This window comes from Streptomyces sp. NPDC055140, assembly GCF_053607285.1.
In genome coordinates, this window is record NZ_JBSGTG010000001.1 from 56529 (window position 1) to 111094 (window position 54566).

General features: G+C 71.2%; 55 protein-coding genes (1 of these 55 only partly in view). 28 read left to right on the top strand and 27 right to left on the bottom strand.

Features of this window, described 5'->3' with window-relative positions:
• Positions 1–143: 143 nt before the first annotated feature.
• Together ACWFR4_RS00275 and ACWFR4_RS00280 are read right to left on the bottom strand one after the other, a co-directional pair.
• On the bottom strand, positions 144–1076 hold the full coding sequence (locus ACWFR4_RS00275) for an SCO1860 family LAETG-anchored protein (protein ID WP_453650015.1): 933 nt from the start codon (positions 1074–1076) through the stop codon (positions 144–146).
• Between the two features lie 354 nt (positions 1077–1430).
• On the bottom strand, positions 1431–2525 hold the full coding sequence (locus tag ACWFR4_RS00280; protein WP_453460179.1) for an amidohydrolase family protein: 1095 nt from the start codon (positions 2523–2525) through the stop codon (positions 1431–1433).
• Positions 2526–2635: 110 nt separating this feature from the next.
• On the opposite strand from ACWFR4_RS00280, the gene ACWFR4_RS00285 reads away from it, so the two are divergent.
• From ACWFR4_RS00285 to thpD, 5 genes are all read left to right on the top strand, one after another.
• Positions 2636–3745 carry a pyridoxal-phosphate-dependent aminotransferase family protein gene (locus ACWFR4_RS00285; RefSeq protein ID WP_453650624.1) on the top strand — a complete coding sequence of 370 codons (1110 nt, stop codon included), beginning with the start codon at positions 2636–2638 and terminating at the stop codon, positions 3743–3745.
• A gap of 394 nt (positions 3746–4139) precedes the next feature.
• Positions 4140–4634 carry a diaminobutyrate acetyltransferase gene (ectA, locus tag ACWFR4_RS00290; protein WP_382997343.1) on the top strand — a complete coding sequence of 165 codons (495 nt, stop codon included), beginning with the start codon at positions 4140–4142 and terminating at the stop codon, positions 4632–4634.
• A 107-nt stretch (positions 4635–4741) separates the two neighbouring features.
• Positions 4742–6013: a diaminobutyrate--2-oxoglutarate transaminase gene (gene ectB / locus ACWFR4_RS00295; protein ID WP_453460181.1), complete on the top strand. Its 1272-nt coding sequence runs from the start codon at positions 4742–4744 to the stop codon at positions 6011–6013.
• A gap of 60 nt (positions 6014–6073) precedes the next feature.
• Entirely contained in the window at positions 6074–6472 is a 399-nt protein-coding gene (locus tag ACWFR4_RS00300) for an ectoine synthase (RefSeq protein WP_100592467.1), read from the top strand.
• Positions 6473–6477: 5 nt separating this feature from the next.
• Positions 6478–7371 (top strand): ectoine hydroxylase, encoded by an 894-nt coding sequence (gene thpD, locus ACWFR4_RS00305; RefSeq protein WP_453460183.1) that lies wholly within the window; start codon positions 6478–6480, stop codon positions 7369–7371.
• 68 nt (positions 7372–7439) lie between these two features.
• On the opposite strand, the gene ACWFR4_RS00310 is transcribed toward thpD, so the two are convergent.
• Positions 7440–8507 carry an alkene reductase gene (locus ACWFR4_RS00310; protein ID WP_453460186.1) on the bottom strand — a complete coding sequence of 356 codons (1068 nt, stop codon included), beginning with the start codon at positions 8505–8507 and terminating at the stop codon, positions 7440–7442.
• 180 nt (positions 8508–8687) lie between these two features.
• Here ACWFR4_RS00310 and ACWFR4_RS00315 point away from each other — a divergent pair, with 180 nt between their 5' ends.
• On the top strand, positions 8688–9188 hold the full coding sequence (locus ACWFR4_RS00315; RefSeq protein ID WP_453460189.1) for a MarR family winged helix-turn-helix transcriptional regulator: 501 nt from the start codon (positions 8688–8690) through the stop codon (positions 9186–9188).
• 51 nt (positions 9189–9239) lie between these two features.
• On the opposite strand, the gene ACWFR4_RS00320 is transcribed toward ACWFR4_RS00315, so the two are convergent.
• The 5 genes from ACWFR4_RS00320 to ACWFR4_RS00340 all read right to left on the bottom strand — a co-directional run bounded on the left by ACWFR4_RS00320 (position 9240) and on the right by ACWFR4_RS00340 (position 13907).
• Positions 9240–10292 carry an aminotransferase class V-fold PLP-dependent enzyme gene (locus tag ACWFR4_RS00320; protein WP_453460192.1) on the bottom strand — a complete coding sequence of 351 codons (1053 nt, stop codon included), beginning with the start codon at positions 10290–10292 and terminating at the stop codon, positions 9240–9242.
• A 115-nt stretch (positions 10293–10407) separates the two neighbouring features.
• The gene (locus ACWFR4_RS00325) at positions 10408–11124 is read right to left on the bottom strand and encodes a DsbA family oxidoreductase (RefSeq protein WP_453460195.1); all 717 of its coding nucleotides are present in this window, start codon (positions 11122–11124) and stop codon (positions 10408–10410) included.
• 70 nt (positions 11125–11194) lie between these two features.
• Positions 11195–11671: an N-acetyltransferase family protein gene (locus tag ACWFR4_RS00330; protein ID WP_453650017.1), complete on the bottom strand. Its 477-nt coding sequence runs from the start codon at positions 11669–11671 to the stop codon at positions 11195–11197.
• 58 nt (positions 11672–11729) lie between these two features.
• Positions 11730–12338, bottom strand: coding sequence for a DUF1349 domain-containing protein (locus ACWFR4_RS00335; protein ID WP_266565699.1), 609 nt, complete (start codon positions 12336–12338; stop codon positions 11730–11732).
• A 36-nt stretch (positions 12339–12374) separates the two neighbouring features.
• A complete protein-coding gene (locus ACWFR4_RS00340) occupies positions 12375–13907 on the bottom strand; it encodes an aldehyde dehydrogenase (NADP(+)) (protein WP_453460199.1) in 1533 nt (510 codons plus the stop codon).
• 134 nt (positions 13908–14041) lie between these two features.
• On the opposite strand from ACWFR4_RS00340, the gene ACWFR4_RS00345 reads away from it, so the two are divergent.
• The 6 genes from ACWFR4_RS00345 to ACWFR4_RS00370 all read left to right on the top strand — a co-directional run bounded on the left by ACWFR4_RS00345 (position 14042) and on the right by ACWFR4_RS00370 (position 19907).
• Positions 14042–14815 carry an IclR family transcriptional regulator gene (locus ACWFR4_RS00345; RefSeq protein WP_116502788.1) on the top strand — a complete coding sequence of 258 codons (774 nt, stop codon included), beginning with the start codon at positions 14042–14044 and terminating at the stop codon, positions 14813–14815.
• Positions 14815–15285 carry a GNAT family N-acetyltransferase gene (locus tag ACWFR4_RS00350; RefSeq protein ID WP_453460202.1) on the top strand — a complete coding sequence of 157 codons (471 nt, stop codon included), beginning with the start codon at positions 14815–14817 and terminating at the stop codon, positions 15283–15285. Before ACWFR4_RS00345 ends, ACWFR4_RS00350 begins: the two co-directional genes overlap by 1 nt.
• Positions 15286–15401: 116 nt before the next feature.
• Positions 15402–16412, top strand: coding sequence for a hypothetical protein (locus ACWFR4_RS00355; protein WP_453650019.1), 1011 nt, complete (start codon positions 15402–15404; stop codon positions 16410–16412).
• On the top strand, positions 16409–17656 hold the full coding sequence (locus ACWFR4_RS00360) for a sensor histidine kinase (RefSeq protein ID WP_453650021.1): 1248 nt from the start codon (positions 16409–16411) through the stop codon (positions 17654–17656). The genes ACWFR4_RS00355 and ACWFR4_RS00360 overlap by 4 nt, the downstream gene beginning before the upstream one ends.
• An 18-nt stretch (positions 17657–17674) precedes the next feature.
• Positions 17675–18325 carry a response regulator transcription factor gene (locus ACWFR4_RS00365; RefSeq protein ID WP_453460210.1) on the top strand — a complete coding sequence of 217 codons (651 nt, stop codon included), beginning with the start codon at positions 17675–17677 and terminating at the stop codon, positions 18323–18325.
• Positions 18326–18443: 118 nt separating this feature from the next.
• On the top strand, positions 18444–19907 hold the full coding sequence (locus ACWFR4_RS00370; RefSeq protein WP_453650023.1) for a penicillin-binding transpeptidase domain-containing protein: 1464 nt from the start codon (positions 18444–18446) through the stop codon (positions 19905–19907).
• A 53-nt stretch (positions 19908–19960) separates the two neighbouring features.
• On the opposite strand, the gene ACWFR4_RS00375 is transcribed toward ACWFR4_RS00370, so the two are convergent.
• From ACWFR4_RS00375 to ACWFR4_RS00385, 3 genes are all read right to left on the bottom strand, one after another.
• Complete coding sequence (locus tag ACWFR4_RS00375; RefSeq protein ID WP_453460214.1) at positions 19961–20653, bottom strand: hypothetical protein; 693 nt, start codon at positions 20651–20653, stop codon at positions 19961–19963.
• 28 nt (positions 20654–20681) lie between these two features.
• Positions 20682–22085, bottom strand: coding sequence for an NCS2 family permease (locus ACWFR4_RS00380; protein WP_453460217.1), 1404 nt, complete (start codon positions 22083–22085; stop codon positions 20682–20684).
• 107 nt (positions 22086–22192) lie between these two features.
• Positions 22193–22990, bottom strand: a complete 798-nt coding sequence (locus ACWFR4_RS00385; RefSeq protein WP_453650025.1) for an HAD family acid phosphatase — start codon at positions 22988–22990, stop codon at positions 22193–22195.
• Positions 22991–23221: 231 nt separating this feature from the next.
• Between ACWFR4_RS00385 and ACWFR4_RS00390 the strand changes: the two genes are divergently transcribed.
• On the top strand, positions 23222–23539 hold the full coding sequence (locus ACWFR4_RS00390) for a hypothetical protein (protein WP_453650027.1): 318 nt from the start codon (positions 23222–23224) through the stop codon (positions 23537–23539).
• A gap of 7 nt (positions 23540–23546) precedes the next feature.
• Here ACWFR4_RS00390 and ACWFR4_RS00395 read toward each other — a convergent pair whose 3' ends face one another.
• Complete coding sequence (locus ACWFR4_RS00395) at positions 23547–24155, bottom strand: TIGR03086 family metal-binding protein (RefSeq protein ID WP_453650029.1); 609 nt, start codon at positions 24153–24155, stop codon at positions 23547–23549.
• A 149-nt stretch (positions 24156–24304) separates the two neighbouring features.
• Between ACWFR4_RS00395 and ACWFR4_RS00400 the strand changes: the two genes are divergently transcribed.
• On the top strand, positions 24305–25483 hold the full coding sequence (locus ACWFR4_RS00400; RefSeq protein ID WP_453650031.1) for an MFS transporter: 1179 nt from the start codon (positions 24305–24307) through the stop codon (positions 25481–25483).
• On the opposite strand, the gene ACWFR4_RS00405 is transcribed toward ACWFR4_RS00400, so the two are convergent.
• From ACWFR4_RS00405 to ACWFR4_RS00415, 3 genes are read right to left on the bottom strand one after another with little or no spacing between them, the layout of a single operon-like run.
• Positions 25458–26852 carry a S28 family serine protease gene (locus ACWFR4_RS00405; RefSeq protein ID WP_453650033.1) on the bottom strand — a complete coding sequence of 465 codons (1395 nt, stop codon included), beginning with the start codon at positions 26850–26852 and terminating at the stop codon, positions 25458–25460. The genes ACWFR4_RS00400 and ACWFR4_RS00405 overlap by 26 nt on opposite strands.
• Before the next feature lie 54 nt (positions 26853–26906).
• Positions 26907–28070, bottom strand: coding sequence for a hypothetical protein (locus ACWFR4_RS00410; protein WP_453460234.1), 1164 nt, complete (start codon positions 28068–28070; stop codon positions 26907–26909).
• On the bottom strand, positions 28067–29017 hold the full coding sequence (locus tag ACWFR4_RS00415) for a 5-dehydro-4-deoxyglucarate dehydratase (protein ID WP_453460237.1): 951 nt from the start codon (positions 29015–29017) through the stop codon (positions 28067–28069). The genes ACWFR4_RS00410 and ACWFR4_RS00415 overlap by 4 nt, the downstream gene beginning before the upstream one ends.
• Before the next feature lie 230 nt (positions 29018–29247).
• Here ACWFR4_RS00415 and ACWFR4_RS00420 point away from each other — a divergent pair, with 230 nt between their 5' ends.
• The gene (locus ACWFR4_RS00420; protein ID WP_453460240.1) at positions 29248–30057 is read left to right on the top strand and encodes an NAD-dependent epimerase/dehydratase family protein; all 810 of its coding nucleotides are present in this window, start codon (positions 29248–29250) and stop codon (positions 30055–30057) included.
• 9 nt (positions 30058–30066) lie between these two features.
• Here the strand turns inward: ACWFR4_RS00420 and lysA are convergent, their stop codons facing one another.
• Both lysA and ACWFR4_RS00430 read right to left on the bottom strand, forming a co-directional pair.
• Positions 30067–31389, bottom strand: a complete 1323-nt coding sequence (gene lysA / locus ACWFR4_RS00425; protein WP_453460242.1) for a diaminopimelate decarboxylase — start codon at positions 31387–31389, stop codon at positions 30067–30069.
• A gap of 14 nt (positions 31390–31403) precedes the next feature.
• Positions 31404–31706, bottom strand: a complete 303-nt coding sequence (locus ACWFR4_RS00430) for an SAV_915 family protein (protein WP_453460245.1) — start codon at positions 31704–31706, stop codon at positions 31404–31406.
• 416 nt (positions 31707–32122) lie between these two features.
• On the opposite strand from ACWFR4_RS00430, the gene ACWFR4_RS00435 reads away from it, so the two are divergent.
• From ACWFR4_RS00435 to ACWFR4_RS00460, 6 genes are all read left to right on the top strand, one after another.
• On the top strand, positions 32123–32884 hold the full coding sequence (locus tag ACWFR4_RS00435; RefSeq protein WP_453460247.1) for a DeoR/GlpR family DNA-binding transcription regulator: 762 nt from the start codon (positions 32123–32125) through the stop codon (positions 32882–32884).
• An 85-nt stretch (positions 32885–32969) separates the two neighbouring features.
• A complete protein-coding gene (locus ACWFR4_RS00440; RefSeq protein WP_453650035.1) occupies positions 32970–34340 on the top strand; it encodes an ABC transporter substrate-binding protein in 1371 nt (456 codons plus the stop codon).
• Positions 34337–35272, top strand: coding sequence for a carbohydrate ABC transporter permease (locus tag ACWFR4_RS00445; RefSeq protein WP_453650037.1), 936 nt, complete (start codon positions 34337–34339; stop codon positions 35270–35272). The genes ACWFR4_RS00440 and ACWFR4_RS00445 overlap by 4 nt, the downstream gene beginning before the upstream one ends.
• The gene (locus ACWFR4_RS00450) at positions 35269–36099 is read left to right on the top strand and encodes a carbohydrate ABC transporter permease (RefSeq protein ID WP_453460251.1); all 831 of its coding nucleotides are present in this window, start codon (positions 35269–35271) and stop codon (positions 36097–36099) included. The genes ACWFR4_RS00445 and ACWFR4_RS00450 overlap by 4 nt, the downstream gene beginning before the upstream one ends.
• Positions 36096–37085: a zinc-dependent alcohol dehydrogenase family protein gene (locus ACWFR4_RS00455; RefSeq protein ID WP_453650039.1), complete on the top strand. Its 990-nt coding sequence runs from the start codon at positions 36096–36098 to the stop codon at positions 37083–37085. Before ACWFR4_RS00450 ends, ACWFR4_RS00455 begins: the two co-directional genes overlap by 4 nt.
• A 73-nt stretch (positions 37086–37158) precedes the next feature.
• Positions 37159–38382 (top strand): TerD family protein, encoded by a 1224-nt coding sequence (locus ACWFR4_RS00460; RefSeq protein ID WP_453650626.1) that lies wholly within the window; start codon positions 37159–37161, stop codon positions 38380–38382.
• Positions 38383–38604: 222 nt separating this feature from the next.
• Here the strand turns inward: ACWFR4_RS00460 and ACWFR4_RS00465 are convergent, their stop codons facing one another.
• The 3 genes from ACWFR4_RS00465 to ACWFR4_RS00475 all read right to left on the bottom strand — a co-directional run bounded on the left by ACWFR4_RS00465 (position 38605) and on the right by ACWFR4_RS00475 (position 40705).
• Positions 38605–38832 (bottom strand): CarD family transcriptional regulator, encoded by a 228-nt coding sequence (locus tag ACWFR4_RS00465; RefSeq protein WP_453460257.1) that lies wholly within the window; start codon positions 38830–38832, stop codon positions 38605–38607.
• Between the two features lie 141 nt (positions 38833–38973).
• Complete coding sequence (locus ACWFR4_RS00470) at positions 38974–39993, bottom strand: 1-aminocyclopropane-1-carboxylate deaminase (RefSeq protein WP_453650041.1); 1020 nt, start codon at positions 39991–39993, stop codon at positions 38974–38976.
• Between the two features lie 61 nt (positions 39994–40054).
• Positions 40055–40705, bottom strand: coding sequence for a GntR family transcriptional regulator (locus tag ACWFR4_RS00475; protein ID WP_453460261.1), 651 nt, complete (start codon positions 40703–40705; stop codon positions 40055–40057).
• A gap of 168 nt (positions 40706–40873) precedes the next feature.
• On the opposite strand from ACWFR4_RS00475, the gene ACWFR4_RS00480 reads away from it, so the two are divergent.
• Positions 40874–41770 carry a serine/threonine-protein kinase gene (locus ACWFR4_RS00480; protein WP_453650043.1) on the top strand — a complete coding sequence of 299 codons (897 nt, stop codon included), beginning with the start codon at positions 40874–40876 and terminating at the stop codon, positions 41768–41770.
• A gap of 65 nt (positions 41771–41835) precedes the next feature.
• Here ACWFR4_RS00480 and ACWFR4_RS00485 read toward each other — a convergent pair whose 3' ends face one another.
• Together ACWFR4_RS00485 and ACWFR4_RS00490 are read right to left on the bottom strand one after the other, a co-directional pair.
• Positions 41836–43299 (bottom strand): alkaline phosphatase PhoX, encoded by a 1464-nt coding sequence (locus ACWFR4_RS00485; RefSeq protein WP_453461931.1) that lies wholly within the window; start codon positions 43297–43299, stop codon positions 41836–41838.
• A gap of 231 nt (positions 43300–43530) precedes the next feature.
• Complete coding sequence (locus ACWFR4_RS00490) at positions 43531–44973, bottom strand: hypothetical protein (protein ID WP_453461934.1); 1443 nt, start codon at positions 44971–44973, stop codon at positions 43531–43533.
• Positions 44974–45189: 216 nt separating this feature from the next.
• Between ACWFR4_RS00490 and ACWFR4_RS00495 the strand changes: the two genes are divergently transcribed.
• A complete protein-coding gene (locus ACWFR4_RS00495; RefSeq protein WP_453461937.1) occupies positions 45190–47013 on the top strand; it encodes an endonuclease/exonuclease/phosphatase family protein in 1824 nt (607 codons plus the stop codon).
• 51 nt (positions 47014–47064) lie between these two features.
• On the opposite strand, the gene ACWFR4_RS00500 is transcribed toward ACWFR4_RS00495, so the two are convergent.
• Complete coding sequence (locus ACWFR4_RS00500; protein ID WP_453461940.1) at positions 47065–47808, bottom strand: SRPBCC family protein; 744 nt, start codon at positions 47806–47808, stop codon at positions 47065–47067.
• A 21-nt stretch (positions 47809–47829) separates the two neighbouring features.
• Complete coding sequence (locus tag ACWFR4_RS00505) at positions 47830–48441, bottom strand: ArsR/SmtB family transcription factor (RefSeq protein WP_266565639.1); 612 nt, start codon at positions 48439–48441, stop codon at positions 47830–47832.
• A 295-nt stretch (positions 48442–48736) separates the two neighbouring features.
• Between ACWFR4_RS00505 and ACWFR4_RS00510 the strand changes: the two genes are divergently transcribed.
• From ACWFR4_RS00510 to ACWFR4_RS00525, 4 genes are all read left to right on the top strand, one after another.
• Positions 48737–49276 (top strand): hypothetical protein, encoded by a 540-nt coding sequence (locus ACWFR4_RS00510; RefSeq protein ID WP_453461943.1) that lies wholly within the window; start codon positions 48737–48739, stop codon positions 49274–49276.
• Positions 49277–49342: 66 nt separating this feature from the next.
• Positions 49343–50188, top strand: a complete 846-nt coding sequence (locus ACWFR4_RS00515) for a DUF4097 family beta strand repeat-containing protein (RefSeq protein WP_453650045.1) — start codon at positions 49343–49345, stop codon at positions 50186–50188.
• A gap of 67 nt (positions 50189–50255) precedes the next feature.
• Complete coding sequence (locus ACWFR4_RS00520; RefSeq protein ID WP_453650047.1) at positions 50256–51266, top strand: ATP-binding cassette domain-containing protein; 1011 nt, start codon at positions 50256–50258, stop codon at positions 51264–51266.
• Positions 51263–52057 (top strand): ABC transporter permease, encoded by a 795-nt coding sequence (locus ACWFR4_RS00525; protein WP_453461951.1) that lies wholly within the window; start codon positions 51263–51265, stop codon positions 52055–52057. The genes ACWFR4_RS00520 and ACWFR4_RS00525 overlap by 4 nt, the downstream gene beginning before the upstream one ends.
• 46 nt (positions 52058–52103) lie before the next feature.
• On the opposite strand, the gene ACWFR4_RS00530 is transcribed toward ACWFR4_RS00525, so the two are convergent.
• Positions 52104–52376 carry a hypothetical protein gene (locus tag ACWFR4_RS00530; RefSeq protein ID WP_453650049.1) on the bottom strand — a complete coding sequence of 91 codons (273 nt, stop codon included), beginning with the start codon at positions 52374–52376 and terminating at the stop codon, positions 52104–52106.
• A gap of 208 nt (positions 52377–52584) precedes the next feature.
• Here ACWFR4_RS00530 and dapA point away from each other — a divergent pair, with 208 nt between their 5' ends.
• The gene (gene dapA, locus ACWFR4_RS00535) at positions 52585–53487 is read left to right on the top strand and encodes a 4-hydroxy-tetrahydrodipicolinate synthase (RefSeq protein ID WP_453650051.1); all 903 of its coding nucleotides are present in this window, start codon (positions 52585–52587) and stop codon (positions 53485–53487) included.
• A 57-nt stretch (positions 53488–53544) separates the two neighbouring features.
• On the opposite strand, the gene ACWFR4_RS00540 is transcribed toward dapA, so the two are convergent.
• Complete coding sequence (locus tag ACWFR4_RS00540; protein WP_453650053.1) at positions 53545–53754, bottom strand: hypothetical protein; 210 nt, start codon at positions 53752–53754, stop codon at positions 53545–53547.
• An 8-nt stretch (positions 53755–53762) separates the two neighbouring features.
• Positions 53763–54566, bottom strand: the 3' portion of a protein-coding gene (locus ACWFR4_RS00545) for a SpoIIE family protein phosphatase (RefSeq protein ID WP_453650055.1). The gene runs 1551 nt beyond the window's last position; only the last 804 of its 2355 coding nucleotides appear in the window; the start codon falls outside the window, past its right edge — the gene reads right to left on this strand; its stop codon occupies positions 53763–53765.

Consider the following 54566-nt stretch of genomic DNA (forward strand, 5'->3'; position numbering starts at 1 on the left):
TTCTTTTTTTTAAACCCCCCGGGGCGGTTCCCCCCCGCCCCCCCCCCGGGCGGGGCGGCGCGCTTCCCGCCCCGGGGGGGGGGGGGGGGCCCCCCCGCCCCCCCCCCCCCCGCTCCCCTCCGGTCCCCCCTCGGGCCCTCGGGTCAGGAGCGCCCGCGCCGGGCGACGGCGACGGCTCCGCCGCCGGCGACCAGCAGCACGATGGCACCGCCCGCGATGTACGGCGTCATCGAGTTCCCCCCGGTCTCCGCGAGGTCCGCCTTGGCGGCGGGCTCGGAGATCGGCTTCGCGGCGCCGCCCTGGGGCTTGACGTCGTCGGCCGCCTTGGCCGGGGGCTTCTGTGCGGGCGCCGCTTCGGGCGTCTCGCAGGTCGCGCCGGCGAGGGTCACAGTGCCCTCCACCTCCGCCACGTTCAGCTTGAGCGGGTTGACGGACACCTTCAGTTCGAGCGCCGAGGCAGCAGCCGTACGGGATGTGGTGTGCGTCTTCGAGAGGTCGAGCCGGACCTCGCCGACACCCGGGACCTTCACCTCGGTGGTGCCGCCCGCCGAGAGGGTCACCTTCTTGCCGAGGACCGTGACGGCGCCCAGGACGTTCGACTCGGCGACGGGCCGCTTGCCCGTCTCGCAGACCGCCTTCGACGTGACCTGGCCGACCTCGATGAGCGAGAGCAGCGGCAGGCCCGGGATGTGGACCTTGGCGTGGGCGAGGTTGCTGTACCCCTCCGCCTTGTGGTCGTCGACGGTGGCCTTCGCGGTGGCCACGTCCGCCCGCAGGACGCTGAACGGCTGCCCGCCGTCGACGCCGTCCAGCTTGACGGTGAGGGCGGTCTTCTCGGCACTGGCGGGGGCCTGCACCTCGTTGAGCGTGGCCGTGAGCGGGACGTTCACGGTCTTGTTGAGCAGGGAGACATTCAGTCCGGTGCGCAGGACGACGGCGCCGGACTTGCCGCCGTGGCCGCCCGTCGCGTGCGCGGTGCCCGCGGTGGCGAGCAGCGCCGGAGCGACGGCCAGGGCCGTGGCGGCGGCCGACGCGGCGAGGCGGCGTCCGGGCGTGCGGAAGGTGGTGCTGGGCATGCTGATGGGACCCCCACGAGAGAAATGGAGCCGTCGGCCCCGCCCCGCCATGGGGGACATCGCTGGGGCTTGCGCCGTCGGCCTCGATGAAGGGATCTTTACGCACCGAGAGTGAACGGTCAGCAACCTGACGTGAGTTCACTCCAAAGTGAGGTTTCCGAGCTGGTCTTCGAATCTTTGAGCTCGGTTGTTCGCCTGTTCCTCTGTTTTCCCTCTGCTGCCCCTCTGTTGTCACCCGGCGACCGCCGCGTGTCGAACGCGCCGGTCGGCCGCGCGGGCGCACACGAATGATGCGTAACGAGCGGGCGGGCCGCCGCGTCACGTTCCGTCAACCCGCCTCCGCCCGCGGCCGGTTCAGCCCACGATGCGGCCGCGCAGCACCACGCGCCGGGGCGAGGCGAGCACCCGTACGTCGGCGCGGGGGTCCGACTCGTAGACCACGAGGTCGGCCGAGGCGCCCTCCTCCAGGCCGGGGCGGCCGAGCCAGGCGCGGGCGCCCCACGCCGTCGCGGAGAGCGCGTCCACGGCCGGGAGTCCGGCCTTGAGCAGTTCGGCGACCTCCCCGGCGACCAGGCCGTGCGCGAGCGAACCGCCCGCGTCGGTGCCGACGTAGACCGGCACCCCCGCGTCGTACGCCGCTCGCACGGTGTCGTAGCGACGCTCGTGCAGGCGGTTCAGATGGGCGGACCAGCGGGGGAACTTGCTCTCGCCGGCCGCGGCGATCTGCGGGAACGTGGCGATGTTGACGAGGGTCGGGACGATCGCGACGCCGCGCTCGGCGAACAGCGGGATGGTGTCCTCGGTGAGGCCCGTCGCGTGCTCGATGCAGTCGATGCCCGCCTCGACGAGGTCGCGCAGCGAGTCCTCGGCGAAGCAGTGGGCCGTGACGCGGGCGCCCAGCCGGTGCGCCTCCGCGATGGCGGCCTCGACCTCCTCGCGGGGCCAGCACGCGGTCAGATCGCCCGCGTCCCGGTCGATCCAGTCGCCGACCAGCTTCACCCAGCCGTCGCCGCGCTTCGCCTCCCGGGCCACGTAGGCGACCAGCTCGGGCGGCTCGATCTCGTGGGCGTAGTTGCGGATGTACCGGCGGGTGCGGGCGATGTGCCGCCCGGCCCGGATGATCCTGGGCAGGTCCTCGCGGTCGTCGATCCAGCGGGTGTCCGAGGGAGAGCCCGCGTCGCGGATCAGGAGCGTGCCGGCCTCGCGGTCGGTGAGGGCCTGCTTCTCGGCGACGTCGGCGGGCACCGGGCCGTGCGTGTCCAGGCCGACATGGCAGTGCGCGTCGACGAGTCCGGGCATGGCCCACCCGTCGACGGTGGTGATGTCGAGGCCGGGCCCGGCCGGCCGGTCGTACGCCACCCGCCCGCCGACGACCCACAGCTCGTCCCGGACGTCGTCGGGCCCGACGAGAACCCGCCCCTTCACGTGCAGCACCGTGCGCTCACTCATGTCGGAAGCCTATGAGGCCGGTGGGTACGCTCGGAACGGCAGCCCGCCGTACGAACTCGTGAACGAAGATCACGGGCGACGTGAGCGCAGAGAGCGAAGAGAGCACGATCGTGACCCACCCTTTTCTTGACCTGGCCCCCCTGAGCGCCGAGCACTTCGCCTCCATCGAGCGGCGCGTGGCCGGGCTGCTCGACACCTCGCAGGACGTCGTGATCATGCAAGGCGAGGCGCTGCTGCCCCTCGAGGGCGCGATCCGCGGCACCGCCCGCCCCGGCACCGTGGCCCTGAACATCGTCACCGGCCCCTACGGCCAGACCTTCGGCGACTGGCTGCGGGACAGCGGGGCGACGGTGTACGACCTGGCAGTCCCCTTCCACACTGCCGTGACGGCCGAGCAGGTGCGCGACGCGCTCGCCGAGCACCCCGAGACCGACTTCGTCTCGCTCGTGCACGCGGAGGCCGCGACGGGCAACACGAACCCGGTCGCCGAGATCGGCGAGGTGGTGCGGGAGCACGGCGCGCTCTTCTACCTGGACGCGGTCGCGTCGATCGCCGCCGAGCCGGTCCTTCCCGACGCCTGGGGCGTGGACCTGTGCGTGATCGGCGCGCAGAAGGCCATGGGCGGCCCGGCGGGCGTCTCCGCGGTGTCCGTCAGCGCGCGGGCGTGGGAGCGGATGGAGTCCAACCCGCAGGCGCCGCGCCACTCCTACCTGTCGCTGCTCGACTGGAAGCACCGCTGGATCGACGGCGGGCGCAAGGCGCTGCTGCACGCGCCCGCACAGCTGGAGATGCTCGCCCTGGAGGCGTGCGTCGAGCGCATCGAGGCGGAGGGCCTCGACGCCCTGATGGCCCGTCACGCCGGTGCGGCCGCGGCCACGCGGGCGGGCGCGCTCGCGCTGGGCGGCGGCATCGAGCCGTACGTGTACGAGGCGCGGGACGCGGCCCCGGTGGCGACGACGCTGCGCGCCCCGGCGGGGATCGACGCCTCGGAGCTGGTCGCGCGAGCGCTTGCGGTGGACCCGGTGCTGCCGCTGGTGGCCGGGGGCGGGCCACTCGCCAAGGAGATGATCCGCGTCAACCACTACGGCCCGCAGGCCACCCGGGGCGTCGTGCAGTCCTCGCTCGCGGCGCTCGGCGGTGCGCTCGCCGAGATGGAGGGGTCCGGCGCGCCGGTGGACCTGGAGGGCGCGCGCAGGGCCGTCGCCGCGGCCTGGGTGTAACCCCTGTAGTCCCGCGACTTCACAAAGTGAGGCGCCGCCCCTTCAATGGGGTGGCGCCTTCTTTTGTTTTCCGAGTCAATTCTCGCGCATTTCTCAGCACAGCTTCCCATATTCTTCTGCCCGCTTTCCGAGGACGTAAACACTAAGATTTCAACAACGGGAAACGGCGTAATTCGGACGCGTCTCGCGCGGGTTTCGCGCTTGTGACGCACTCCACACCGAAGGTGATTTGCGCACTTCATCCCGGTCAAATCGGAAGATAGCGCCGAGATTTCGCGTGCGCGCCCCCACCCGCGCGATAACACAGAAGGAGCGTTTACGTAACCCTTGCTCGCGATGCAATCCCAGAAATTGCTCGGTAAATTGAATTCACATGACCGCGCAATTCCTGGAAATGCCCGAGAGCCTGCGGATCGACCGGCCCGAGGTGGCCGACGGAGCCGCAATCTGGCGCATCGCCCGCGACTCGAAGGTGCTCGACCTCAACTCCTCGTACAGCTATCTGCTGTGGTGCCGGGACTTCGCCGCCACGTCCGTCGTGGCGCGGGACTCCGCCGGCTCCGTCGCCGGATTCATCACCGGGTACATCCGGCCGGAGAACCCGCGCACCCTCGTGGTGTGGCAGGTGGCCGTCGACCATGCGCACCGGGGGCGCGGTCTGGCCGGGGCACTGCTCGACGGCCTCTGGGCGAAGGTCGCCGCCGACCGCGCGACGACCGTGCTCGAGACGACGATCTCGCCCGACAACACCGCCTCGCAACGCCTGTTCGCCTCGTTCGCGCGCCGCAACGGCGCGGAGGTCGCACAGACGGTGCTGTTCGACGCGGGCCTCTTCCCGGACGACGGGCACGAGCCCGAGGTGCTCCACCGCATCGGGCCGATCGTCTGACCCACGACCGGCCCCCCATCACTTCTCTGCAGCGCAAGACCGCAGACCGCACGACTGCTTGACCTCTTCCACGCCATCCCCCACTCCCATCTCCCAGGAGATTCGCTGTGACCATCACCCAGCCGGACCTGAGCGTCTTCGAGACCCTTGAGTCGGAGGTGCGCAGCTACTGCCGCGGTTGGCCCACCATCTTCGACCGGGCGCAGGGCAGCCGTATGTTCGACGAGGACGGCCACGAGTACCTCGACTTCTTCGCGGGCGCGGGATCGCTCAACTACGGGCACAACAACCCGGTCCTCAAACGCGCCCTGATCGACTACCTGGAGCGGGACGGCGTCACGCACGGGCTCGACATGTCGACGACGGCGAAGCGCGCCTTCCTGGAGTCGTTCCAGAACATCATCCTGCGCCCGCGTGACCTGCCGTACAAGGTCATGTTCCCGGGCCCGACGGGCACCAACGCCGTCGAGTCGGCGCTGAAGCTGGCCCGCAAGGTCAAGGGCCGCGAGTCGATCGTGTCGTTCACGAACGCCTTCCACGGCATGTCGCTCGGCTCGCTCGCGGTGACCGGCAACGCCTTCAAACGCGCGGGCGCCGGCATCCCGCTGGTGCACGGCACCCCGATGCCGTTCGACAACTACCTCGACGGGCAGACCCCGGACTTCATCTGGTTCGAGCGCCTCCTGGAGGACTCCGGCTCGGGCCTGAACACGCCCGCCGCCGTGATCGTCGAGACGGTGCAGGGCGAAGGCGGCATCAACGTCGCCCGCACGGAGTGGCTGCGCAAGCTGGCCGATGTCTGCGAGCGCTGGGACATGCTCCTGATCGTCGACGACATCCAGATGGGCTGCGGCCGCACCGGTGCGTTCTTCTCCTTCGAGGAGGCGGGCATCACACCGGACATCGTGACCGTTTCGAAGTCCATCAGCGGGTACGGGCTCCCCATGTCCCTGTGCCTGTTCAAGCCGGAGCTCGACGTCTGGGAGCCGGGCGAGCACAACGGCACGTTCCGCGGCAACAACCCCGCGTTCGTGACGGCCGCCGCCGCCCTCGAGGCGTACTGGACCGACGGCCCCGCCATGGAGAAGCAGACGCTCGCCCGCGGCCAGCAGATCGAGGAGGCCCTCGGCGCTCTTCGCGACGAGTTCCGCGACGACACCGTCGAGTACCGCGGACGCGGCCTGGTGTGGGGCCTGGAATTCCGCGACAAGGACCGGGCGAACAAGGTCGCCAAGCGCGCCTTCGAGCTCGGTCTGCTCATCGAGACCTCCGGCCCCGAGAGCGAGGTCGTCAAGCTGCTTCCGGCGCTGACGATCACGCCCGAGGAGCTGGAAGAGGGACTGCGCACGCTCACCCGGGCCGTGCGCGAGACCGCCTGACTTCCGCTCAAGCGGGCAGGCGCCCCCTCACCACGTAGAAGAGAAAGGCAGCAACTCACCGTGATCGTCCGTTCGTTCAAGGAGATCGAGAACACCGACCGGCATGTGAAGTCGGCGACCGGCACCTGGGAGAGCAAGCGCATCGTCCTTGCCAAGGAGAAGGTCGGCTTCTCACTGCACGAGACGATCCTCTACGCGGGCACGGAGACCGACATGTGGTACGCCAACCACATCGAGGCCGTGCTGTGCGTCGAGGGCGAGGCCGAGCTCACCAACAAGGAGACCGGCGAGAAGCACTGGATCGAGCCGGGCACGATGTACCTCCTGAACGGCCATGAGCGCCACACCCTGCGCCCCAAGACCGACTTCCGCTGCGTGTGCGTGTTCAACCCTCCCGTGACCGGACGGGAGGACCACGACGAGAACGGCGTCTACCCGCTGCTGACCGAGGAGGCCTGACCCTTATGAGCACGGAGACACGTACCGACCTCTACCCGACCCGCGGCGTCTCCGAGGTGGCGACGCCCCGCGTCGACCCCGTCGTCTGGTCCCCGCCGGGCGCACGCGGTCCGATCCGCCAGTCGGACCTCGAGGGCTTCGAGCGGGACGGCTTCCTCGCGATCGAGGAGCTGATCGGTCCGGACGAGATCGGCACGTACCAGGCCGAGTTGAACCGGCTGATCACGGATCCGGCGGTCAAGGCCGACGAGCGTTCCATCGTCGAGCCCACGTCGCAGGACGTGCGGTCCGTCTTCGAGGTCCACAGGATCAGCGAGGTGTTCGCGCAACTGGTGCACGACGAGCGGGTCGTGGGCCGGGCACGGCAGATCCTCGGCTCGGACGTGTACGTCCACCAGTCGCGGATCAACGTGAAGCCGGGCTTCGGGGCGAGTGGCTTCTACTGGCACTCGGACTTCGAGACCTGGCACGCGGAGGACGGCCTGCCGAACATGCGGACCGTGTCCGTCTCGATCGCGCTGACCGAGAACTACGACACCAACGGCGGCTTGATGATCATGCCGGGGTCGCACAGGACGTTCTTGGGCTGCGCGGGCGAGACGCCGCGGGACAACTACAAGAAGTCCCTCCAGATGCAGGACGCGGGCACGCCGTCGGACGAGGCGCTGACCAAGTTCGCCGACCGGCACGGCATCCGCCTGTTCACGGGCAGCGCGGGCTCGGCGACGTGGTTCGACTGCAACGCCATGCACGGCTCCGGGGACAACATCACCCCGTACCCGCGCTCGAACGTCTTCGTCGTGTTCAACAGCGTGGAGAACGCCGCGGTGGAGCCGTTCGCGGCTCCGGTGCGGCGGCCGGAGTTCATCGGGGCGAGGGACTTCAGTCCGGTGAAGTGACCTTCGTACACGCGTAGTCGGGGCGGCTTCCTGTCGGGAGCCGCCTTGACTCGCGAATCCGGAGGGGGTCAGGCGGTCAGCGCCGGGTAGTCCGTGTAACCCTTCGCGTCGCCGCCGAAGAACGTGGCCGGGTCCGGGGTGTTGTAAGGGCCCTGCGTCTTCAGGCGGGCGGGCAGGTCGGGGTTGGCGAGGAACAGCGCGCCGAACGTGATGATGTCGGCGATGCCGTCCTCGATCACGGAGAGGTCGCCGTGCCCGGTGGGCCCGTCACTGAGGACGTTAAGGACGAAGGTGCCCGAGAACTGCTTGCGCAGCGCCAGCGTCAGCTCGCGGATGTCGGAGCTCTCGAGGACGTGCAGGTAGGAGATGCCGAGCGGCTCGATCTCCTTGACCAGCGCGGTATACGTCGGCGCCGGGTCGCTCTCCTCGATGGAGTTGTACGGGTTCCCGGGCGAGATCCGCAGCCCGGTCCGCTCGGCACCGATCTCGGCGACGACGGCCTTGACGACCTCGACGGCGAAACGGATGCGGTTCTCCACGCTGCCGCCCCACTCGTCGTCACGCAGATTGGTGTTGGGCGCGAGGAACTGGTGGATGAGGTAGCCGTTGGCACCGTGCAACTCGACGCCGTCGAAGCCGGCCTCGATCGCGTTGCGGGCGGCGGTGGCGTAGTCGGCGATGGTGGCGCGGATCTCGTCGCCGGCCAGTGCCCGCGGCGTGGTGAAGTCCTTCATGCCCTCATGCGTGAAGCCCTGGCCCGCCGGGGCGACCGGGGACGGGGCGACCGGGGTCTCCCCCTCGGGCAGCAGCACCGGGTGACTGATCCGGCCCGCGTGCATGATCTGGGCGTAGATCGTGCCGCCCTCGGCGTGCACGGCGTCGGTGACCTTGCGCCAGGAGGCGATCTGCTCGTCGCTGTGCAGTCCCGGGGTCCACGCGTAGCCCTGCCCGACGGCGGACGGCTGGATGCCCTCCGTGATGATCAGGCCGGCCGAGGCGCGCTGCGCGTAGTACTCGGTGGTCAGGTCGGTGGCGGTGCCGCCCTCGCCGGCCCGGCTGCGGGTCATCGGGGCCATGGCGATGCGGTTGGCGAGCTGGACGCCGGAGAGGTCGATCGGGTCGAAGGCGGTGGTCATGGCTACTCCATCCAAGGGCGGGCAAGGCAATGCCGACCAATATGTGGTCGGCCAATTAATCGAGCCGCGTGCCACTGTAACCCATTCATTGGCCGACCAAGGTAATCTCTACGTGAAGAGACCGAACCCCCGTGGAGAGACCGGACTCCACGGCGAGGCCGGAACCGATCAGGAGTCGCCATGACGGACGAGCCGCCTTGTAGTGAGCACCTGCCCGAAGCCGCCCGCTGCGGTCCCGTCAGCCATGCGCTCTCCCGCGTGGCGCGGCTGCACCGGATCACCGCGGGCAAGCTGCTGCGCGGGCTGGGCCTCTACCCGGGGCAGGAGTTCCTGATGATGCACCTGTGGGACAAGGGGCCCGTGCGTCAGTCGGAGCTCATCAAGGCGGTCGACCTGGACCCGTCCACGGTGACGAAGATGCTCCAGCGGCTCGAACAGGCCGGCCACGTACGCCGGTCCCCCGACCCGCGCGACCGGCGGGCCGTGCTCGTGGAGACGACGGACGCCAGCTGCGGCCTGCTCGGCGACGTCCAGGGCAAGTGGGGCGACCTGGAGGACCACACGCTGCGCGGCCTCGACAAGGAGGAGCGGACCGAACTCCTGCGGCTGCTCGCCAAGGTCGAGGCGAACCTGTGCGCCGATCCGGCGAGCTGCCCGGAGGCGGACCCGGTCGACGGGTGATCTCGCCCTAGCGGGCGGGCCGGGCCGGTCTGAAGGGCTCAGCCCAACGGTTCAGCCCGAAAGCGCCTCAAGGAGCCGGTCGACGTCGGACTCCGTGTTGTACAGGTGGAAGGCCGCCCGCAGGTTGCCCGCGCGGTCGGAGACCTCGATGCCGGCCCGGCTCAGTTCCGGCTGCCGTACGCCGAGCCCCGGGACGGAGACCACGGGTGAACCCGGCGCCGGCACGGGCGCGTGGCCGAGCGTGGCCAGGCCCGCGCGGAAGCGGTCGGCCAGGGTGAGGTCATGGGCGCGGATCGCGTCGACGCCGAGTTCCTCGACGAGCGCCAGGGAGTGCCGCGCGCCCGCGTACGAGAACAGGCTGGGGCTCTCGTCGAACCTCCGTGCGGAGTGCGCGAGCTCCTCTACGGGCCCGTAGCAGCTGTCCCAAGGGCGCTCGCCCGCGACCCAGCCCGCGAAGACCGCGCTGAGCGAGCCCAGGTCCTCGGGGACGACGAAGAAGGTCACGCCGCGCGGGCACAGCAGCCACTTGAAGGCGACGGCGGACGTGTAGTCCTGCGCGTCCGCGTCGACGGGCAGCCAGCCCGCCGCCTGGGAGCAGTCGATGTAGGTGCGGGCGCCGTGGGCGCGGGCCGCCTCGCGGATCGCGGGCAGGTCGGCGACGCGTCCGTCGGCGGACTGGGCCGCGCTGACGGCGACCAGCGCCGTGCCGGGGCGCACGGCGTCGGCGATCGCCTCCAGGGGCGCGGTGCGGACCTTGAGGTCGCCGCGTACGTGGAAGGGGTTCACGGTGGAGCTGAAGTCGTTCTGCGCGGTGAGGACCTCGGCGCCCGACGGGAGCGAGGCGGCGATGAGTCCGGTGTAGACGGCGACCGAGGCGCCGGCCGCCACCCGGGCCGCCGGGACGCCGGCGATCCGGGCGAAGGCGGCGCGGGCGGCCTCGACGTCCGCGAACATGTCGGCGGGCCGGCCGGCCGCGACGGAGGCGACCGCGTCGCTCATGGCCGCCACCGCGCGGGACGGGAGCAGCCCGGTGCTCGCGGTGTTCAGATAGGTGGTGACGGGTGCGAACTCGGCGCGCACGAGCGCGTGATCGAGAGTCTCCATGAGTCCACTGTGCCGCCTCGCCAACTGTCGGTCCATTGCGAGTTGTTGAGCAGTACCCCTAAGCGTCTCTTATAAGTGCTGCTCCCGCGGTTCACTGCCGCTCCCGCGGTATGTGTCAGTTCTGCGGGACCGCACATCCGTCCGGGCCACACGCCTCGGCGTCGCCGCTGTCGATGACCTGGAGCGGCGGGCGGCTGTCCCACGCCTGCTCCAGGGCCTGGGCGAAGACCTCGGCGGGCTGGGCGCCGGAGACGCCGTACTTGCGGTCGAGGACGAAGAAGGGCACGCCGTTCGCGCCGAGCTCGGCGGCCTCGCGCTCGTCGGCGCGCACGTCGTCGGCGTACCGGGCGGGGTCGGCGAGGACGGCGCGGGCCTCGTCGGCGTCGAGACCGGCCTCGGCGGCGAGGCCGGTCAGGTACTCGTCGGCGTCGGCGAAGACGGACCGCTCCTCGGCGAAGTTCGCCCGGTACAGGAGGCCGATCAGCTCGTCCTGGCGGCCCTGCTCCTTCGCGAAGTGGAGGAGGCGGTGCATGTCGAAGGTGTTGCCGTGGTCGCGGCCCTCGGTGAGGTAGGCGAGGCCCTCGGAGGCGGCGTTCTCGCCGAGGTTGCGCTCGGCGGCCTGCGCCTGGTCCTCGGTCATGCCGTACTTCTGCGCGAGCATCGGGATGACGAGCCCGCTGTCGCCCTTGGCGCGCGTCGGGTCGAGCTCGAAGGAGCGGTGGACCACCTCGACGCCGTCACGGTGCGGGAAGGCGGCCAGCGCCTTCTCGAAGCGGGCCTTGCCGACGTAGCACCAGGGGCAGGCTATGTCGGACCAGATCTCGACGCGCATGGGGGTCACTCCAGATTCGTACGGCGCAGGGGGTGCCCTGCGCCCCCTTTCAACGCGCGCCTTCGGTGCCTCATTCCCCGGGCCGGGCGGTCAGGTGCAGCCGCATCCGCAGGTGGCTGCCGCCCTCGTCGCCGTATCCCTCGTCGGTCCAGCCCTGGCGGGCGTAGAACGCCTGGGCGCGCGTGTTGTCGCCGTGCACGTCCAGATACGCCTGCTCGACGCCGTCCGCGTGCCACTCCTCGACGCAGGCGGCGTGCAGCTCGGCGCCGACGCCGCGGCGCCAGAGGTCGGGGCTGACGTGGAACTGGAACAGCTTGACCGCCTCCTTCGGCTCACCGTCGGGCGTGCGGAAGGAGGCGAGGCCGGCGAGCGCGCCCTCCCGTACGGAGACCAGGACGTGCGAGCGAGGGCGGGTTATCGCCTCCACCCACACCTGCTCCCAGTCGGTGCCGTCGTCCGGCAGACCGTCGGGGTAGTACGTGGCGCGGGCGCGCAGGTGCAGGGCGGCGATGGCCGGGGCGTCCGCGGGGACGGCTGTTCTGATCACGCCGGGAAAGACGTCCTCCCCGGCTCCCGGGTTCCCGCGCCCCCGGCTTTCCGGGGTGTCAGGAACCGTCGCGCAGGCCCTGCGGCCAGCTCGGGCGGAATTCGATGTCCTCGTACGTGACGACGCAGCCGTCGCCGACCGGGGCCTGCGCCATGAAGCCGACCAGGGCGGCGCCCGCGGACTCCTCGTCGCCCAGCGAGAAGATCCGGACGAAGGTCCACTTCTCGCCGTCCGGCGAGGCGTGGAAGGCGAACGCCGAACCGGTGCGGCTGATGCGCAGCCACACCGTGCTGCCGCCCACGACGAACGCGTTCGCGTCGTCGGAGCGGCCGCGCGTGACGACGGTGCAGACGGTCGGCTCGTCGGGCGAGCGCTCCAGGCACAACTTGGCCCACTCGCGCTCGCCGACGTGCAGATAGAGCACGCCCGCGTCGAAGGCGGCGGTGAAGCCGACCGTGACCCGGGCGAGCAGCTGGAAGTCGCCCTTCGGCGCCCCGAGCAGGCGGGGCGCGTCGGACGCCGGGTCCAGGGCCGTGCCGGTGGGCGGCACGAAGCGGTCCTGGCGGGGTCCGGCCCAGCCGGTGAGCGCCCCGTCCTCGTACGACCAGTGCCCGTCGGGGCCGTAGGTGCGCAGCGGGAACGGGAGTTCGGGGAGTTCGATGTCCATCAGGTCAGTTTTCCAGGTGACGAGCGGCGGGCGTGTTCAGAGTTCCTGACGGCCTTCGTAGCGGCGCGGCAGACCCAGCGGGTTGTCGTCGCGCAGCTCCGGCGGCAGGAGCGCCTCGGGGGTGTTCTGGTACGCGACCGGACGCAGCCAGCGCTCGACGGCGGTGCCGCCCACGGACGTCGAGGTGGACGTCGTGGCCGGGTACGGGCCGCCGTGGTGCTGGGCGGGGGCGACGGCGACACCGGTGGGCCAGCCGTTGACCAGGACGCGGCCCGCGAGCGGGGTGAGCTCGGCGAGGATCTCGGCGCCGCGTCCCTGGCCCGCGGCCTCGCCCTCGGACAGGTGGACGGTGGCCGAGAGGTTGCCGGGCAGCCGCGAGAGCACGGAGGTGACCTCGGCGTCGTCCTCGTAGCGGGCGACGACCGTGACCGGCCCGAAGCACTCCTCCAGGAGGAGGTCGTGGTCGCCGCCGTCGGTGGCCAGGCGCTGGGCCGGGACGGTGAGGAAGCCGGGGCTGACGGTGTGCTCGCTGCCCGCGCCCGGGGTCACGGGGGCGTCCACGTCGGGCAGCTCCGCGCGCTCGGCGACGCCCGCGACGAAGTTGTCGCGCATGCGGTGATCGAGGAGCACACCCGCGTCGGTGTCGCTGACGGCGTCGGTGAGGGACTTGACGAGGCGGTCGCCGTCGGCGCCGGTGGGCGCGAAGACGAGGCCGGGCTTCACGCAGAACTGGCCGACGCCGAGCGTCATCGAGCCCGCGAGCCCGGCGCCGATCTGCTCGGCACGCTCGGCCGCGGCCTCGGCCGTGATGACCACGGGGTTGAGGGAGCCGAGTTCGCCGTGGAAGGGGATCGGCACGGGGCGGGCGGCCGCCGCGTCGAAGAGGGCGCGCCCGCCCCGTACGGAGCCGGTGAATCCGGCGGCCGAGACCAGCGGGTGCTTGACGAGCTCGACGCCCGCCTCGAAGCCGTGGACCAGGCCGAGGACGCCCTCCGGGATGCCGTGCTGGGCGGCGGCCCTGCGCAGCACAGAGGCGACCAGTTCGGAGGTGGCGGGGTGGTCGGGGTGGGCCTTGACGACGACGGGGCAGCCCGCGGCGAGCGCGCTCGCGGTGTCGCCGCCGGGCACGGAGAAGGCGAACGGGAAGTTCGACGCCGAGTAGACGGCGACGACGCCCAGCGGCACCTTGTAGCGGCGCAGGTCCGGGATCGGCGGGGTCGCCGAGTCGTCGGGGTGGTCGATGACGATGCCCAGGAAGGCGCCCTCGTCGACGATGTCCGCAAAGGCGCGCAACTGGTAGCTGGTGCGGGCGAGTTCACCGGTGAGGCGGACGGGACCGAGCGCGGTCTCCGCGTCCGCGGCCTCCACCAGGTGCCCCTTGGAGGCGTCGAGGAGCTCGGCGGCGCTGCGCAGGAAGGCGGCGCGCACGGTGCGGTCCGCGAGGGCGCCCGTGGCGGCGCGCGCGGCGCGGACCGCCTGGTCCACCTCTTCGGCTGTGGCTTCCACCGCAACCTGCTCCCGCTGCTTCCCGGTTCGGGGGTCGACACTCCAGACTGGTGCTGCTGCCACCGCGGGTTCCTCCAGATTTGTGCCGCTCACCTGACGACGAACAGCAGCTGTTCGATATGCTGAACGCTGTCCCTGATGATGAATACGCTACGGACTCAGGACACTAATTCTGGTCGAACGAAGGGGTCAAGGGAATGTCGGCAGGTGAGACGGGCGGCGGGGCGCAGGTCAAGTCCGCGGTACGGACCGTGGAATTGCTCGAATACTTCGCGGGCCGGCCCGGAATGCACTCCCTGGCTGCCGTCCAGGAAGCGGTCGGCTACCCCAAGTCCAGCCTCTACATGCTCCTTCGCACGCTCGTCGAGCTCGGCTGGGTGGAGACGGACGCGACGGGCACGCGGTACGGCATCGGCGTACGCGCCCTGCTCGTCGGTACGTCGTACATCGACGGCGACGAGGTGGTGGCCGCGGCCCGCCCCACCCTCGACCGGCTCTCCGACGACACCACGGAGACGATCCACCTGGCGCGCCTCGACGGCACGAACGTCGTCTATCTGGCCACGCGCCAGTCGCAGCACTATCTGCGGCCCTTCACCCGCGTCGGCCGCCGGCTGCCCGCGCACTCCACGTCCCTCGGCAAGGCGCTCCTCGCGACCCACACCGACGAGCAGGTCCGCAAGATGCTCCCCGAGACGCTCCCGGCGCTCACCGAGCACACCATCACCGACCGCGAGAAGCTCATCGAGGAGCTGCACGCGGTGCGCGAGCAGGGCATCGCGGTGGACCGCGAGGAGAACACCCTGGGCCTCCGCTGCTTCGGCGTCGCGATCCCGTACCGCACGCCGGCGCGCGACGCGATCAGCTGCTCGGTGCCGGTGGCGCGCCTGACCCCCGCGCACGAGCAGATGGTGAAGGACGCGCTGTTCGACGCCCGCGACCGGCTGACCCTGGCGACGCGGAGGCTCTGATGGAGGTCGCGCTGCGTGCCGTCGAGGAGGGCGACGTCCGCGTCTTCTTCCGGCACATGAACGACCCGGAGGCGGCCCGCGTCGCCGCGTTCGTCTCCCCCAGGGGGTCCGACTGGGGCCACTTCGAGGCGCACTGGAAGCGGATCTGTTCGTCGTCCGACGTGGTGCGCGCCGTCGTCGCCGACGGCGAACTCGTGGGGAGCGCAGCCGTGTACGGGGAGCCGGGTGATCTCCAGGTCACGTACTGGATCGACCGCGCGCACTGGGGGCGCGGACTCGCCACGGCGGCGCTCCGCGCGCTGCTCGCCGAGGTCCCGGAGCGCCCGCTGCACGCTCGCGCCGCGACCGACAACATCGGCTCGCTGCGCGTCCTGGAGAAGTGCGGTTTCCGCGTCACCGGCCAGGATTCGGACTTCGCCCACGCGCGCGGGAAGGAAATTCCCGAGTACGTGCTGGCACTCGACGCGTAAGCGGTACCCGGCGGGTGTCCCGTGCGCCTGCGGCGGCCGCGCTCTCCCCCGTGCGGCGGAGGCGGATCGGCTGTGGGCACGACGTGCGGGCGCGGACGGCGCGGGAGCGTGGGGGCATGACACAGACAGCCGCTCCCGCCTCCCGTACCGCTCCCCGGCCGGCACTGCGCAGTGGCAGGCTCAGGCGCGTGCTGCGGGCGGTCGCCGTGGTGTCGTGCCTGCCGTACCTCACGCTCAAGATCGCCTGGATCGGCGGGAGTCACATCGGGATCCCCGAGGGCAGCCCGCTGCTCGACCACCGGGCCTCGATGGCCGCCGCCAACAGCGTGACCGTGCTCATGGACGGCGCCGTGATCGTCCTCGCGCTGCTTCTGACCCAGCCGTGGGGGCGGCGTGTCCCGGCCCGGCTCCTCGTGTTCCCGATGTGGGTGGCGACCGGGCTGCTCGCCCCGATCATGACCGGGTACCCGCTCCAGCTGCTGGTCAGGGCCTTTGGCGGCTCCGTGAACCACGGCGGGTCCAAGGACGGCCCCTTCCTCGACGAGTGGGTGTTCGGGGTCGTCTACACCGGCTTCATCCTCCAAGGGCTCGCCCTCGGCACCCTGTTCGCCCTGTACGCGCGCGACCGCTGGGGCCACACGTGGCGCGGCCCGGTCCGGGAGCTGCCGCGTCCCCCGGCCGACGCCGCCCGCCGGACCCTGGCGGTCGCCGCCGCGGTGCTCGCCCTGTTCCCCCTGACCCTGCACCTGCTGTGGGCGTGCGGCGCGACCACGGGCCTCAACTCCGCCCGGATCGCGGACCGTTCAAGCGACTTCTACGTCCTCGAGGCGACGGATGTGGCCTTCCTGGCCGCCGCCGTGCTCGGCGCGGCGGTCCTCGCCTTCCGGCGCGGCGGCGGCCTGCCGGTGAAGCTGCCGCTGGCCCTCGCGTGGCTCGGCTCCGGGGCCTCGGCCTGCTGGGGCGGCTGGCTCGCGCTCGCCTCCCTCGCCGGCGTCGACGACATCACGCGGCGGCCGACACCGGTCATGAACCTCACCTACGCTGCCCAGATGATCGTCGGGATCCTGGTCGTCGCCGTCGGCGTCCGCTTCCTCGCGGGCCGCGCGGAGCGACGTACGGCGTCATGAGGGGTTTCTGGAGCGCCCTGTTCGGGCGGCGGGCGCGCCGGCGGTGGATCCATCTGATCCTCGGCGGCGCACTCGCCATGCCGTACGTCCTGGTGGGTTCGGTCGTCATCGGGCCGCTCACCGGCGTGAGCGACGTCTTCACCTCGCTGACGCTCCAACTCGGCGCGTTCGCCGTGGGGTTGCCGCTCGCCGCGGTCACCGCTCTGTTCCCGCTGACCCGGCCGATCTCGGTGGCGGCGGTGCGCGCACTGTGCGGGGTGCCGGCCGACGCGCTCGCCGACGGGCCGCCCCGGAGCCGCGCCGCGCGGGGGCGGACCGTCGCCTGGTTCACGCTGCACCTCGGGTTCGGCGGGGTACTCAGCGGGATGACGCTCGCGCTGCCCCCGTTCGCGGTGACGCTGATGGCACTTCCCCTGTTCGCCGGGCTACGCGACTCGGCCCTCGCACTGCCCGAAGTCCTGCACCATGCCTGGGCGTTGGCGCTCGCCCCCGTCGCGGGCGCGGCGATGCTCGTGGCGCTCGCGGGCTGCGCCGCGGTGGCCGGCGCCCTCCTGGCGCGGTGGGCGCCCGTGCTCCTCGGGCCGACCCCGGCGGACCGGCTCGCCGTGGCCGAGCGCCGCGCCGCCGACCTCGCCGTGCGCAACCGGCTCGCGCGCGAGCTGCACGACTCGGTGGGCCACGCCCTGAGCGCGGTCACCCTCCAGGCGAGCGCGGCCCGCCGCGTCCTCGACCACGACCCGGAGTTCGCCCGTGAGGCCCTCGCGGCGATCGAGGACACCACGCGGCGCACGGTGGGCGAACTCGACGCCGTACTGGGCGTGTTGCGGGAGGCGGGCGACCCTGCGTCCACGGCGCCCGCGCCGACCCTCGCCGCCGACCTGGACGGGCTGCTGAGCCGCACGCGGGCCGGCGGCCTGCGCGTACAGGCGGATGTCGTGGCCCTCGACCCGGCCGCACTGCCGCCGCCGGTGTCCCGCGAGGCGTACCGGATCGTGCAGGAGGTGCTGAGCAACGCGCTGCGGCACGCGGGCACGTCCCTCACGCTGCGCCTCGCGCGCGACGGCGACGACCTGCTCATCACCGCCGAGAACCCGCTGCCGCCGCACCCGCCGCGCACCCGCCCCGGCGGCGGCCACGGGCTGCGCGGCATCGCGGACCGGGCCCGGCTGCTGGGCGGCACCACTGAGGCAGGCCCCGAGTGCGGGTCCTGGCGCGTGACCGTACGGCTGCCCCTGAGCGCATGACATGAGAGGAACCTCCCCATGACCGCGATCCGTGTCGTCCTCGCCGACGACGAGCGCATGGTGCGCACCGCCCTGCGCGCCATCCTGTCCGCCGAGGACGGCATCGAGGTCGTGGGCGAGGCCGCGACCGGCGCCGAGGCGGTGTCCGTGGTGCGCGAGCTGGCGCCCGACGTGGTCCTCATGGACGTCCGGATGCCGGAGATCGACGGCATTCGCGCCACGGAACAGATCCTCGGGTCGACGGCCGCTCCCCCGCGCATCGTCGTGGTCACCACCTTCGAGAACGACGCGTACGTGTACGAGGCGCTGCGCGCCGGGGCCGCGGGGTTCCTCCTCAAGCGCGCCGAGGCGGACGCGCTCGTGCAGGCGGTGCGCCTCGTCGCACAGACGGACTCCCTGCTGTTCCCCGCGGCCGTGCGCGCCCTCGCCGCGGAGTACGGGCGCGCCGAGCCCGCGGCGGCCGCCTGGGTGACGCGGCTCACGGGCCGCGAGAGCGAGGTGCTGCGGCACCTGGCGGCGGGCCTGACCAACGCGGAGATCGCGCGGCGGATGGGGGTGGGCCCCGCCACGGTGAAGACGCATGTGGCGGCGGTCCTCGCGAAGACCGGGGCCCGGGACCGTACACAGGCCGTTATCGCGGCGTACGAGGGCGGCTTCATGAAGGCGTGAGCCTCATCGCGAGGGGCGTCTTCCGCCGGGGCGTGACGAGGATCTCTTGATGAGGATCCGCTGAGAAACCGGGCCGGAACGGAACGATTCGCTCTCGTCCGCTCGTCTTCTGTGCGGGATGAACAAGACGATCAGACGCGCCTCGGTCTTCTGTCTGCTCCTCGTGCTCGCTCTGCTGGTGAGGGCGACGTGGGTGCAGTTCTACGACGGCCGGGCCCTCGCGGACAACAAGAACAACCGGCGGAACGTGATGGAGCAGTACGCGTATCCCCTGGGCGACATCATCGTGGGCGGCGAGGCGGTCACCGGTTCGAAGAGAACGGGCGACGGCAGCGACCTCGCGTACAAGCGCACGTACAAGGACGGCGATCTCTATGCGGGTGTGACGGGCTTCAGCTCGCAGGTGTACGGCCAGACGCAGCTCGAGGGCATCTACCAGGACATCCTTGACGGGACGGACACCCGGCTCAAGAACCCCGTCGACGCGGTCACCGGCAAGCACACCGAGCCCGGTGACGTGGTCACGACCATCGACCCGGCGGTGCAGAAGGCCGCGTACCGCACGCTCGGCGACAAGAAGGGCGCGGCCGTCGCGATCGATCCGAAGACCGGGAAGGTGCTCGGCCTCGTCTCGACGCCGTCGTTCGACCCGTCGAAGATCAGCGGCTCGGACTCGTCCACGGACGGCAAGGCGTGGACGGCGCTGTCGAAGGACAAGGACCAGCCGACGCTGAACCGCGCGATCAAGCAGGCGCTGCCGCCCGGATCCACGTTCAAGCTGGTCGTCGCGGCGGCCGCGCTGGAGGACGGGCTGTACTCGTCGGTGGACGCGAAGACCGACAGCCCGAATCCGTTCCGCCTGCCGGGCACGACCACCGACCTGAAGAACGAGAGCGCGTCCGCGCCCTGCGAGGACGCCTCGATCCGCACGGCGCTGCGTTACTCCTGCAACAACGTCTTCGGGAAGATCGCCGTCGACCTGGGCCAGGACAAGGTCAGGGCGATGGCCGAGAAGTTCGGCTTCAACGACGCCGAGCAGGACATGCCGGTCCGGGCCTCGCAGAGCGTGTACCCGAAGGACATGGACAAGGCGCAGACCGGCCTGTCGGGCATCGGCCAGTTCGACGTGACGGCGACGCCGCTGCAGATGGCGATGGTCTCGGCGACGATCGCCAACGGCGGCGAGCAGGCATCCCCGCACATGGTCTCGCAGGTCACGGACGCCGACGGCAACGCGATCAAGAGCTTCGCCGACGGCGACAACACGCGCGTGGTCAGCAAGTCCACGGCCTCGCAGCTCCAGTCGGCGATGGAGACGGTCGTGGAGCAGGGCACCGGTACGAACGCGCAGATCGCGGGCGCGACGGTGGGCGGCAAGACGGGCACGGCCCAGCACGGCGAGAACAACAGCAAGACGCCGTACGCCTGGTTCACGTCGTACGCGAAGGACGACTCCACCGGTAAGGAGGTCGCGGTGGCGGTCGTGGTGGAGCAGTCGGACGCGGCCCGCTCGGAGGTGAGCGGCAACGGTCTGGCAGCGCCGATCGCGAAGGCGATGATGTCGGCGGCGCTCAAGGGGTAGGCGGGCTCGGCGAGGGGCCAAAACCGGTGTTCCGGCCCCTCGCCATGAAGGCCCTAGCGGCGCCGGCCGCGTACCGCCCAGTTGGTCACCAGCACTCCCACCAGCAGGCCCACCGCGAGACCGACGCCGAAGCCTGTGCCGGTCCTCGCCGCCAGCACGGCAGCGGCGACGAGGACCAGGACGCCACCCATGAGTACGCAGCCGCGCCGGCGCCCCGGGAACGTGGGGCGCCACGGGACCGGCGGCGGTTCGGGTGGCGCGGGCGCCGGGCCGGCGCCGACCGCCTTCTCACGCTTGAACCACGCGTACACGACCCAGCTGCCGCACGGCTCCCAGCCGTCGGGCGCGAGCCGCTCGTCGAGGCGTTCGCCGCCCCCGGTGATCAGCTCGCGCCGGTACTCCCAGCGCCGCGGCCGCTCCGGGTCACGGTGGCTGACGAAGCGGCCGAGCGGGTCGACCCGCTCGACCTCCCAGCCCTCGTCGCCGAAGCGGTTCAGGAGGTGCTCGTCGACATACGTGTCGGCGAGCCAGCGCCAGGTCTCCAGGTGTTCGTCGGCTGCGGACGTCCCGGACGGGGCGAGGCGCCGGGCGAACGCGTCGACCGGACCGAACGCCTCCTGCGGGTCGGCTCCCCCGGCCTGCGCCAGATACTCCGCGAGATCGGCGACCGTGGCGGCGACATGGTCCGGCGGAAGCCCGTGCGCCTCGCGCAGCAGCTCCGCGAGGCGGTCGAGATAGCCGGTCATCGCACCACGGTAGATCACCGGATCACGCCTACCTGACGCCGAGCAGTTGCTCCAAGGGGTCGATCGCGAAGTACACGAGGAAGAGGGCGGAGGCGCCCCAGAGCAGCCAGTGCACTTCACGCGCCTTGCCGACGACGGTCTTGATGACGACGTACGTGAGGAAGCCGACGCCGATGCCGTTCGTGATCGAGTACGTGAACGGCATCACGGCGATGGTCAGGAACGCCGGCACCGCGATGTCGTAACGGTCCCAGTCGATGTGCTTGACCTGCGTCATCATCAGGAAGCCGACCGCGACGAGGGCGGGGGCCGCGGCCTGGAGCGGCACGATGGTCAGGAGCGGGGACAGGAAGAGGGCGAGCGCGAAGAGGCCGCCCGTGACGAGGTTGGCGAATCCGGTGCGGGCGCCTTCGCCGACACCGGCCGCGGACTCGATGTAGGTGGTCGAGGAGGAGGCGGAGGCCGCGCCGCCCGCGACGGCGGCGGCACCGTCGATGAGCAACACCCGTCCCAGATTGGGAACTTGACCCTTCTCGTCCAGCAGCCCGGCTTCGGCGGTGATACCCACCACCGTGCCCATCGTGTCGAAGAAGTCCGACAGGATGAGGGTGAAGACGAGCAGGATCACGGTGAGCGCGCCGGTTCTGCCGAACGCGCCGAAGAGGCTGAAGTCGCCGAGCAGCCCGAAGTCGGGCGCGGCGAACACGTCGTCCGGGATCTCGGGCGTGGTCAGTCCCCAACTCTTCACATCGGCGACGGAGTTGATGATGACGGACACGACCGTCATCACGACGATGCTGATGAGGATGGCGCCCTTCACCTTGCGCGCCAGCAGGCCGATGGTCAGCAGCACGCCGAGGCAGAAGACGAGGACGGGCCAGCCGGAGAGGGTACCCGTGCCGCCGAGCTGCACCGGCACGGTGGACTGCGCGATGTCCGGGATCCGGGTCACGAACCCGGCGTCGACGAAGCCGATGAAGGCGATGAACAGCCCGATGCCGACACTGATGGCCTGTTTCAGCGGCTGGGGTATCGCGCGCATGACGGCCTCGCGCAGCCCGGTGACGACGAGGACGCAGATCAGCAGGCCCTCCAGGACGATGAGCCCCATCGCGTCCGGCCAGCTCATCAGCGGGGCTATCTGGAAGGCGACGACGGCGTTGAGGCCGAGGCCCGCCGCGAGGGCGAGCGGCAGATTGCCGCCGACGCCCATGATGACGGTCATCACGGCGGCCACGAGGGCGGTGGCGGTGACGAGTTCGGCCCCGTCGAGCTGGTGCCCGAACTTGTCCTTCGCGCTGCCCAGGATGATCGGGTTCAGGACAAGGATGTAGGCCATGGTGAAGAACGTGGCGAATCCGCCGCGCACTTCGCGGGAGTACGTGGATCCACGCGCGGTGATGCGGAAGTAACGGTCCAACGGGGCGAGCATGACGGGCTCCTCGGGTCAGCCGTGCCAAGTGGTGGCTGGATTGTTCCCCCGAGGAGCCCGTTTCAGGTTTTCGCAGTGTTACGGAATGCGGGTGCGGGTGGGTGTGCTCACTCGACGAAGTACGTCGGGTTCGGGAACTTGTAGGTCCGGTCGGCGTGGCCGCCCTCGAGGTCCGAGTACTGGTCGCCGAAATTGGCGACGACGTCGTAGCCGAGGGACTCGATGTGCTTGCGGGTGCCGGACTTGTACTGCACGGTGGTGCAGTTCCAGGCGCTCGCGGTGGCGCAACCGCTCAGGTAGGCGGGCGGGTTGGTCTTGTCCTTGAGGAACATGTGGGCGGCGTCGAGGTTGACGCCGATGCCGACCTTCTTGAGGTTCTCCACGGCGGACGCGCGCTGCGCCTCGCCCAGACCGGAGTTGTAGAAGACCTCGACACCCTTCTTCTGCGCGTACGCGATGAGGTCCGGTGTCCCGATCACGGCGGGCCGGTTCGCCTTGGCGACGTACTCCTTCCACGTGGCGTCGTTGTAGACGTAGTTGGTCTTCTTCTCGTAGTCGAGGCTGAGGAGAAGGGTGTCGTCGATGTCGAAGACGATGGCGGGCTTGTCGCCCTTGTGGTGATGACCGGCGGCGGCCTTGGCGATCTGCTTCTTGGCCCCGGCCTCGATGTCGGCGAGGTCCTGGGCGTACTGGCTGGACGGCGACGCCTGGTAGACGCCGTCCTTGTCGAGGGCGGTCCCGTAATAGGAGTCGATCTCCTTGACGAGCTGCCCGATGTTGTGGGGCTCGGCGGTGGTCCGCGCGGACTCTCCACCGGCGTTCGCGACACCGGTGCCGTAGAGGGCGGCACCGGCGAGGGCACAGGATGCGGCGGCAACAGCCGCGACGCGTAGGGGCTTCTGCATGACACGCTTTCTACGCGCGTCACACACTCCGGCGCGACCACTGTTGCCCGATCGATACCTGCCCCGGCCAACCGCACCCCTGCCCCGCCTCCACCCCCCTTGATCCATTACCCCCGCGTGAAACTCACATGACTCCCCCTTGAACCGGCCCGCCTAAGGTCATGAGTCGGCGGCCTTCAGATCCGCCCTCCCCTCACCTCTCTCCGCCCGACCGAGGATGCCTGAGAAACCGTGTATGCAACCGAGGAATTCACCCTCGCCGCCGGGGTCCACGCACCCTCGCCCGTGCTTCTTGCCGTCTTTGCCCTTGGTGGGCTCGTCGCCCTCTGGTGTGGGGTGAGTTGGGCGTTCGACGTGCGGGGGATCACCACCCGCCGGTCCGAGCGGATTCGGCAGAAGAACGCGGACACCTGGGCGGCGATGGGTCGCCTCGACGCGTCACCCACCGTTTTCGCCACGCCCGGATACCTCCGGTTCCTGGGCGCGCTCATGGCGTTCGCCGGGCTCGTCCTGCTGGCCGTCTCGTACGCCCTCTGGCACCTGAACTGATTTATCGTCAGGCAGTCGGCTTCCAGTTCGGGTCCCGGCCGCTCAGACCCACCGTCCGGTCGAGCAGGGTCGCGGAGTCCGCCACCTGGACCACCGGGCCGAAGATGTCGGGGCGGGGCCCCTCGGCGGACTGGAGCAGGAAGGCGTGGGCCGCTTGCAACGCCGCCTCGTCGGGGGCGTATTCCTGACCCGTGGCCTTCGCCAAGTCCCAGCTGTGCACGACGAGTTCGTCCAGGGCGACGAACGCTGCCACCGCGCCGGGCAGGTCGACCCCGCCGGCGCGGGTCATCCCCTGCCAGGCCTCCGGGTCGCTCCAGACCTCCGCGAGTTCGTCCAGCGCCTTGGCCAGCGCCTCGCGCCAGCCGTCCGTGATGTCGGGCAGGAGGGCCGTGGGGCTCGTGTCCGTCGTCGGCCCCAGGTTCTTGCGTCCGGCGTCGCCGAAGGCGACGGTCAGTCCGAGGATGTGCCCGAGCAGGTTGCGCACCGCGTACTCCGGACACGGGGTGGCAAGGCCCAGCTGGTCCTCGCCCACGCCGTCCGCGAGGCGCGCCACGATCCGCGTCTGCGGGCCGAAGTCCACCATCTGCTGCGCCGTCTGGTCGGTCGCGTCGGTCATGCCGTCTCCTTGTTTCAGGACTCGCGATGTCAGGACTCGCATTGCGTACTCACCTGTAGACCCCGGCACCGCCCGGAATTCATCGCCGTACCTGCCTACGGCATCCTCCCGATCCCGCGCCGGGGGCCTTAGGGCCACGATGACCTGGCATGACGTCCACTTCTACCGCCACACGGGGCGGCTTCCGGCTTCTCCTGGCCGGCATCGTCGTCTCCGGGTTCGGGACCTCCGCCATGTGGCTGGCCGCCGGGATCTGGGTGAAGGATCTGACCGGCTCGGACAGCCTGGCCGCGCTGTGCTCCTTCGCGCTGTGGGCGCCCGCGCTCGCCGGGCCCCTGCTCGGCACGGTCGCCGACCGCACCCGGCGACGGCCGCTCCTCGTCGCCGCGAATCTGGGCCTCGGGCTGCTGCTCCTGTCGCTGCTCGCCGTCGACTCCGCCGGGACTCTGTGGATCCTGTTCGCGGTCCTCGTGGCCTACGGGGCGTGCGGCGTCGTCACCGACGCGGCCGAGGCCGCCCTCGTACCGGCCGTCGTCGGCAGGGAGTCGCTCGGTGACTTCAACGGGCTGCGGATGACGGCCAACGAGGGCATGAAACTGGTCGCACCGCTCGCGGGGGCGGGCCTCTTCGCGGTGTACGGGGGCGCGGGCGTGGTCCTGCTCGACGCCGCGACCTTCGCCGCCGCGGCCGCGCTGTATGCGCGGCTCCGGGCCCGGGAGTCCGCGCCCGCCCGCCGGGCCGCGGGTGTGCGGACCCGCACCGCGGAGGGCGTGCGCGCGCTGTGGCGGCAGGAGCGGCTGCGCCCCCTCGTCCTTGCCGCCGCGGCCACCATGCTCCTGGCGGGCCTCAACGGCGCCGCGCTCTACGCGGTCGTCGACGGCGGCCTCAGCCGCTCCCCCTCCTACGCGGGCGTCCTGTACGCCGTGCAGGGCGCCGGTTCGGTCGCGGCCGGGCTCACCGCGGGAGGGCTGCTGCGGCGGCTCGGCGAACGCCGGTTCGCGGCGGCGGGCATCGGCCTGTTCGCGGCCGGCGCGGGCCTGCGCGCGCTCCCGTACGACGCGGTGGCGCTCGGGTGCAGCGCCGCGATCGGCATGGGCCTGCCGTGCGTCCTGATCGCGGCGCTCACGGCGGTCCAGCGCGAGATCCCGGACGCGCTCGTCGGCCGCGCGGTGGCGACCGCGAACACACTGATGTTCGCGCCGAACGCGGTGGCCCTGGCGATGGGCGCGGGCCTCATCACGGTCGTGGACCACCGCGTCCTGCTGGCGCTGCTCGGCGCGGCCGGACTCGCGCTCGCGTGCGCTACTGCACGCCGGCCCAGCGCTTGACGGTGGCGACGGCCTTGGCCTGTTCGTCCGCGGGCAGCTTGGCGATGGACGCGCCGTGGTTGGAGCCGGGCACGACGTAGCGGTACGAGTCGTGCCTGCTCGGGGTGAACTTCTCGGCGCTCCACGGGTCGTTCTGCCCGTACACGAACATCATCCGCTCGCCCCGCGTCTTGACCCACTTGTCGACGCCGGAGATCGCGGAGCCGTCGTAGGTGCCGCGCATCGCGGCGGGCAGGACCGAGTTGGGCTGGTAGATGTCCGGGTAGTGGCGGACGTCCTTGAGGTGCTTGAACTTGAGATCGGCCCAGCCGAGTTGGGTGGCGGCCTGCCGGTAGTAGGGCCCGGTGCCGTTCGTGCCGAGGGTCTCGTCCTGGTAGACGCTGAAGCCGTGCCCCTTCGACCATGTGTAGAGCTCGTCATCGGTGGCCTTCTTGGCGTCGGGCACGGTCGGGCAGTCGTCGATCGTGCCGCTCTGCCAGAAGTTCCACACCTGGTCGAGCACGGCGAACTCGTAAGCCCTGTCGGTGGTTCCGAGGGTCTCCTCGAACGTGTCACCGGCCGCCGCCGCGTCGGCTTCGAACTTGGGGATGAGGGCGTCGCGGCGCACCAGCATCTCTCGCTGCACGGCGTTCAGGGCGGCACGGCACTCGGGCGTGCCGACCGTCCTGAAGAAGTTCTCGTAGCCGCTGTCGTCCTTGTTGTCGGCGTCGTTCGGGGCGACGAACGCGACGACGGCGTCGAGGTCCTTCGGGTAGAAGCGCTCGTGGAACGTGGCGGTCATGCCGCCCTTGCTGCCGCCCGTGCCGAGCCACTTGCCCTTCTCGATGGTGCGCAGGGCCTGTGTGACGCGGTGCTCGTCGCTGGACTCCTGCCAGACCGTGAGCTTGGACCAGTCGTCGCCCGCCGCGCCCTTGGGGCGGGACTCGGCGAAGTAGCGGTGCTCGATGGACACCTGGTTGGCATCGAGCAGCTTGGTGATCTCGCGGGTGCTGGAGGAGAGCGTGTAGCCGCCGGTGTAGAAGACGGTGGGCTTGGCGGCCGCCTTGTGCCAGAGCGTGAGGCGCTGCGTGAACGTGCCGGCCTTCGGGTTGCTGTGGTCGACCGGCTGCGCGTACGTGAGCGTATAGAAGGGGTAGCCCTCCTTGTCGGTCACCGAGACGACCGACATGCCCGGGATGGCCGCCAACTGGGCTTGTATGTCCTCCCGTTGGGCGACGACACCGGCCACGTCCCCCTGCGCCGCCGCCGCGGGAACCGTCCCTCCGAGCACCGCCGCGCCCGCCATCACCCCCGCGCACAGCAGCGCGGCTGCCCCCTGACTCCGAACCTGTCTGCGACCCTGGCCCCGCCCCTGGTTACGCACGCGCACCTCGTGTCCCCTCCGTAGGAAGCGTCGATTGTGGTGCGCGGATGGTAACCGCTTTCAGGCGAGGTCCGACAGGGCCTCCGCGATCAGTTCCAGGTCGCTGTCCGACGCCAAGCCCGCGTGATAGAGCCGCAGTTCGGTGGCGCCGAGTCCGGCGGCGCGCCGCGCGTCGGCGGCGAGCGTGCCGGGGCTGCCGCCCATCCCGGCGACCACGGTGAGGTTGGCGGCCACCACTCCCCTGCCCTGAGCGGCGAAGGGAGCTATCAGCTCCGTGCCGCCCGTGCACGGCACGACCACGCCGTCCGCGACCGCGAGGATGTGCGCCGGGTCCACGCCCGCGTTCGCCCCGCAGTGGTACGACGCCGGGTCGGCGTGCAGCAGGATGCGGAAACCGTCCGGGGCCTGCGCACGGACCGCGGCGACGGCGTCCTCCTGGAGGCCACGGGCGACGCCGTCGCGCCACGCGCGCGTGCCCGCCGCCGCGCGCGCCCCGAGCAGCTTCTCCACTGCCGCCCAGCCACCGTCCGGGGTGCCGTGCCCGCGCCACAAGGGGTCGAGGGCGCGCCGGACGTCGGCCGCCAGCTCCCCGGCGTCCAGGCCCTGTCGGCCGTATCCGTCGCGGCACGACGGGCAGAAGCAGAGCGACATCAGGTACTGGCCCGCTTCCCCCAGACCGACGCCCGCGGTCTTGTCATGGGCGTGCAGATGCGCGAGCCCGTACCAGCCGAGGGATTCGAGTTCGGTGCCCTTCGCGCCGGGCCGCACGGCCGCCTCCGCCGCCAGGTCGACGAGGTACGCGCGCGTGGCGGGCTGCGCGATGCAGGGGGCCCACGGGTAGCGGTCGCCGTAGGCGTTGACGACGGAGGTGTTCGGGCTTTCCGCACCCAGGCGGGAGTTGTGGGCGAGGACGACCCAGGTGTGGACGTCGAGCCCGGCGCCCGCGAGCGCCTCGGCGGCCTGCCCGAAGGCGTCGCCGGGTGCCCAGTCCCCCGCCTCGTACGGCCGCAGCTCCCGGCCCTGCCAGCGGTCGCCGGGCGGGTAGAGGACCGCCGCGTGTTCGGCCGTGACGACGCGGTGGCTCGGGTGACGGGGGGTCAGGGCGCGGGTGGAGTGGTAGGCGGAGGCCAGGGTGACCTGCTGGACGCCGAGGCCGGCGATGCGGCCGGCGGCTTCGGGGTCGCCGTTGACGTCCCAGGGGTAGACGAAGGCGGATGCCCTCACGCCCGGTCCCCCGTCTCCGCCAGGAGCGCGCGGCCGCGTTCGACGATGCCGGCGAGCCGCTTGACGTGCTCGTCGGTGGGCTCGTGCAGGGGCGGGCGGACCTCGCCCACGTCGAGGCCGGTCAGCCGGACACCGGCCTTGACGAGGGAGACGGCGTAGCCGCGGCCCTCGTTGCGGAGTTCGACGAGTGGCCGGTAGAAGCCGTCGAGGAGGCGGTTGGCGGTGGCGTCGTCGCAGGTGCGCAGGGCCGTGTGGAAGGCGAGGGCGATGTCGGGCGCGAAGCAGAAAACGGCGGACGAGTAGAGGCCGACGCCGATGCCTCGGTAGGCGAGGCCGGTGAGCTCGGCGGTGGGCAGGCCGTTGAAGTAGAGGAAGTCGGTGAGTCCCTCGGCACGTACGGCGCTGATGGTGCGCTGGAGGAGGTCGAGGTCGCCGAGGCCGTCCTTGAGACCGAGGATCTTCGGGTGGCGGGCGAGGGCGACGACGGTCGCGGGCGTGAACACCGCGTTGTCGCGCTGGTAGACGATGATCTCCAGGGAGGTCGCGTCGGCCAGCTCGGAGTAGTGGCGCAGCAGGCCCTCCTGGCCGGCGACCACGAGGTAGGGCGGCATGGCGAGGAGCCCGTCGGCGCCGGCTTCCTCGGCGAGGCGCGCGTAGCGCACGGCGAGGGCCGTGCCGTACCCGGCGCCCGCGACGACCGGCACCCGTCCCGCGGTCTCCTCGACGGCCGCGGCCACGCACGCCTGGAACTCCTCGGGGGTCAGGGCGTGGAACTCGCCCGTTCCGCAGCACGCGAAGACCGCGGCGGCCCCGGCCTCGACGCCCTGGCGCACATGGGTACGGAAGGTGTCGAGGTCGAGGGTGCCGTCGGGTCCGAAGGCGGTGACCGGGAAGAACAGCGGCCCGCTGGGGATGCTGAGTCGAGCGGCGAGAGGGGCTGACGTCACGGGCTCTCCCTTGGCGTGCATGGTTCTGATTTACGTCCATATTTCTGAACGCACTCACGCTAATCCGCCCCCAGGGCATGGGTCAAGCACGCTAACTCGCATCCTGGCAGCGGATTTCGAGCCTCCGCGGGAGACTTGACTCCGCCCGGCGGCAATCTTTAGCGTGTCCACGGATGTGAATGCCGTGCATGAATGCGGCCATCTGGCTGACTATTCGAGGAGACTCCCGCATGCCCGCTCCCCGCACCGTCCTGCTCACCGGAGCCGCCGGCGGCCTCGGCACCCTGATGCGCGGACTGCTTCCGGCCTACGGCTACGAGCTGCGCCTCCTCGACGCCCGGCCGATCGAGGGCGAGCCCGACGCGATCACGGCCGACCTGGCCGACCGGGACGCCCTGCGCGAGGCCGTGCGCGGCGTCGACGCGATCGTCCATCTCGCGGGCATCTCCCTGGAGTCCACCTTCGACAAGATCCTCAAGGCGAACATCGAAGGGCTCTACAACCTCTACGAGGCCGCGCGCGAGGAAGGCGTGCGCCGCATCGTGTTCGCCTCGTCGAACCACGCGATCGGCTACACGCCCCGCCCCACGGACAGCGACCCCCGCGTGCCCGTCGAAACGCTCCGCCGCCCCGACACCTACTACGGCCTGTCGAAGTCGTTCGGCGAGGACCTCGCACAGTTCTACTGGGACAAGTTCGGCCAGGAGACCGTGTCCGTACGCATCGGCTCGTGCTTCATGGAGCCGACGAACGTACGGATGATGTCCGTGTGGCTGAGCCCGGGCGACGGCGCGAGGCTCTTCGACGCCGCGATCAGGGCCGAGGGTGTCGGGCACACCGTCGTCTACGGCTCGTCCGACAACACCCGCGTGTGGTGGGACCTGTCCTCCGCGCGGGCACTCGGTTACGAACCGCAGGACGACTCGGAGCAGTTCGCGGAGAAGCTGCTCGCCGAGTTCGGCGAGCTGGACCCGGAGAACCCCGACCACACGCGGATGGGCGGTCACTTCGTGACGAACCCGCCCATCTGGCCGTACTGAGGCGGCGGTTCAGAGCCCTACGTCGCGGCTCCTGAGGTCCTCGGCCGACTCGCGGCGCACCAGGAGCCTGGCCCGCCCGTCCGCCACGGCGACGACGGGCGGCCGTCCCACCAGGTTGGGGCCGGACGCCATCGACAGGTGGTAGGCGCCCGCCACGGGCACGGCGAGGAGGTCCCCGGGCCGTACGTCGTCCGGCAGCGGCACGTCCGAGGCGAGGACGTCGCCCGCCTCGCAGTGCCGGCCGACGACCGTGACGGGGCGCGTGGCCGCCGTGGAGCGCCTGCCGACGAGGCGGGGCGCGCAGCGCACGCCGTGGAGCGCGGGCCGCGGGTCGTCGCTCATGCCTCCGTCGACGGCGACGAAGACGCGGGCACCGGCGCGCTTCACGGCGAGCACCCGGTACAGGGCCACGCCCGCGCGGGCGACGACGGCGCGGCCCGGCTCGACGGCGAGGCGCGGCACGGGAAGGTCCGACTGGGCGCAGGCGTCGGCGAGTTCGCGGCGCACGCGGCGGGCCAGCTCCGGCACGTCGAGCGGGTGCTCGCCGGGCCGGTGGGCGACCGCGTGGCCGCCGCCGATGTCGAGCTCGGGCAGGGTGATCCCGTGCCGGTCGCGGATGCGGGCCATCAGGCCGACGAGGTGCCGCACGGCGACGACGTACGGCTTCACGGTGTCGATCTGCGAGCCGATGTGGCAGTGCAGTCCGGTCAGTTCGAGCCCCGGCTGCTCGGCGAGGCGTGTCACGGCGTGCATCGCGGAGCCATCGGCGATGGACAGACCGGGCTTCTGGTCGTCCGTCCCGGTGCGGATCGCGACGCCCGGCACGACGCGCGCCATGACGCGCTGCCGGGTGCCCTGAGGGACGTACGCGGCGAGGCGGGCGATCTCGGAGGTCGAGTCGACGACGATGCGCCCCACGCCGTGCCGCAGGGCCGCGCGCAGGTCTTCCGGACTCTTGGCGTCGCCGTGGAAGACGATCCGCTCGGGCGGCAGGCCGGCGATGACGGCGAGTTCCAGCTCGCCCGCCGAGCACACGTCGAGCCCGAGTCCCTCCTCGTGGACCCAGTGGACCATCGCGCGGCACAGGAACGCCTTGGCCGCGTAGAGGACGTCGGCGCCGGGGAAGGCACTGCGGTAGGCGCGGCAGCGTTCACGCACGTCCGTCTCGTCGAGTACGTGGACGGGGGTGCCGAACTGCTCGGCCACGTCGGGGAGTTCGACCCCGGAGACGGTCGGGTCGCCGTGCGGTCCCCGGACGGTGGTGGCGGGCCAGACGGAGAGATCGTCGGGCGACTGCGCCGGGATGGCGGTGGCTATGGTCGTGACGGCCATGTGGACGGGCCCCTTCAGCCGCGGTGACCGGCGGGCGCGGCCGCCGGGCGCGGATCGACGGTGAGCTCGGTGACGCCCACCGGTCCCGTGAGGGCCCGCAGGGCGGGTTCGGCGAGCCTGATCCACGGCTGGCCGGGGCCGAGCACGTCGGCGAGGAGGCGCTCGCTGGTGAAGCCGACGGCGGTGCGGCCGCCGCACGCGGTGCGGAAGAGGCGGGTCGCACAGGTCCCCGGTCCCGGCCGGACGGGGACGAACAGGGGTCCGGCCGGGGTGGGTTCGCAGGGCTCGGCGTCGTCGGCTTCGATGCGGTCGCTCACGGCTGCTCCTGGGTGGTGACAGAAGAGTGCTGACGAAAGAGTGCTCCGGCAGTGACGTTATGCCCGCCCGCCCCCACTCCGGCCCCGCCGATGACGCGCTGTTGACGCCTTCTCGGCACTCCTTGACGCAAAGCGACCGCGGCAGGCGGGCAGCGAACGGGCGGCCGCGGCGCCCCGAACGGGCATCGCCGTGCCCGCTTGCGCGCACCGCCCCAGGTCCGCGGCGGGCAGGCGCCGGCGCGAACGGGCACACACGGGCAGCATCGGACCGGTAACGAACCTGGTCACGACCGCGGGCCCGCTGTACAAATTTCCCAGAGCCACCGCACGAGCCCGAACGGGCGGCGGGACCGGACACCGGGCAGGCCCCCACGGCCCGCAACGCACAGCCAGGACCGCACAGAGAGGTGCACAGCATGAGCGCGGAGGGACGCCAGCGGGAGATCGTGCGCGCCGCACGCCGCAGCGGCTCCGTCGACGTCACCGTGCTCGCGGCCGAACTCGGCGTCGCGAAGGAGACCGTGCGGCGCGACCTGCGGGCCCTGGAGGACCACGGCCTGGTGCGGCGCACGCACGGGGGCGCCTATCCCGTGGAGAGCGCCGGGTTCGAGACGACGCTCGCCTTCCGCACCACCATGCACGTCCCGGAGAAGCGCCGGATCGCCGCCGCGGCGGCCGAGCTGCTCGGGGACGCGGAGACCGTCTTCGTCGACGAAGGCTTCACGCCCCAGCTCATCGCCGAGGCCCTGCCGCGGGACCGGCCGCTCACCGTGGTCACCGCGTCGCTGGCCACGGCGGGCGCACTCGCCGAGGCGGAGAACACGACGGTGCTGCTGCTCGGCGGCAGGGTGCGGTCCGGCACGCTGGCCACGGTCGACCACTGGACGACGAAGATGCTCGCCGGGTTCGTGATCGACCTGGCGTTCATCGGCGCCAACGGCATCTCGCGCGAGCACGGCCTGACCACGCCCGACCCCGCGGTCAGCGAGGTCAAGGCGCAGGCCGTGCGGGCCTCCCGGCGCACGGTGTTCGCGGGTGTGCACACCAAGTTCGGGGCGGTCAGCTTCTGCCGGTTCGCGCCGGTCTCCTCGCTGGAGGCGATCGTGACCAGCACGCAGCTGCCCGCGTCCGAGGCTCACCGCTATGCGTTGCAGGGGCCCCAGGTCATCCGCGTCTGACACTCCTACCTGCGTACGCCGACGGGTACCGCCACCCCGACGTACCCCTTTTCTCCCTATTTGCCTCATACGTTCAGGAGCATTCATGCGAACCCAGAGCCGACGGAGGCCGCGCGCGCTGTGCGCCGCGGCCGCCGCAGGGACGCTGCTCGCCCCGCTGCTCTCCGGCTGCTGGGCCGGTGCCGGCGGGACCGGCTCGGGCGGTGACTCCATCAACGTCCTGATGGTGAACAACCCGCAGATGACCGAGCTGCAGAAGCTGACCGCCGCGCACTTCACCAAGGAGACCGGCATCAAGGTGAACTTCACCGTCCTGCCGGAGAACGACGTCCGCGACAAGATCAGCCAGGACTTCGCCAACCAGGCGGGCCAGTACGACGTCGCGACGCTGAGCAACTACGAGATACCGATCTACGCCCGCAACGGCTGGCTGCACGAGCTCGGTTCGTACGCGCGCAAGGACACCGCGTACGACGAGCGGGACATCCTCGAGCCGATGCGCGAGTCGCTCACCGGGGACGACGGGAAGCTCTACGGCCAGCCGTTCTACGGCGAGTCGTCCTTCCTCATGTACCGCAAGGACGTCTTCGCCAAGAAGGGCCTGCGCATGCCCGCGCACCCCACCTGGCAGCAGGTCGCCGACCTCGCCGCGAAGGCGGACGGCGCCGAGCCCGGGATGAAGGGCATCTGTCTGCGCGGCCTGCCCGGCTGGGGCGAGCTCATGGCGCCGCTGACGACGGTGGTGAACACCTTCGGAGGCACCTGGTTCGACAAGAACTGGAAGGCGCAGCTCACCTCGCCCGGGTTCGAGAAGGCGACCCGCTTCTACGTGGACCTCGTCCGCAAGCACGGCGAGTCCGGAGCGGCCCAGTCCGGCTACGCGGAGTGCCTCAACAACCTCACCCAGGGCAAGACCGCCATGTGGTACGACGCCACGGCCGCCGCCGGTTCGCTCGAATCGGCGAAGTCCCCGGTCAAGGGCAAGATCGGATACGTACCCGCGCCGGTCGAGAGGACGGAGAGCTCGGGGTGGCTCTACACCTGGGCCTGGGGCGTGCAGAACGCCTCGCGCAACCCCGACAAGGCGTGGAAGTTCGTCTCCTGGGCGTCGGGCAAGGGCTACGAGAACCTGGTCGGCGAGCAGATCGGCTGGTCGAACGTGCCGGCCGGCAAGCGCGCCTCGACGTACACCAACCCGGAGTACCGCAAGGAGGCCGCCGCCTTCCAGGACGTGACACGCGCGGCCATCGAAGGGGCCCGCCCCAGCGACCCGGGCGTCCAGCCGCGGCCCGCGCCCGGCATCCAGTTCGTCGGCATCCCCGAGTTCACCGATCTCGGCACCAAGGTCTCGCAGGAGATCAGCGCGGCCATCGCCGGACGCCAGTCGGTCGACACGGCCCTGAGGAAGTCCCAGAAGCTCGCCGACGAGATCGCGAAGGAGTACGAGGGACGATGACCGCGACCACGACCGTTCCCGTCGCCCACGCGCGCGTGGGCACCGCCAAGTCCCCCGGCCGGCTGCGCGCCTGGGCCACCAGGGCCCCGCTCCTGCCCGCCCTCGTGTTCATGATCGTGGTGACCCAGCTGCCCTTCGTGGCGACGCTGGTGATCTCGTTCTTCGACTGGAACGCCCTGTATCCGGACGCCCGCCGCTTCACCTGGTTCGCCAACTACGGCGAGGTGCTCACCGACCCGGACCTGCGCAAGTCCGTCCTGACGACGATCCTGCTGACCGCGACGGTCGTCATCGTGAGCCTGGTCGTCGGGCTCGGCCTCGCGCTGCTCCTCGACCGGAAGTTCCGCGGCCGCGGCCTCGTGCGCACGCTCCTCATCGCGCCGTTCCTGCTGGTCCCCGTCGCCGCCGCGCTGCTGTGGAAGCACGTCCTGTACAACCCCGAGTACGGGCTCCTCAACGGCCTGCTGCACTACGTCGGCGGCCCCCAGCCCGACTGGATCTCCAACACCCCGCTGCTCGCCGTCGAGACGGCCCTGGTGTGGCAGTGGACGCCGTTCATGATGCTGATCCTGCTCGCGGGCCTGCAGTCGCGCTCCCCCGAACTCATCGAGGCGGCCCGGATGGACGGCGCCGGCAACTGGCAGGTCTTCCGGTATCTGACGCTGCCCCACCTGCGCCGCTACCTCGAACTGGGCGCCCTGCTCGGCTCGGTGTACATCGTGCAGAACTTCGACGCCGTCTTCACGATCACCTCGGGCGGCCTCGGCACCGCCAACCTGCCGTACACCGTCTACCAGAGCTTCTACCAGGCCCACGAGAACGGTCTCGCGTCGGCCGCCGGTGTCCTGGTCGTCCTCGGCTCGATCATCATCGCGACGTTCGCGCTGCGCGTGGTGTCGTCGCTGTTCCGCGAGGAGGCGTCCCGCGCATGAATCTCCGTCCACCGCGTGTGAAAGGGCTCGGGCTCGTCGCCTGGCTCGCCGGCATCCTGTTCTTCCTGCCCATCGCCTGGATGGTGCTGACGTCCTTCCACTCGGAGGAGAGCGCCGCCACCAACCCGCCCTCGTTCGCGGCGTCCCTCACCCTCGACGGCTACCGCGACTTCTTCGGCACGGCGGGCGGTGCGAGCCCGTGGCCCGCGCTCGTCAACTCGACGGTGGCGTCGCTCGCCTCGACGCTGTTCGTGCTGGTCCTGGCCCTGCCGGCCGCATACGCGCTGTCGATCCGGCCCGTGAAGAAGTGGACCGACGTCCTGTTCTTCTTCCTGTCGACGAAGATGCTCCCCGTCGTGGCGGGCCTCCTGCCGATCTACCTGTTCGCCAAGAACGCCGGGATGCTCGACAACATCTGGCTCCTGGTCGTCCTCTACACCTCGATGAATCTGCCGATCGCGGTGTGGATGATGCAGTCGTTCCTCGCCGAGGTGCCGATCGCGGTCATCGAGGCCGCGCGGATCGACGGGGCGCGCCTGCCGACCCTCCTCGCGCGCGTGGTGGCCCCCATCGCCATGCCGGGCATCGCCGCGACGGCGCTGATCTGCTTCATCTTCAGCTGGAACGAACTCCTCTTCGCGCGCGTGCTCAGCGGTGTCGTCGCGCAGACCGCGCCCGTCTTCCTGACCGGCTTCATCACGAGCCAGGGCCTGTTCCTGGCGAAGGTGTGCGCCGCGTCCCTCGTGATCTCCCTGCCGGTACTCGCCGCGGGATTCGCCGCCCAGGACAAACTGGTCCAGGGCCTGTCGTTGGGAGCTGTGAAATGAAGGCCGCCGTCATCGAGTCCGTCGGCAAGGCAGTGGTCACGGAGGTCCCCGACCCCACGCCAGGACCGCGCGACGTCGTCGTGGAGGTCGCGGCGTGCGGGCTGTGCGGCACCGATCTGCACATCCTCCAGGGCGAGTTCGCGCCGACCCTGCCGGTGGTGCCCGGTCATGAGTTCGCGGGCGTGGTCGTCGGCCTCGGGCGGGACGTGCGCGAGGTGTCGGTCGGCGACCGCGTCGCCGTCGACCCCTCCCTCTACTGCTACGAGTGCCGCTACTGCCGCTCGGGCCACAACAACCTCTGCGAGCGGTGGGCCGCGATCGGCGTCACCACCGCGGGCGGCGCCGCCCAGTACGCCGTCGCGCCCGTGGCCAACTGCGTACGCCTCCCCGACCACGTCCGCACCGAGGACGCGGCCCTCATCGAGCCCCTGTCGTGCGCCGTACGCGGCTACGACGTGCTGAACTCGCGCCTCGGCTCGCATGTGCTGATCTACGGCTCCGGGACGATGGGCCTGATGATGCTGGAGCTCGCCAAGCGGACCGGCGCCGCGAGCGTCGACGTCGTGGACCTGAACGCGGACCGGCTCGCCACCGCCCGGAAGCTGGGCGTCTCGGGGTCCGGGGCGAACGCGGACGAGCTCGACCGGCCGCAGGGCTGGGACGTCGTCATCGACGCGACGGGCAACGCGGGCGCGATCCAGGACGGTCTTGAGCGGGTCGCGAAGGCGGGGACGTTCCTCCAGTTCGGCGTCGCGGACTACGCCACGCGCGTGTCCGTCGACCCGTACCGGATCTACAACCAGGAGATCACCATCACCGGCTCGATGGCCGTCCTGCACAGCTACGAGCGGGCCGCCGAGCTGTTCGCGGGCGGTGTCCTCGACCCGGACGTGTTCATCAGCGACCGGCTGCCCCTCGACGCGTATCCGCAGGCGCTCGACCAGTTCGCGTCCGGGGTGGGGCGCAAGATCGTCGTGGTGCCGTGAGCCATCTGTGCGAAGTCATCGGCAGGTAAGGGAACGGCAAAGCGACATCGCTCGTTACCCCGGCATGACCGCTATGACCCCCGGCTCGAACATCCCGTTGTCCACCGCCCGCGTGGCGGTGGACGTCGCCGCCCCGGTGCGGCTCGACGTCTCGGGCCTGCTGCTCACCGCCGACGGCAAGGTGCGTTCCGACGACGACTTCATCTTCTACAACCAGCCTTCGGGCCCGGGCGTGACCTACCGCTCGGGCGGCGGCACGGCACCGGACGCGATCGTGGTGGACACGGCCGCCGTGCCGCCGGGCGTCGAGAAGATCGTCGTCACCGCGAGCCCGGACGCGGCCGGCCAGACCTTCCAGGGCATCGAGCCCACGGCCACGATCAGGGGCGCCGACGACGGCTCCGTGCTCGCCACGTTCACTCCGCCGCAGCTCGGCACCGAGACGGCCCTCGTGATCGTCGAGATCTACCTGCGCAACGGCGCGTGGAAGGTGCGCGCGGTGGGCCAGGGCTATGCGAACGGCCTGGCGGGCATCGCCACGGACTTCGGCGTGAGCGTCGAGGAGCCCGCGGCCCCGGCCCCCGCTCCGGTGCAGCCCGCACAGCCCGTGCAGGCCATGCCCGCGCCGACGGCTCCCCCGGTCGACCCACGCATGGCGCCGCCCGCGCCGGCCCCCGCGGTTCCGGCCGCCGCGCCCGCGGCCCCCGCTCCGGGCGCCGGGAAGATCAATCTGGACAAGGGGCGCGTCAGCCTCCAGAAGAACCAGACGGTGTCCCTGGTCAAGGGCGGGCAGCCGCTGCTCTCACAGGTCAAGATGGGTCTCGGCTGGGAGCCGGCGTTCCGCGGCAAGGACATCGACCTGGACGCGTCGGTCATCGCCTTCGGCCCCCAGCGCAACCACGTGGACAGCTGCTACTTCGGCAAGCTCTCGATCGTGAACGGCGCGATCAAGCACTCCGGCGACAACCTCACGGGCGAGGGCGGCGGGGACGACGAGGTCATCGTCGTCGACCTGGGCCGGCTCCCGCAGGACGTGACGGGCCTGGTGTTCACGGTCAACTCGTTCTCGGGCCAGAAGTTCACCGAGGTCGCCAAGGCGTACTGCCGTCTCATCGACGCGGCGACAGGCGAGGAGCTGGTCCGCTTCGACCTGACGAACGCGGAGGCGCAGACGGGCGTGATGATGGCGAAGCTGATCCGCCAGTTCTCCGGCGAGTGGGACATGACGGCCATGGGCGACTTCGTGAAGTCGCGGACGGTACGCGGCATGGTCAAGCCGGCGGCACAGGCGCTCTGAGAACGGCCTGCGGCACAGGATCCCCGAGGACGACAGTCCCTCGCTCATGCGAGCGAGGGGTTGCCGCCGGGATCCGGGGCGTCACGAGGGGTGACGAGCGGACACGACAGAGGCGGTCGGCGGCACGGGTTCCCATGCTGCCGACCGCCTCATGGCGTCAGGCTCCGAAGCCGTGGACACGACCCCCGAATCCAGGGCGCCGGTTCCGAAGCGTCGGATACGTCAGAGCTTGGACAGCTTGGAGAACGGGCTCAGGAATCGGCCCTGCTGCCCGGCGAAGTCGATGAGCACGGCGTCCTCGCCCTCGACCCCGATGATCCTGCCGAGGCCGTACTGATCATGGGAAACGCGGTCGCCCACGGCGAACTGCTCGACCGGCGGAGCGGGCTTTGCCGGAACGTTGAAGGGGCTGCCCGGAAGTTGGCGGCGCGTACTGGGGGGCCTTGTCATTCAACGAGTATGCGCCCCGCGCACCCGCGGACACCACGCCTACGTCCTCACACTTCGGTGACGATGTCCGTGAAGCACCCCTCGCGACCTGCGCTCACCTGCGCCTGAGCCCTCCGGAACGGGTTTTTGCAGCGACGCAGATCACTGGAACAACGCGCTGTAGGCGTTCAGGGCGGGCTGGCCGCCGAGGTGGGCGTACAGGACGGTCGCGTCGGGGCCGATCTCGCCCCGGGCCACCAGATCGATCATCCCGGCCATCGACTTTCCCTCGTACACGGGATCGGTCACCATGCCCTCGGTGCGGGCGGCCAGCCGCATCGCGTCGAGGGTGGCCTCGTCGGGGACCCCGTACGTCCCCGCGTGATAGCGCTCGTCGAGCTCGACGTCGTCCTCCGTCAGCTCCCTCCGTACGCCGATGAGCCGGGCCGTGCCCCGGGCGATCCGCAGGATCTGCTCGCGGGTGCGGTCCGGCTCGGCGGAGGCGTCGATGCCGAGGATGCGGCGGGGGCGGCCGCCGGACTCGACGAGCGCCGCGCATCCCGCGATCATCCCCGCCTGGGTCGACCCGGTGACCGAGCAGACCACGACGGTGTCGAAGAAGACACCCAACTCCTGTTCCTGTTCGGCCAGTTCGGACGTCCACCGGGCGAACCCCAGGCCGCCGAGGCGATGTTCGGAGCATCCGGCGGGGATCGCGTACGGGCGGCCGCCCGCCTCCTCCACCTCGCGGACCGCCTGCTCCCAGCTCTCCTTGACGCCGATGCCGAACCCGGCCCGCACCAGGCGCACCTCCGCGCCCGCGAGCCGGGAGATGAGAATGTTGCCGACCTTGTCGTAGACGGAGTCGGGCCACTCGACCCAACTCTCCTGCACGAGAACGCACTTGAGTCCCGCGCGAGCCGCGACGGCCGCGACCTGGCGGGTGTGGTTGGACTGCACCCCGCCGATCGACACAAGCGTGTCGCAGCCCCGCGCGAGGGCGTCCGCGACCAGGTACTCCAGCTTGCGGGTCTTGTTCCCGCCGTAGGCGATCCCGGAGTTGCAGTCCTCCCGCTTGGCCCAGAGGGCGGCCCCTCCGAGGTGCGCGGTGAGCCGGTCCAGCGGGTGCACGGGCGAGGGGCCGAAGAGCAGGGGGTAGCGCTCGTACGCGTCGATCGTCACGGGACCTCCCGGGGTCGGTTCGGGGTCGCGGGTGCGAGGACCCGCCTTGTGTGCCGGCCGGCTACGCCTCCTCGTCGGCCAGTTCCTCCAGTACGCGCCAGATCTCCGTCGTGATCCGCACCGCGCCCGTCACGTCCCCCGCGGCGCAGGCGTCGATGAGGCGGGCGTGCGGCTCGGCGGAGCCGCACGCGGCGCCCTGGCCGAAGCGGCGCCGCTCCAGGCGGCGGATGAGCGGCGTGTAGCGGGCGACGGTCTCGGCCGCGGCGCGGTTGCCCGAGACGCGGACCGGGACGCCGTGCAGCTCGTCGTCCGCGCGCAGGGCCGCGTCCACGTCACCGGCCGCGACGGCGGCGGCGAACCGCCGGTTGGCCTCGCGCATCGCGTCGGTGTCGGCGCGGGTGAGGCGGGGCACGGCGGTGCGGACGGCGAGCTCGTGCATGGCGCGTACGACGGCGGCCGCGTCCCGGACGTCGGCCGCCACCAGGTGGGTGACCCTGGTGTGGCTCTGCGGCTTGGTCTCCAGGAGCCCCTCGTCCACGAGCCGTGAGAACGCCGCACGCACCGGCGCGCGGGACAGGCCGAGGAGTTCGGCGAGATCCGCGTCACGCACGACCGCGCCGGGCGCGATGTCCCCGCCGACGATGGCGTCACGGATCGCGGTGCACGCCTGGTCTCTGAGGAGGGTGCGCTGCACCCGTCGGATGGCCGCCATGAACTGAAATGTTAGATACCAATGGCGTTCGCGGGAACCCCCCGGTGGCTGCCGGGCGTCGCAGTGATCGTCGGCGGCTCTCGGCGGCCCGGGTCTTCCGGGCGTCCCTGCCCGCCGGCGGCGAGCCGCGGTACCGCTGTTCGAAGCCGTACAGGAGGATGGCGTTCCATGGTGCGTCTCGCGGAATATCGCCTCGTCAGTCAGCTCGGCGACAGCGGCACGGGGACCGCCCACCTGGCGCGCTCCCCCGCGGGCCAGGTCGTGGTGGTCAAGACGGTGCGGGAACCTCTCGCCGCCGAGCCGCTGTTCAGGGCGCGGTACCGGTGGGAGACGGAGGCGGCGCGGGCCGTGCGGGGGCCCTTCACGGCGGCCGTGCTCGACGCCGATCCCGAGGCGGCGGTGCCCTGGCTCGCGGCCGAGTTCTGCGTGGGCCCCTCGCTGTCCGAGGCGGTGGCGGCGCTCGGCCTCCCGGACCCGGGTGCTCTCGCCGCGATCGGCGCCTCGCTCGCCGGGGCGCTCACGGCGATCCACGCGACGGGGCTCGTGCACGGCGATCTCAAGCCGGCGAACGTCGTCGTGACGCCGGCCGGGCCCAAGGTCATCGACTTCGGTGTCGCGAAGGCGGCGGTCCCGGGCGGCGGGACGCCCGGCATCGGCGAACCGGCCCCCGAACCGGTCGGCTCCCCCGGCTTCATGGCGCCCGAGCAGATCACCCACGCCGTCCCGGCCGGCGCGCCCGCGGACGTGTTCGCGCTCGGCGCGCTGCTCGGCCTCTGCGCGACGGGCCGCAATCCGCACGGCGCGGGCAACGCCCCGCACGTCATCCATCGCACACTGCACGAGCCGCCGGACCTGGTCGGCGTCCCGGACCAGGAGTGGGAGGCGTTCCTCGCCGGCTGCCTGGCAAAGTCCCCGTACGCCCGTCCGACGGTCCCCGAGGTCCTGGCGTGGTGCGTCGCGCGGGCGACCCCGTATCCCTGGTGGGAGCAGGAGGAGGTCGCGGCTCTCATCCACGTGCACGAGGAGTCGCTCGCGGAGCGGCTGTCGGCGGAGGAGCAGGACTGACCCGGGAACGACCGCGGCCGGCGCGCACGACAGGTGCGTGCGCGCCGGCCGGAGGGTGAACGCGCTCAGTTCGAGCGCTGGCGCTTCCACGGCCCCGTGATGGCGAGCATGATGCCCGGGGTCTGGATGTTCGCGTAGAGGGTCCGGCCGTCGGGCGAGAACGTGACGCCGGTGAACTCGCTGTACTCCGGCTCCTGTTCGGTGCCGATGTTCAGCTCGTTGCGCGCGATGGGGTACGTGCGTCCGCTGTCGGTCGCGCCGAACAGGTGCTGGATGCCGTTGCCGTCCTCGGCGATGACGAGGCCGCCGTACGGAGAGACGGTGATGTTGTCCGGGCCGTCGAAGGCGCCGTCCTTGGACGGGTCCGCGTTCACGCCGAGCAGGACCTTGAGCGTCAGGGTGCGGCGCTTGGGGTCGTAGAACCAGACCTGTCCGTCGTGCTGGACGGGGCTCTCCGCGCGGGCGAACGAGGAGACGATGTACGTGCCGCCGTCGGCCCACCACATGCCTTCGAGCTTGCGGGCGCGGGTGACCTCACCGTCGGCGAACTGCTTGCGCACGGAGACGGTCTTGGCGTCGCGGTCGGGCACGTCGACCCAGTCGACGCCGTAGACCGTGCCGATCTGGGTGGCGCGCGACAGGTCGTCGACGAAGCGGCCGCCGGAGTCGAAGCACTTGGTGGCCTGGAGGACGCCCGCGTCGTCGGCGAGCGTGCGCAGCTTGCCGCGGCCGTGCTGGAAGCCCTTCGGCGGGGTCCAGCGGTAGAGCAGGCCGTTGGGGCCGGACGCGTCCTCGGTGAGGTAGGCGTGCCCGCGCTTGGGGTCGATGACGACGGCCTCGTGCGCGTACCGGCCGAAGGCCTTGACCGGCTTGGGCGCGCGGTTCGCGCGGCGGTCCGCGGGGTCGACCTCGAAGACGTAGCCGTGGTCCTTGGTCATGCCGTTGGCGCCGGCCTTGTCCTCGGTCTCCTCGCAGGTCAGCCAGGTGTCCCAAGGGGTGCGCCCGCCGGCGCAGTTGGTGGCGGTGCCGGCGATGCCGACCCACTCGGCGACCTGTCCGTCGCGGCGGACCTCGACGACGGTGCAGCCGCCGGCGGCGGCCGGGTCGTAGACGAGTCCCTCGGCGAGCGGGACCGGGTACTTCGCCTTGGTGCGGGCACCGCCGATCTCGTGGTTGTTGACGAGCAGCGTGGCGCCGCGGGGACCGTCGAAGGTGGCGGTGCCGTCGTGGTTGGACGGGGTGGACTCGCCCGACTCCAGGGTCGTCTTCCCGGTGTACGTGATGACGCGGTACGAGAATCCGGCGGGCAGGGCGAGCAGGCCCTTCGGGTCGTCGACGAGCGGGCCGTAGCCGACACCGTGGTGGTGCCCGTCCTGGCCCTCGCGGCCCTCGGTGTGCGCGTCCTCATAGTCCCCTTCGGCGGCCAGCGCACCGGGAGCGGTGGCGAGCGCGCCGACGGTGCCGGCCAGGGCGATGCCCGCGCCCGTGGCGGCGGAGCGTCTCGTGAAGTCCCTGCGGGTGAGCGACATGGTGTCTCCTGTGACCGGGTGGCTGTGGCGGTGGAGCGGGCGCTGATGCGGTTTCGGCCACACGGTCCCTGCCATGCCTGAACGGCGGCTGAACTCCGCACGACGCCGGCAGAGCGAACACGTTCACGGTCGTCGGCGGGCGGGGCGGAGGGTGGGTGAGACGGGCGGTACGCGAAAGGGGGCGGGGCGCCCTCGCGCCCCGCCCCCTCCCTGTCCCGGCGTCGTTGTCCGCTATCCGCCCTGCGCGGAACGCGCCTTGAACGCCGCCTTGCGGGCCTCCTTGGCCACCTTCTTGTCGGGGTGCAGACGTCCCATCGCCTCCAGGACGTCCGCCGTCGCCGGGTGGTCCACCTTCCACGCCGCCGCAAAGAACCCGCGGTGCTGCGCGGCGAGCCCCTCGACCAGGCCCTGGAGTTCGTCGGAGTTGCCCTCAAGGGCGAGCTGCGCGGCGATCGTGTCGACGGTGAGCCAGAAGATCAGGGACTCCGGCGGCGCGGGCACGTCGCCCGCCCCGTGCTCGGCGAGCCAGACCCGCGCGAGACCGCCCAACTCCGCGTCGTCGAGCACCTCCCTGAGCGCCGGCTCCGCCTCGCCGCCCACGAGGGACAGCGCCTGCTGGCAGCGCAGCCGCCGCAGCGGCGCCCCCGTGTCCGTCCCGCGCGCCGCGGCCAGCAACTCCCGTGCCGCCACGAGTGGTTGGCGTCGCGCGAGCCACTGCTCGATCTCGGCCTGCGCCGCGGCCTGCGGGAACGACGACGTGCCGTCGAGCAGCGTGTCGGCGCCCTTGTCCGCGAGGTCGCCGACGACCGGCGCGTCGAGACCGGCGTCGATCATGCGCGCGCGGACGCCGTAGAGCCCGAGCGGGGTGAGCCGCACCATGCCGTACCGCGTGACGTCCGAGTCGTCGAAGGCGTCGGGCTCTGTGCCCCCTTCGCCCTCTTCGATCTCCGCCATCAGTGCCTCGTCGACCGGCTGGAACTCGACGAGTCCCACCGGGACGAGCAGCCGGAACTGCTCGTCCAGCTTCAGCATCGCGTCCGACACCTGCTCCAGGACGTCGTCCGTGGGCTCGCCCATGTCGTCGGGCACGATCATCGACGCGGCGAGGGCTGGCAGCGGGACGGGCTCGTCGGCCGCGCCGGCCTCGGTGACGGTCAGAAGATAGAGGTTGCCGAGGACGCCCTCGAGGAACTCGGCCTCCGCCTCGGGGTCCCAGTCGAGCTGCGAGAAGTCGACCTCGCCGGTCTCCTCCAAGACGTCGACGAGGTCGTCGAGGTCCGGCACGCTCGCGTCGGCGAGCGCGGTGTCCAGGGCGCCGAGCCAGAGGGCGAGGATGTCCTGCGGGCTGCCGGAGGCGACGACGGCGAGGTCCTCGCCCGCGGCGACGGTGCCCTCCTCCTCGTCCACGATCTCCACGAGCCCGGTGTCGACCGCGACCCGCCAGGCCTCACTCGCGTCCGCGGCCCCGTCGGCATCGGCGGCGAGCCCTAGTTCGAGCGCCGCGGCGGGCAGTTGTTCCTCGACGAGTTCGCCGCCCGCGCCGACCCGGATCGTGGGTCCCGCCCAGCGGGCGAGCCGCACCGCGCGGGAGAGCAGCGGGGTGGCGAGGGCGTCGCGCGCGAGCTCCGCTTCGGAGTGCAGCCTCGCCGGCGGCAGGGGGGAGCTGTCTGACATCGCCTTGTTCTCCTCCGGACGTGTTGTGCGACCGCTCAGCCTAGACGGATTTGGCAGCATGCCGCCCGGTTCATGTACCCGTCAGGAACCGTACACCGCTGAAACCTTGACAACTCCCCTTGCCCCACAAGACATTTACGCGCGTAGAAGAGTACGGAGCGGCCCGCTCGCTCCACCCTCGTCCCGGCGCATCACGCACGTCCCCGGAGGGACCCCTTGCCGAGCAAGAACTCGTCGCGCCTCGCCGCGCTGACCGTCGCCGCCGTCTGCTCCACCGTCTCCGCCGTCGTCCTCACCTCGCCCGCGCACGCGGACGCGATACGCATCCATGACATCCAGGGCGCGACCCGGACGTCCCCGCTGGCCGGGAAACAGGTCACGGACGTGGCCGGTGTGGTCACGGGCGTCAGAACCTACGGCTCGTCCAAGGGCTTCTGGATCCAGGACACGGCGCCTGACGACGACCCCGCCACGAGCGAGGGCGTCTTCGTCTTCACCAGCTCGGCCCCGAAGGCCGCCGCCGGCGACGCGGTGACGGTCTCGGGCACGGTCTCGGAGTACGTCCCCGGCGGCGCCTCGTCGGGCAACCAGTCCGTCACGGAGATCACCAAGCCGACGGTCACGGTCGTCTCGTCGGGCAACGGGCTCCCGGCCGCCACGGTCATCGACGCGAAGTCGGTCCCCGCCGCGTACGCCCCGGCCGGCGACCCGGCGGCGAACGGCTCGGTCAACGCGCTGCCGCTGCGCCCGTCGAAGTACGCCCTGGACCTCTACGAGTCCCTGGAGGGCATGAACGTACGCGTCGGCTCCTCGCGTGTCGTCACCGCCTCCGACGCGTACGCCGAGCTGTGGGTGACGGTCAAGCCGCACGAGAACCCCACGCGCCGTGGCGGCACCGTCTACGGCTCGTACGGGTCCCAGAACACGGGCCGCCTCCAGATCCAGTCGCTCGGCACGGTCGCCGACTTCCCGGCGGCGAACGTCGGGGACACCCTGGCGGGACGGACCGAAGGCCCCCTGGACTACACCCAGTTCGGCGGTTACACGCTGGTCGCGCGGGAGCTCGGCACCCTGGACAAGGGGGGCCTGGAGCGGGAGACGACGCGGAAGCAGAAGCGCGGCGAGCTGGCCGTGGCCACGTACAACGTCGAGAACCTGGACCCGGCCGACGGCACGTTCGCCGCGCACGCGGCCGCGATCGTCGACCACCTCCAGTCGCCCGACGTCGTGTCCCTGGAGGAGATCCAGGACAACAACGGCGCGAAGGACGACGGCACGGTCGCCGCGGACGTCACGGTGAACAAGCTGATCGACGCGATCGTCGCCGCCGGCGGCCCGAAGTACGACTGGCGCTCCATCGACCCGGTCAACGACCAGGACGGCGGCGAGCCCGGCGGCAACATCCGCCAGGTGTTCCTCTTCAACCCCGAGCGCGTCTCGTTCACCGACCGCGCGGGCGGCGACTCCACGACCCCCGTGAGCGTGACCCGGACGCACGGCCGGGCGGCGCTGACCGCGTCCCCGGGTCGGATCGCCCCGGCCGACGATGCGTGGAAGAACAGCCGCAAGCCGCTCGCGGGCGAGTTCGTCTTCCGCGGGAAGACGGTCTTCGTCATCGCCAACCACTTCGCGTCCAAGGGCGGCGACCAGGGCCTGACGGCGCAGTACCAGCCGCCGGCGCGCAGCTCGGAGACCCAGCGCCACGCGCAGGCGGACGCGGTGAACGGCTTCGTGAAGGAGATCCTCAAGGCGCAGAAGAACGCCGCCGTCGTCACGCTCGGCGACATCAACGACTTCGAGTTCTCCGGCACGGCGCAACGCCTGGAGGACGGCGGCGCCCTGTGGTCGGCGATCAAGTCCCTGCCGAGGAGCGAGCGTTACACGTACGACTACCAGGGCAACAGCCAGGTCCTCGACCAGATCCTGATCAGCCCGTCGATCCGGCACGACGACTTCGCGTACGACAGCGTGCACGTCAACAGCGAGTTCAACGACCAGATCAGCGACCACGACCCGCAGGTGCTGCGGTTCCGTCCGTAGCACCTGAGGGCCTGTCCGCAGCACCGGCGGGCTGTCCGGCGGGCGGGGTCGTCAGGCGAAGACCCCGTCCAGCCAGCCGCGCCAGGCCGCCTCGTCCTGCGCGGCGTCGGCGTCCGGCGCGAAGTCGTGGACGACGATGCCGACGGGCGCGCCCCAGCGGCCGCGCCCGAAGACGCGGTACATGGCGTCGTCGGTGCGCAGGCCGATGAAGTACGCGTTGCGGTAGTCGAGTACGGCTTCCAGGGTCTCGCCGCCGGGGCCCCGGACGCGCAGCTTGGCGCCCTCGGCGGCGTCGTCGGGCAGGCCGAGGGCGCGGCCGACGGCGGCGAGGGCCTCGGGGTTCGCCGACGCGGCGGGCCCGTCGAACATGGCGAAGGCGACGGGGCGGCCCGCGAAGTGCGTCAGGTACTGGCGCAGCGTGTGCAGGTAGAAGTCGGTGTGCTTGTCGGCGCCGTCGTAGTAGTCGTCCCAGTTGTCGACGAAGATCCCGCTGTGGACGTAGCGGACCCAGGCGCGGCTGCCGCCGTCGCGGGCCTCGATGACATGGTCCAGCTGGTTGAGGGTCTGGAACGGGGGCAGCGCTTCCGCGTTGTCCGAGCGGGCGGTGAGCCGGTGCTCCGGGTCCCATGCGGTGATCGTGGCGCCGTGGGGACCGCGGCCGCCCTCCTTCGGCTCGTACTCCATCGGCCACAGCCAGCCGCCGGTGCCCGCGGTGAGTGCCTCCCAGACCTGCTCGGGGGTGGCGTCGACCTCGAACTCGCGGGCGATCTCGAATTCCCTGGGTTCGTTCGTCATGGCGGTAACTCCTTGGTGCGGTCAGTCTTCGAGGGGCGGTCGGGGCTGCGGATCCTTCACCGAGGGGTGCACGGCGATCACCACGCGGTGGTCGCGGCCGCCCTCGGCGGATCCGTCGTGGTATTTGCGGACGAGTGCGCCGACCCCTTGGGTCAGTTCCTCGATGAACGCGGCCCGGTCCGCGGCGGACGCGAACCTGACCTCGCCGTCGAGCGCGTAGGTGGCCAGGCGCTTCTTCGCCTTGGCGGCCCCGGTGAGCAGCGCTCCCACGTCCTGTACGAGACGTGCCGCGACGGCGAGCAGCCAGCGCGCGGAGAGCTGGTCGCGGGCCCGGTCCGGGTCGGGCCGCACGGCGCCGAGCGCGACCGGTGAGATCACGTACGAGGCGGCCGTGGCCCGCATCAGGCGCTCGGTGACATTGCCCTTGCGCCGCTCCCCCGCCAGCTCGACCAGGCCGTGCTTCTCCAGTGCCTTGAGGTGGTAGTTCACCTTCTGGCGCGGCAGGCCGACCTTGGGGGCGAGCATGGCGGCGGATGCGGGTCCGGCGGCCAGCTCCGCGAGCAGCCGGGCCCTGATCGGGTCGAGGGAGACCGCGGCTGCCGCCGGGTCCTCGATCACGGTGACGTCCAACATGACCCCACCGTCTCACCGAAAACTTTTTTTGTCCAGAAGACTCGATTGTTCGGCGAGTCGGGGAGGTCGGGAAAGGGGACCACCTGCCCTGACATGAACAGACCCCGGTGGCACCACGTGGCACCACATGGCACCACCAGGGGCGCCAGAGCGGACAGGGCTCCACGCGGCACCGCATTGACACAACTCGATGTCACCATGTTTCCGCAGGTCAGAGCCGCTTGATCAATTCTGACCCACATTCGCATTCCTCATACGCTTGCGCATGGCGCCAAAGTGGTGCCACTATGACGTCATGGACCTCACGCCGTATGTCGACAACCTCCGCCGCGAACTCGCGGTGGCCGCCGAAGCCGGCGGCGAAGAAGCCCGCGAGCTGGCCGAGCGGCTCACCGCTCCCCTGGAGTCGGCGACCCGCCTGACGATGCTCAACGTGCTCTCCGCCGCGATGGACGAGATCACCCGTGAACTCGCCCCCGGTTCGGTCGACGTACGGCTGCGCGGGCTCGACCCGGACTTCGTCGTGACGCGGCCGGCGGCCGAGGAGGCGTACGAGGACAGGAGCGGGCCCGCCGAGCCGCTCAAGGCGCCGGCCCCGGCGCCCGCCGACGGAGACGACGGTGGCACCGCCCGCGTCAATCTGCGCCTGCCCGCCCACCTCAAGACGCGCGCCGAGGAGGCCGCGGGCCGCGAGGGCCTGTCGGTCAACGCGTGGCTGGTACGAGCCGTGTCGGCCGCGGTCGACGGCGGCACCCCGTCACGTGCACCGGGAAGCACCCAAGCCACCCGCACCACCCGCACCGTCGGACAGAGCTTCACGGGCTGGGTGCGCTAGCCGCGCATCCCGCCCGCCCGAATTCACCCGGAACTTCACCCTGAGACCCAAGAGGACGGGACAGCCATGCCTTCTTTCGACACGCCCCAGCCGATCTCGGTCATCGCCAACGTGGCCGCCGGCTCCATCCAGTTCTCCGCGAGCGACCGCCTCGACACGGTCGTCGAGCTGCGGCCCCGCGACCCGAAGAAGGACAAGGACGTGCGGGTCGCCGAGCAGACCGAGGTCACCTACGCGAACGGCGTGCTGACCATCAGGACACCCAAGGGGCGCTACCTCGTCGGGCCCACCGGCAGCGTCGACGTGACGGTCGAGCTGCCCACCGGCTCCCGCATCGACACGACCGGCTCCTGGACCCAGGTGCTCGGCGAGGGCCGGCTCGGCGAGGTCCGCGTGAAGACGTCGTCGGGTGACGTCCGCCTGGACGCGACGGGCCCGCTCCAGCTGACCGCGTCGCACGGCTCGATCACCGTGGACCGGGTCGAGGGCCTGGCCGAGATCACCACCAGCTCCGGCAGCCTGCGCGTCGGTGTCGTGGACGGTCCGGCCGTCCTGAAGAACTCGCACGGCTCCACGACCGTCGGCACCGCGATCGGCGATCTGCGGGTGAGCGGCGCCAACGGCGACATCGACATCCGGCGCGCCGAGAGCTCGGTCACCGCGACCACCGCCCACGGCACCCTGCGCGTGGGCGAGGTGGCCCGTGGCACCGTCCAGCTGGAGACCTCCTACGGCGCCATCGACGTCGGCATCCGCGAGGGCACGGCCGCCTGGCTCGACGCCGGCTCGGGCAACGGACAGGTGCGCAACACGCTCACCGCGTCCGACAGCCCGGAGAAGAGCGAGGAAACGGTCGAGGTCCGCGCCCGGACCAAGTTCGGCAACATCGACATCCGCCGCGCCCGGGCCTGACCCGCCCCAAGCCCCTTACGCCACACACCACTTCACCGCTCACCACGCCTTCGAACGGGAGGGCTCCATGCCTTCATCTGTCATGCCCACGTCCATGTCGGGCAACGGCCAGCAGCCGCCCGCCGCCGTCTCCACCGTCGGTCTGCGCAAGTCGTACGGCGACAAGACCGTCCTCGACGGGATCGACCTGCACATCCCGACCGGCACCGTGTTCGCCCTGCTCGGCCCGAACGGCGCCGGCAAGACCACGGCCGTGCAGATCCTGTCCACGCTCATCTCCGCCGACGGCGGCCAGGCCCAGGTCGCGGGCCACGACCTCGCGACGTCACCGGACGGCGTACGCGCCGCGATCGGTGTCACCGGCCAGTTCTCCGCCGTCGACGGTCTGATCACCGGCGAGGAGAACATGCTCCTCATGGCCGACCTGCACCACCTGCCCAAGTCCGAAGGACGGCGCGTCGCCGCCGAGTTGCTGGAGCGCTTCGACCTCGTCGACGCCGCGAAGAAGCCCGCCTCCACCTACTCCGGCGGCATGAAGCGCCGCCTCGACATCGCCATGACGCTGGTCGGCAACCCGCGGATCATCTTCCTCGACGAGCCGACCACCGGCCTCGACCCGCGCGCCCGGCACAACATGTGGGGCATCATCCGCGAGCTGGTCTCCGACGGCGTCACCGTCTTCCTCACCACGCAGTACCTGGACGAGGCCGACGAACTCGCCGACCGTATCGCCGTCCTCAACGACGGCAAGATCGCCGCCGAGGGCAGCGCCGAGGAACTCAAGCGGCTCATCCCCGGCGGACACATCCGGCTCCGGTTCACCGACCCGGACACCTACCAGTCCGCCGCCCTCTCACTGCGCGAGGCCCACCGGGACGACGAGGCCCTCGCCCTGCAGATCCCCAGCGACGGCAGCCAGCGCGAACTGCGCTCCATCCTCGACTGGCTGGACTCGGTCGGCATCGAGGCGGACGAGCTGACCGTGCACACCCCCGACCTCGACGACGTGTTCTTCGCCCTGACCGGCGGCGCCGGCATCCCCAACCAGCCGAACCAGCCCAAGGAGGAAGCCCGATGAGCTCCCTGTCCCTCGCCGTGCGCGACTCGACCACCATGCTGCGCCGCAACCTGCTGCACGCACGGCGCTACCCCTCCATGACGCTGAATCTGCTGCTGACGCCCGTCGTGCTGCTGTTGCTCTTCGTCTACATCTTCGGCGACGTGATGAGCGCCGGCATCAGCGGCGGCGGCGCCGACCGCTCCGCGTACATCGCGTATCTCGTCCCGGGCATCCTGATGCTGACCATCGGCGGCACCACGATCGGCAGCGCCGTGTCCGTCTCCATGGACATGACCGAGGGCATCATCGCCCGCTTCCGCACGATGGCGATCCACCGCGGGTCGGTGCTCATCGGGCACGTCGTCGGCAGTGTTCTGCAGTGCGTGATGAGCGTGGTGCTCGTCGGGGTCGTCGCCGTGGCGATCGGGTTCCGGTCCACCGATGCCACCGCCCTGGAGTGGATCCTGGCGGTCGGGCTGCTGGCGCTCGTCTCCCTGGCGCTCACCTGGATCGCGGTCGGCATGGGCCTGTCCAGCCCGAACGCCGAGGCGGCCAGCAACAACGCGATGCCGCTGATGGTCCTGCCGCTCCTGTCCAGCGCGTTCGTGCCGGTCGACGCGATGCCGGGCTGGTTCCAGCCGATCGCCGAGTACCAGCCGTTCACCCCGGCCATCGAGACCCTGCGCGGACTGCTGCTCGGCACCGAGATCGGCAACAATGGTTGGCTGGCCGTGGTCTGGTGCGTGGCGCTGGCCGTGCTCGGCTACACCTGGTCGCGCTCGCTCTTCAACAACACCGGTAAGCGCTGATCAACAGCACCACCGCTCTTTGACACCGCACATGAGGGCGGGGCGTTCACTCACCGGCAGGGAGTGAACGCCCCGCCCTACTGTTGTCCGCCGAGCCGGGCCGCGCGGCGCTGCGCTCCGCCTCGGCGAGGATCGCGTACCGGTCGGCCACGATCGCCTCCGCGTCGGCCACCGCCCGTTCGGCAGCGAGGCGGCGCCCGGCATGTGCGTGGGAGCCCTGAGCGGGGTACCTGCGGCGCCACCAGACGTCACACACGGCGTAGATGCCACTCGCACAGATCAGCAGGGGAACGGCGAGGGCCAGGACGATGTCACGCACCACGGGATCCTTATACGTTTTATATGTCTACACATACGTACAACTTCTTCCTGATAACTCGGAATCCGGGCGCCCCTTCTGAAGGTCGCCCCTCGGCCAATATCCCGTCGGAACTCGGCCACGCACCCCCGACTGCTTAGCAAGACTTGCCACTACCTCGTAGAAAAATTAAGTGGAGCTGTACGGTCGGGGCGCCGAGACTGCGTATATGAGCCTCGTGAACTCCCCGCACCCGCCCTTCGGCCGCGCCCTGTGCGCCATGGTCACGCCATTCGCCGACGACGGCGCCCTTGACCTGGACGGCGCGCAGCGCCTGGCGGCCCACCTGGTCGCCGAGGGGTGCGAGGGTCTCGTCCTGTCCGGCACCACCGGCGAGTCCCCCACGACGTCGGACGACGAGAAGGCCGCGCTCGTGCGGGCCGTGAAGGACGCGGTCGGGGAGCGGGTCCCCGTCGTCGCGGGCGTCGGCACCGCGGACACCCGACACACCGTGGAGCTTGCCGCCGGGGCCGAAAAGGCGGGCGCGGACGGCCTGTTGGTCGTCAGCCCGTACTACAGCCGCCCGCCACAGGATGCCCTGGAGGCACACTTCCGCGAGATCGCGGACGCATCGGGACTGCCGGTGATGCTGTACGACATCCCGGGCCGCACCGGCACGCGCATCGAGCCGGACACCCTGATCCGGCTCGCGTCCCACCCCCGGATCGTGGCTGTCAAGGACTGCGCGTACGACATGCTCAGCACGCAGAAGGTGCTCGGCGCGACCGGTCTCGCGTACTACGCGGGCTGCGAGGAGTTCGCGCTCCCGCTGTACGCGGTGGGCGGGGCGGGCTTCGTGTCGACGGTCGCGAACGTGGCGCCGCGTGCGCTGCGGGCCGTCCTGGACTCCTATGACACGGGCGACACCCGGGAGGCGGCCCGGCGCCAGCAACTGGCGGCCCCGCTCGTCGAGTTGATGATGGCGTCAGGCCTGCCGGGCACGGTCACCACGAAGGCGCTGCTCGGCGCGCTCGGCCTGCCCGGCGGCCCGGTCCGCGCACCACTGCGGCCCGCCGGCCACGAGGTGACCGACGGGCTGCTGACCGCGTACGAAAGATTCGTCAGCGCGTAGTTCTGTGTCTCCCCGGGGGACAACCCCCGGCCCCCCGGCCGGAAGACACGCTCTCCCTCAACGCGTCGTGAACTGCGGTGTCCAGCGGCCCGGGTAGTCGTCGGACTCCTTGCGGAAGTCGCTGAGCCGGACGACCTTGTCGCTGCCGATGGTGAGCAGGAGCAGCTGGTTGTGGAACTCGCCCTTGCCGCGGCACTTCTTGGGGTCGCAGCCCCAGGCGATGAGCCTCTTGTTGTCGGCCCAGGCGAGCAGCTGCTGCCCAGGCACCTTGGTGATCATCTTGCCGCTGAGGGGATCGACGATCGCCGAGGCGATCTCGTCTCCCTGGCCGGCGAAGTCACCCCCGACGAGCTTGCCGTCCGGCGAGAGCCCCGCTTCCGCCCACGACGGGTGCTTCTCCACGGCGGGTGTGGCCACCTTGCGGCCGTTCTGGACTCGGCTGTCGTCTCAGAGTGCGGGGAGGCCGGAGTGGGGAGGGGCTGTTCGCTCCAGACCGTCTTGCCTTCGGTGGTGTAGCGGGTGCCCCAGCTCTGGGCGAGTTGAGCGACGATGAACAGGCCCCGCCCCCCTTCGTCGACTGTGCGGGCGTGGCGCAGGCGGGGGGAAGTAGCACTGTCGTCGTGGACTTCGCAGGTGAGGGTGCGGTTCTTGATGAGACGTAGCTGCAGGGGTGGGGCGCCGTAACGGATCGCGTTGGTGACGAGTTCGCTGACGATCAGTTCGGCTGCGTAAGCGGTGTCTTCGTCCACGTTCCAGTCTGCGAGTGTCCGGCGGGTGTGTCCGCGGGCGGTGGCGGCTGCTGTGGGGTCGTGGTCGAGGAGCCAGGTGGCCAGGGAGTGGGCGGGGAAGGGCCGGGTGCGGGCGAGGAGGAGGACGGCGTCGCCGGGGCGGTCCTTGCTGCGCAGGGTGTAGAGGATGTCGTTGCACAGGTGCTGGAGGGGCCGGCCGGGTTGAGCGAGGACGTCGCGCAGGAGTGCGGGGCCACCGTCGGAATCGGCGGGGGGTGTGGGCAGGATCGCGGGGGTGTAGAGGGCGAGGATGCTGCCGTGGGGGAGGTCGGTGGTGGTGGCGGCGAAGGG

What these genes read in the sequence shown, in the direction of transcription:
- ACWFR4_RS00275 (WP_453650015.1), bottom strand. Translation starts at nt 1,076, where the DNA reads ATGCCCAGCACCACCTTCCGCACGCCCGGACGCCGCCTCGCCGCGTCG.
- ACWFR4_RS00280 (WP_453460179.1), bottom strand. Translation starts at nt 2,525, where the DNA reads ATGAGTGAGCGCACGGTGCTGCACGTGAAGGGGCGGGTTCTCGTCGGG.
- ectA (WP_382997343.1), top strand. Translation starts at nt 4,140, where the DNA reads ATGCCCGAGAGCCTGCGGATCGACCGGCCCGAGGTGGCCGACGGAGCC.
- thpD (WP_453460183.1), top strand. Translation starts at nt 6,478, where the DNA reads ATGAGCACGGAGACACGTACCGACCTCTACCCGACCCGCGGCGTCTCC.
- ACWFR4_RS00310 (WP_453460186.1), bottom strand. Translation starts at nt 8,507, where the DNA reads ATGACCACCGCCTTCGACCCGATCGACCTCTCCGGCGTCCAGCTCGCC.
- ACWFR4_RS00315 (WP_453460189.1), top strand. Translation starts at nt 8,688, where the DNA reads ATGACGGACGAGCCGCCTTGTAGTGAGCACCTGCCCGAAGCCGCCCGC.
- ACWFR4_RS00320 (WP_453460192.1), bottom strand. Translation starts at nt 10,292, where the DNA reads ATGGAGACTCTCGATCACGCGCTCGTGCGCGCCGAGTTCGCACCCGTC.
- ACWFR4_RS00325 (WP_453460195.1), bottom strand. Translation starts at nt 11,124, where the DNA reads ATGCGCGTCGAGATCTGGTCCGACATAGCCTGCCCCTGGTGCTACGTC.
- ACWFR4_RS00335 (WP_266565699.1), bottom strand. Translation starts at nt 12,338, where the DNA reads ATGGACATCGAACTCCCCGAACTCCCGTTCCCGCTGCGCACCTACGGC.
- ACWFR4_RS00345 (WP_116502788.1), top strand. Translation starts at nt 14,042, where the DNA reads ATGTCGGCAGGTGAGACGGGCGGCGGGGCGCAGGTCAAGTCCGCGGTA.
- ACWFR4_RS00350 (WP_453460202.1), top strand. Translation starts at nt 14,815, where the DNA reads ATGGAGGTCGCGCTGCGTGCCGTCGAGGAGGGCGACGTCCGCGTCTTC.
- ACWFR4_RS00355 (WP_453650019.1), top strand. Translation starts at nt 15,402, where the DNA reads ATGACACAGACAGCCGCTCCCGCCTCCCGTACCGCTCCCCGGCCGGCA.
- ACWFR4_RS00360 (WP_453650021.1), top strand. Translation starts at nt 16,409, where the DNA reads ATGAGGGGTTTCTGGAGCGCCCTGTTCGGGCGGCGGGCGCGCCGGCGG.
- ACWFR4_RS00365 (WP_453460210.1), top strand. Translation starts at nt 17,675, where the DNA reads ATGACCGCGATCCGTGTCGTCCTCGCCGACGACGAGCGCATGGTGCGC.
- ACWFR4_RS00370 (WP_453650023.1), top strand. Translation starts at nt 18,444, where the DNA reads ATGAACAAGACGATCAGACGCGCCTCGGTCTTCTGTCTGCTCCTCGTG.
- ACWFR4_RS00375 (WP_453460214.1), bottom strand. Translation starts at nt 20,653, where the DNA reads ATGACCGGCTATCTCGACCGCCTCGCGGAGCTGCTGCGCGAGGCGCAC.
- ACWFR4_RS00380 (WP_453460217.1), bottom strand. Translation starts at nt 22,085, where the DNA reads ATGCTCGCCCCGTTGGACCGTTACTTCCGCATCACCGCGCGTGGATCC.
- ACWFR4_RS00385 (WP_453650025.1), bottom strand. Translation starts at nt 22,990, where the DNA reads ATGCAGAAGCCCCTACGCGTCGCGGCTGTTGCCGCCGCATCCTGTGCC.
- ACWFR4_RS00395 (WP_453650029.1), bottom strand. Translation starts at nt 24,155, where the DNA reads ATGACCGACGCGACCGACCAGACGGCGCAGCAGATGGTGGACTTCGGC.
- ACWFR4_RS00400 (WP_453650031.1), top strand. Translation starts at nt 24,305, where the DNA reads ATGACGTCCACTTCTACCGCCACACGGGGCGGCTTCCGGCTTCTCCTG.
- ACWFR4_RS00420 (WP_453460240.1), top strand. Translation starts at nt 29,248, where the DNA reads ATGCCCGCTCCCCGCACCGTCCTGCTCACCGGAGCCGCCGGCGGCCTC.
- lysA (WP_453460242.1), bottom strand. Translation starts at nt 31,389, where the DNA reads ATGGCCGTCACGACCATAGCCACCGCCATCCCGGCGCAGTCGCCCGAC.
- ACWFR4_RS00435 (WP_453460247.1), top strand. Translation starts at nt 32,123, where the DNA reads ATGAGCGCGGAGGGACGCCAGCGGGAGATCGTGCGCGCCGCACGCCGC.
- ACWFR4_RS00440 (WP_453650035.1), top strand. Translation starts at nt 32,970, where the DNA reads ATGCGAACCCAGAGCCGACGGAGGCCGCGCGCGCTGTGCGCCGCGGCC.
- ACWFR4_RS00445 (WP_453650037.1), top strand. Translation starts at nt 34,337, where the DNA reads ATGACCGCGACCACGACCGTTCCCGTCGCCCACGCGCGCGTGGGCACC.
- ACWFR4_RS00450 (WP_453460251.1), top strand. Translation starts at nt 35,269, where the DNA reads ATGAATCTCCGTCCACCGCGTGTGAAAGGGCTCGGGCTCGTCGCCTGG.
- ACWFR4_RS00455 (WP_453650039.1), top strand. Translation starts at nt 36,096, where the DNA reads ATGAAGGCCGCCGTCATCGAGTCCGTCGGCAAGGCAGTGGTCACGGAG.
- ACWFR4_RS00460 (WP_453650626.1), top strand. Translation starts at nt 37,159, where the DNA reads ATGACCCCCGGCTCGAACATCCCGTTGTCCACCGCCCGCGTGGCGGTG.
- ACWFR4_RS00465 (WP_453460257.1), bottom strand. Translation starts at nt 38,832, where the DNA reads ATGACAAGGCCCCCCAGTACGCGCCGCCAACTTCCGGGCAGCCCCTTC.
- ACWFR4_RS00475 (WP_453460261.1), bottom strand. Translation starts at nt 40,705, where the DNA reads ATGGCGGCCATCCGACGGGTGCAGCGCACCCTCCTCAGAGACCAGGCG.
- ACWFR4_RS00480 (WP_453650043.1), top strand. Translation starts at nt 40,874, where the DNA reads ATGGTGCGTCTCGCGGAATATCGCCTCGTCAGTCAGCTCGGCGACAGC.
- ACWFR4_RS00485 (WP_453461931.1), bottom strand. Translation starts at nt 43,299, where the DNA reads ATGTCGCTCACCCGCAGGGACTTCACGAGACGCTCCGCCGCCACGGGC.
- ACWFR4_RS00490 (WP_453461934.1), bottom strand. Translation starts at nt 44,973, where the DNA reads ATGTCAGACAGCTCCCCCCTGCCGCCGGCGAGGCTGCACTCCGAAGCG.
- ACWFR4_RS00500 (WP_453461940.1), bottom strand. Translation starts at nt 47,808, where the DNA reads ATGACGAACGAACCCAGGGAATTCGAGATCGCCCGCGAGTTCGAGGTC.
- ACWFR4_RS00505 (WP_266565639.1), bottom strand. Translation starts at nt 48,441, where the DNA reads ATGTTGGACGTCACCGTGATCGAGGACCCGGCGGCAGCCGCGGTCTCC.
- ACWFR4_RS00510 (WP_453461943.1), top strand. Translation starts at nt 48,737, where the DNA reads ATGGACCTCACGCCGTATGTCGACAACCTCCGCCGCGAACTCGCGGTG.
- ACWFR4_RS00515 (WP_453650045.1), top strand. Translation starts at nt 49,343, where the DNA reads ATGCCTTCTTTCGACACGCCCCAGCCGATCTCGGTCATCGCCAACGTG.
- ACWFR4_RS00520 (WP_453650047.1), top strand. Translation starts at nt 50,256, where the DNA reads ATGCCTTCATCTGTCATGCCCACGTCCATGTCGGGCAACGGCCAGCAG.
- ACWFR4_RS00525 (WP_453461951.1), top strand. Translation starts at nt 51,263, where the DNA reads ATGAGCTCCCTGTCCCTCGCCGTGCGCGACTCGACCACCATGCTGCGC.
- dapA (WP_453650051.1), top strand. Translation starts at nt 52,585, where the DNA reads ATGAGCCTCGTGAACTCCCCGCACCCGCCCTTCGGCCGCGCCCTGTGC.